The sequence below is a fragment of the Ruegeria sp. ABF4_144 genome, from assembly GCF_056160045.1.
Genome location: NZ_JBSWWK010000003.1, coordinates 115,225 through 171,812, shown reverse-complemented (window position 1 = coordinate 171,812; position 56,588 = coordinate 115,225). Strand labels below are relative to the sequence as shown.

Sequence of the window (56,588 nt, the reverse complement as noted above, 5' to 3'; positions counted from 1 at the left end):
CTTTGGTGATGTCCTCCTCGGTTTCAAAGGCCACCACGGGTGCACAACCATCAACGTCAGCATAAAGGTCGATGGTTTTGAGATACAGCTCTCGCTTGTCCCCAAAGGCCGCGTAAAGGCTTGGACCGGTAATCCCCATCGCTTGTGTCAGATCACGCAGTGACGCGCCGTCATACCCTTTGGTCCAGAATACCGACATCGCCTGCAAAAGGGCTTCGTCGTAATCAAAGCTTCTTGGGCGGCCCAATTTTTTTGTATCGGTCAATATATAAATCCTTGACTCTCGTGTTGTCACGATAGTTATGTATCGTTCATTATATAACTAGAAAGGCTCCCCATGACCAGCCCTAAACCTGCCGTCGGAAAGGTATTTCCGACGATCGATACTCCTGTGCTTGGTGGAAACACCCGAAGCCTGTCCACACCTCGCGACGGGTACGAGTGGATGTTGACCGTCGTCTATCGAGGCAAACACTGCCCGCTTTGCACGACCTACTTGAAAGATCTTAACAGCGCGCTCCCTGACTTAAACGCTTTAGGCGTCGATGTGTTGGCGGTCTCGGCCGATAGCGCAGAGCGTGCCGCAGCACAGATGCAAGATGTCTCGCCAGCCTTCGACGTTGGTTATGGTCTGAGCGTTAAGCAGATGCAGACCCTCGGCCTGTACATCTCCGGACCACGCAATGGGATGGATGTCGAAGGCCCGTTTGCCGAACCCGGCCTGTTCGTCATCAACGAACAAGGCGTACTGCAGATCGTCGATATTTCGAACGTCCCGTTTGCTCGTCCCAGTCTGACAAGCCTTGTGACGGGTATCCGGTTTCTACGCGGGTTGTCAGGTGACTTCCCCGTAAACGGCACCCAAGCCTGAAGGAGATCAGCTATGACAGACAGAACAGAAACAGGCGTGCGCGCCGCGATTGAAGATCTGATGAATGTCGCAATCCTCGGAGAAGCCAAGGGACTGGACCGCATCTATCACAACGATATGCAAATACTGATGCTGGACATCAGTGGCGAATTGGCACGCTTTGACAAAACCGGCTTCATGGCTCTGATGGCCAAATCAGTCAAAGACACCAATCCGGATGATCACAAATGGGCTCGGTTCAACGCTGTTGAAGCCAATGGAGACCAAGGACATGTCCTGATCACCCGACGCGTGCCAATCGGTGACACCCGCAAAGTGCTCGAGCTCAGCATAGACCTGATTTTCGAAGACGGCCGCTGGCAGGTCACGCGAGAGGTGATCTTCGCGCGCCCTGACCCAGATCCGATTTCCTGACACCTATCCACAAAAAGGAACGCACTATGCGAATGATGACCACTATCGCAGCCGTCTTGCTGTCGGCGGGCATAGCCGTTGCGGATGACGCGGCAACCAGCCTGAACGCTATCAACGACCAATTCAACACCTTTGCTGCCAATCACAATGCGGTCGGGCTGGTCTCGCTATATTCCAAAGACACGCTTTGGATCGAACAAGGCAAACCTGTACGTCAGGGACTGGAAGGTCCACGGGAGCTGTTCGAATTTGTCACTACCAACAAAGGCGATGTTACTCATACGATTGACCACCTTTACGTTTCGGACGATGAGACCTTGGCGGTCATGATCGGTTTCGTTGAGGCAAAAATCGAAACCGTCGGTATGGATGCCACAGGTACGTACCTGTTTGTCTTACGTCCGGAAGACGATGGTTGGGAAATCATTGCGGACATGTGGCATCAGCATGCCCCTGAGGACAAATGAGAACTAAGGCGCGAACCCTTCGCTTGATAGGGAGGCACCTGCACAGTGCCTCCCAGCGATTTCAGTTGTGACTGGACAAGTCAGCGCTGCGCGTTGCCAGAATCCAGAACGGCAATGGCATCGACCTCGAAGAGCATTCCGTCGAGGGCAAGCCTTGGTACCGGCACTAGCGTCTGCGTAGGCAGGTGATGTCCGAAAACCGCTTTGAGTTCACGTGTTAACACCGCCAATTTCGTCTGATCGTGGTCAACGACGTAGGTGGTGAGTTTGACCACTTGCTCGGGACCTGCCTTAGCAGCCGCAAGCGCTGTGGCAAGGTTCTGGTAGGCTTGGGCGACCTGCGCCTCGAAATCAGGTGCGAGGTTGCCTTTCTCGTTCTCACCGCCTTGACCTGCAATGAAAACTAGGTCGTTTGCGACCATCGCGTGACTGTATCCGTTTGGCGCAGGATCGTAGAGCTCCGACGGATTGATGGTTTGAATTTCACCGGCCAGAACCGAGTTGGTCGAAAGTGTGAACATCGCAATGGCTCCAATGGCTTGGATAATGTGTCGCATGAATATTCTCCGTTTGTGCGGATCAGTGGATATGAACCGCGTCGAGATGTGTGAGTTTGTCTGGGTTTCGGACGATGTAGATTTCCTGAACCTTCTCCGTATCGTCGAACGCAAAGGAGAGCGCCGCCGTCGTCGTTTCCCCGAACTTTATCAAGGCACCGTGCATGCCGTTTAGATTGACGAGCACCCATTCGTGATCGACCCAGTATCGGTGCAGGTTGCAGGAGACAAAGTTGCAGAGTGGGACGGCACCTTCGATCGCTTCGAGGATTGCCGGGACCTTGCCTCCGCCATCTGCACTCAAACGAGCATCTGCCGCCAGCATCCGCGACAGATCATCGATCCGACCCTCCGTCACGGCCGCTTTAAACGCCGACAGGAAAGCCATCTGCCGCTCTGGGGAAGCTTTGTGACGAGTGACCGCACGACCGACATTCCCCCGCGCCCGAGATACCAGCTTTCTGCTGCTGGCTTCTGAGGTGTCGAGCGTTTCCGCGACAGCAGCATGAGACATCTCAAAAATGTCGTGAAGCAGGAAGGCAGCCCGTTCTTTCGGGGTCAATCGTTCAAGCATCATCAGGAATGCCATCGAAAGACTGGATGTCAATTCCAACTCCTTCTCTGCATCATTCTCGCTGGAAATCTGTATCGGTTCCGGCAGCCAGGCACCCACGTAGTCCATGCGTGCCCGGTCGCCCGAGCGTCGCATGTCGAGACAGCGCCGAGTGCAAGCGGTGACAAGCCAACCACTTGGATTCTCGATCGTTGCACGGTTCGTGCCCGCCCATTTGAGAAACGTGTCTTGTACTGCATCCTGAGCATCGCTTAGAGACCCCAGAATTCTGTAAGCGAGGCCCGACAACCTTGGACGCATGCTTTCGAAAGCTTCAAGTTCCGACTTTGTGAGTTCAGTGCTTTGATACATTGATCCGGTTCCACAGATTGATCATGGCAATTTCTGCAGACAGAGCGCCAATTTCAGAGTCAGAAAAATGTCTGCTCAAACGTGCGCGCATGGCAGCAAGGTCTGCTTTCAAGTGCAGGCTCGTCAAAGCCTCAGTCCATTCCAGCGCCGCTTTCTCTGCGTCGGTGAAGTCACTCACCTGGTCCCAGACAATCACCCTGTCCAGACGCTCGCTGGTCTCGCCGTTTTGCCGAGCCTCTTTCGTGTGCATTTTGATACAGAAACCGCAGCGATTTATCTGAGATGCCCGAAGTTGAACGAGGTGGCGGATTTTCAGGTCAAGGCCATTGTTGTCGAGTACCTGATGCACACTGGCCATCGCCCGGAGTACGTCGGGGATCGTTTGTTCATATTGAGTTGCGGTTGAAGTACTCATCGTCACATTCCTTTGTTTGACTATCCTATGCACTAGTGACGATTGTCGGTCAGGTTTTGTGACGCGCCCATTGGTAAATTTACTTAGAGTGCTGTTTTAAAAATGTTTTTGCCCACAACTTGCTTGTGTCAATTTAGCGACTTTCTTTCTGTCATCATGTTGACCCGGATCATGCGCTTTCATTTCTGCTAGTCGGGCATGCGCATGAATCGGGTCGAAGAACAGCTGGTCGCCACCTTAGTGGAGTGTCATTCAAAAAGGGAAAGGCATGGCAATGAAACTCGAAAACAAAACCATCATCATTACTGGTGCTAGCAGCGGGATCGGCGCTGCTGCCGCTTTTCTCTTTGCCAAAAGCGGAGCAAACGTTGTCCTTGGCGCCCGTCGTAAAGCTCAACTGGATGAGATTGTTGGGCGGATACGGCAAGATAACGGTAACGCCGTTTCACTTGCCGGCGATGTCACGGACGAGGATTACGCTTGCGCCCTCGTTGAATTGTCGGAAAAGAGTTTTGGTGGCTTAGACGGAGCATTCAACAACGCCGGCACCACTGGCGAATTGGGTACCATTCCAGATATGGGAAGTGACAACTGGCACAAAGTGATAGCTGTTAACCTGAACAGTGGTTTTTTTGCTGCTAAGTTTCAGGTTCCCGCGCTGCGCAAGAGAGGTGGCGGCTCTATTGTATTTACGTCTTCATTTGTCGGGCACACTGTTGGTCTTCCAGGAATGGGAGCCTACGCTGCTGCGAAGGCAGGCTTGATCGGCATGACACAAGTGCTGGCGGCTGAACATGGCCCGGAGGGCATCAGAGTTAATGCACTTCTTCCCGGTGGAACAATGACCCCTATGGCAGGTGAAGACGCCTCTTTCCATGAGGTTGTCAGGGGGCTTCATGCGCTTAAACGCATGGCTGAACCCTCCGAAATCGCCGCAGCAGCCCAATTTCTTCTGTCGGACGACGCCTCATTCATGACCGGAAGTGCGATGCTAACCGATGGGGGCAACTCTATCAGCAAGTTCTGAAGACACAGATCAGACATTGGTTCGAGCGAAATCAATGTCTGATCAGATAGATCGGGTCTTCCAGTCTGATAGTTTTTCCATTTCCGTTCAGGCCTCAATTCCGAGAGTCTCAGCGCGTCAAGCGAACGCTGCCTTTCGATAGATCAGCAAGAAAACTACGGATTCTGGATTCTCAATAATTCAAAAATCTAAGTAGCTGATTTTGTTGGAACCGTAGTCTCACCATTGAGGTGATCCGACAGATTTTGTCGGAGTACGTAAATAATGGGACTGAATTTTTGAGCCTCACCTACCATTGGACACAACACCTTAAAATTTGTGCGCTTTTTGAGTATTTGGACGGTTTAAGCGCTTCAAGTCCACGTCAAACAAAAAAAGCCAGAGCCTGTTCGCAACCAGGAAACCTACGCTGTGCGTCTTACCTGGGCTTGGTTGAACAGCAATATACTCTGGCCCGCAGCGGTCATTTGTTGTTTGGGCCTCGTGCTGCGATGCGGCCCGTTAGAGGAGACATTCGCTGCAGGTGCTCCACGCTAACTAGCGCGGATTGCGAAGAATGCGGGCAGAGTCGCTGCCGGTTTGCATCAAGGCCTAATTAGCCAGTAACTTGTTTACTTCTGACGACCCTCAGCACTTGAAGACTTTGGCTACCCTGAACACTTGATATCAAACTCGGCAGCTCGCCTGGCGTCCTTTTCGAAGAACTTCACCTGACCGCTTGCGCCTTTGAACACTCCAGTGCCGCCGAGTACCGCCAATTGGGTTTCGAATTGGGGCACGGTGTCGGGACTAGTTGGGGCGGGGTAAGAACCAGAGTAGATCAACTGGCTGCTGTCGATTGTCAGGTAAGCATTCACGACTAGCTGGACTTCACCCTCACTCGGGCCATGCGCTATCAGCGTCGTAACGTTCTGGAGACCGATAACCTGGCCATCTTCACTGAATACCGTAACGTGCCCAACCGAAATATCCCCGATACTGTCGCCACCAGACGTGATCTTTAGATCTTCCAAGTAGGCAGTAAACTGGCCGCATTCCGGAGCGTTGTCGGCGTAAGCCGGAAGGGTATGGGCGAGAAGAACCATTACTGCAAGAAACCGCATTTTGACACTCCTATTTAGAGTAAGAAAGTGCTTAGGAACTCGTTAGACAAGCGTCGCGAAAGGTACGCACAGATATCCGCTCATTGCCTTCTAAGCTCAATTGTCAGCAACCAGATTTCAAAGGCGTATTTGCCCCCTCCTTCTTTGATGAACGTTTCAAAACGGTCGTAAAACTCGTTCAGAAGAATATCGGTGTTATGGGCAGATTCACTGCGGAACAGAGACTGCTTGAATGTGGACTCGGTAAAGGAACGAACAAAACCTTTGTAGCTTGCGGCGTAGTCTTGGGGCTTATTGATCTGGTCTGCGAAGATATCTTCTGGGTTTTGCAGAGCGGGAACTACCTCCGCTCTTTCAACCAAAAAGCCGTCTGCCAATTCCTTATTTCTTTGAAATGGTTCAAGGGCTTCTTCGCCGGACATAAACCAGATTGGCATAACGAAGTCCCGAAGCGCGTGTTCAGATATCAATCCGTCGCTCACCATCGTTTCGGCAACGCTGTACATCGCACGATAGGTATGTCGGCCAGAGCTGCAAACTCCGTTGACTTCGCTAGCGTCCGGGATGGCACCCAGTGTTGAGACCATAAGCCTACCACCGCTACGCAGCTCCCGAAGCCGCATGGACAGGAAGGTTTCCCAATCTCGCTGCGCTTGTCTTCTTAGCTTCAAACGAGCGTCTCCCTGCAAGTCTGCGAACCACAGCGTACCCTTTGAAGAGATAACGGGCTGTGTGCTGAGCCAATGGCTCGCACCAAACGAAGTTCCAAGGTCCATGGACGATGCTGGTGCCGCCATTGAGAAAAAACTACCGACACTTGCAACAGGGCGAATACTGGCAGAGAGGTTGGCGTAACCGTCCGGGCCAGCAGCACAATCGAATAGGGTATTCCAGTCGTTCTCTGCTTGGTCGACATGGTGGACAAAGATGGAGCGACCCGGATAACGGTCAGTAAAAGACTGTACGGCAGGCTTGACCGACAATATCGCGTTTAATCCAGTCCCACAGCCATAGTCAGCAATATGTATCTCGTCTGATGAAGCTAGAACATTGTCGGCCATCTCCCGAACATCGTCTGCGCGGGATTGGATAGAGTGCTTCTGCGGGCGAGAATTTCCTGCATAGTCTATCATGCCCTCAGTTGGACTATTCCTATCGTCCATTCAATCCTCTCACGTGCAGTTGGGTCGGCAGCTAGTGCCGATAGTATACATTGATTGTTGCTCAAAATCGACGAAGTGCCCGGCCCAAAGCCAGTAGCCAACCAAATGCTGCAGCCTCAGCCTAATTTGCAGCCATTCGCTGCGTAGTATAGCCGCCTGTGTCGTTTTCTGTTCGGCATCCAGCTTGCGAGACATGATGGTAAACGTTAATCTGACCTCAGGCCGTTTTGAGGTGGCCACCCGGTCCGCGGAAAGCTGTCATCGGCACCTCCAAGAGAATGTATGAAAACCACATCGGTTTCTCAGCCCGAATTAGCGGATCGTCGGGCAGCGGAGGGATGACCGATGACAAAATCACTCGAACAACTGCGCCGTGACGCAAAGGCCTTGGGCAAGGCCCTTGCTGAGGGCGACAAAGGTGCAATGCTGCGCATCCATGGCATTGTTCCAATGCCCAAGGACGGGGTCTACAAGCACGCGGACTGTCTGCATGTCATCGCGCGAGAGACCGGATACGCTTCGTGGCCAGCATTGAAACTCGCAGTTGATACGCAGGGGATGGATCGCGCACAAAAACAGGGGCGGCTTCGTTGGGCGCTTTACAATGGCTCGAATGAGACCGTTGCCCATTTGCTTGCAGATGAGCCGGACCTCGCCGACGGGCAAGTTCCTCTCCTCATCGCGCTGTACGAGGTGACTGCGATGCGCGAGATCCTTTCGCGAGATGCCGAAGCTGCGACGCGCGATTATCCTCCGCGACGACCAATCTGCCATCTGGCATTTTCAAAACACATCAAGGCAGCGCCCGAGAAAGAAGCTGATATGCTCGCCATGGCGGAGTTGCTTGTGGCGCATGGGGCAGATGTGAACGACGGTTTTGCATTCGAACCGGACACAGAGCACCGCTTGTCCGCACTCTACGGAGCCATAGGACATGCAGACAACATGCCTTTGGCCAGGTGGCTGTTGGAACATGGGGCAAATCCTGACGACAATGAGTCCCTCTACCATTCCACCGAACTCGGCCATACGGGCGGCCTTCGTTTGTTATTAGAACATGGAGCAAATCCGAAGGGCACAAATGCGCTGCCAAGAGCGATTGACTTCAACAACGCCGATGCTGTTCGACTGTTGCTGGAACACGGTGCTGACCCCAATGAAGGCATCAATCCTCACCCGTCGAGTGAGCCTTCATTGGTGATCCCAGCCCTTCATCAAGCGGCCCGGCGTTTAGCTTCGGGCGAAATCGCTCAGCTTTTGCTGGATCATGGCGCGGATCCCAATACCGTCAGTCGCAGCCACACACCCTATGCTTTTGCTCGGATCTTCGGGAACCGAGATGTAGCAAAAATCCTGGAACAGGCGGGCGCGTCTACACAGCTTTCACTGACGGAAGAGCAGCTGGCGAGGGCCGCGGACGGAAAAGCAAATCCGGATGACCGGATTGACATGAGTGAATTGTCGGAAGAAATGAGGTATCTTCTTTGCCGCCTTGTCTGGCGCGAAGGCACACTGCCTCACATGCAGCGCTTGGTTGAGATGGGAATTGACCCAAATCTTCCAGATGAAATGGGAATGCCTCCGCTGCATCTTGCTGGCTGGGAAGGGATGTCCGACGTAATGTCTTATTTTCTTACGCTAAACCCCGATCTCGACCACACAAACGCCTATAGAGGCACCCTGTTGTCGACGATCATCCATGGTTCGGAAAACTGCCCTCAGAGGGCGCACCGCAATCACATCGAATGCGCGCGCATGGCTCTAGAGAGCGGTGTGGCACTTCCACGAAAAGCCTCACAATTTGCAACGGTCCCCGAGATTTCAGCTTTTCTTGATGATTGGGCTGACGCGCATCCTGATCAAGTCGCAGAGCATGGCGTGGTTTGAGTTCAAATTTCGCGCCAGATCGAAGGTCTGGCGCAACTAGGTTATCTATTTTTTGATCTTCATCGGCAATATTGGGCCCCATGGTGTTTGCTGGACTAGTCCAAACACTTTGAAACCAGCCTTTTTGTAAGCAGCAACAGCTCGCGCGTTCTCAGGGTGCGGATCAGTAGCGACAACAGGAACTCCGTTAGAAAAGAGCCTTTTCAGATGCTCTGAAATGAAGGCTGGGCCGTGCCCATGCCCTATCATGTCCAATTCGCCTATGAACTGGTCAATCCCCCGAGAGCCGGGTGGAAGGGCAAAGAAATGATGATTGTCCCAGCCATGAACTGTGTAGTCCTGGATATAGGCAAACGGGCGCTCTGCGAGCGATACAATCCATCGTTCAACCCGCTCGTCTTCCAGTTCTCTATTCGTGCTTGGCTCGTCGGAATCCCACCATTCGCGAACATGCTGGTGAGATCGCCATGTCGACACCATCTTAAAATCTGCCGATGTCATTTTGCGAAAGGTGTAACGACTAGAAGAAACCATGGCGAACAGTAGCAAACAGTGGTCAGATGAATAATCATTTAGTTAATCCATCAAGACGTAACTATGTGCCTTGAAAGCCAATGCTTTGTTTTAGTGTTGTTCGACGGCCCCAAACCTGCCCATCAATTATTAGTCAATATGCTGCGCTTGCAGCCCGCACAGCCGCCATTCGCTGCGAAGGCAGAGTTTGAGAAATGACAAATCCCGCCGCCGTCACCACTGTTTGCAAATAGAACAAAACGTTGGTTTATTTCCAACGCTTGTGAGTTGGCTATCCGGCGGAATTCGACCAATACATGTGTAGGTTGTTGAATTGAGATCAATCGTCTGGTAACAAGACGAACCGGAAACCCTGATACTGGAGTGATCAGATATGCTGAATTGTCAGACCTCAATGCTTCGCGCGGCAGGCGCAGTAGCCCGTTAAAGCGGTCTGACAGGTTTCCGATCTGAAGGCCGCCTCGTGAGCGGCCTTTTTTGTGTTTTTCTCATGCGGCGGCTTTCCATCATTTCATGGAGAGAACAATGCCAAGTTTATCACTTTACATACCAATCGGCCGGTCGCGTGGCCTCTCACTGCGGCTGGCGGCTTTCTTTGCCCGTCGACCGAGTGAGGAAAAGCCTATTCCGCGTAAAAGAGCCGAGTTGCCGGCTCATTTGAGGAAGGACGTCGGCCTTCCACCGGAGGTTGAACACCCACCTCCTTCGCATTATCGGTTCCCCTTTTAGGGAAACGACCGAGCAAGGGCACTAAGCTGCCCTTGCTCTTAACAATCGTTCCGTGTCCGGAGAGATCGTTTCGCACTCGTCCTGCAACCTGTGAAGGCCAAGGTCGGCTGGTCCGAAGAAAAGCTGACCAAACTGGAATAGGAAGTCCTGTGCATTCATGAACGACTCAAGCCAAGTGTCGAAAGCGGCAGCGCCTTTGATAGCGCCAGCATGTCCGATGAAAAATACTGCCGTTGACGTCGCCTCGACCAATGAAGGATTTCAGGAATAGCCAGTTCTTCTTTTCAAACCCATTGAATTCCACTTCACGTCAGGATGTTGCGTGTTTGCTTGTCGCGTCGGGGCGGCAAGACAACAGGATAAGGACCAGAAAGGACAGGTTTAGTACGACGTTGAAGGGCGCACCCACCAGAACGGAGCCTGAGCTGTCTACGCAAAACCAGGACCATGCCGTAATCTGAGCGGTCTTGGTCGCGGCTGCCGCCGACACCGGAGCAACATAGGTCCCCAGTGCCCACTGCATTCCCCCCAAGCCAACGGTCAGGCCACCGGTGATCACCAGCAGTAAAGGCGACGGAACCATCAGTTCCGCGGGAACATCGTAAATTGGCCAATACGCGATCTGCAGAAAGATATGCGCAACGGGATGAAGAAACTGAAACGCGGCCAGCGCAAAAAGCACCCCGGTTGCAACCAGAACACCGCCTGAAATTCGCATTGCAGACTGTTGTTGGGTCATGAACTTCTCCTTTCGATATGCTTTCTTCATGCGACTTGCGGCGGGTGCAAATCAATTACCTCAGAGGTAAGTGAATTCTGTTCGGACCCTTGCTAAACTCAGGTCATGACACCCTATCCCGGCATGCTGAAAGAGTGGCGAAAGCGACGCAGGTTGAGCCAGCTGGACCTTGCGGTCGAAGCCGAGGTCAGCGCTCGCCATATCTCATTTCTTGAAACCGGGCGGTCGCGGCCCAGCCCGGACATGATCCTTCATCTGTCCGAGGTCATGAACCTTCCGGTCGAAACCCGAAATCAGATGATGCGCGCCGAAGGGTTCGCGCCGCGTTTTGCGGCAACGCCGATTGATGACACAGCGATGTCGCCCATCAGGGATGCGGTCGAATGGACACTTCGGCAGCATGCCCCTTACCCAGGTATGGTACTGGACCGGCTATGGAATGTTGTGATGCTCAACAGCGGAGCGCAAAGGCTTTTTAAGCCACTGGGGATCGGCGAGGGGCAAAGCCTGTTGGACCTGCTGACCAGTCCGCTGATGCCAGATCTTGTCGAAAACTGGCCCGAAGTCGCGCACCACACGATGTTGCGGCTGCGCGCTGAAAGCGCCAACGCAGGCGGCATACCCGCACTGGATGCCGCGGCGCGTACGTTGTCGCAACAGGGGCACGCCCGCGGTGACGCGGTGATCGGACCGACAATTTCTACAATCTACCGCTTCAGTGGTCAGCGGCTTTCCCTGTTTGGGACCATTGCGCAATTCAGCACAGTCACGGACGTCACGCTAGACGATATGAAGATTGAGCTGTTTTTTCCGGCCGACAACCAAAGTGCCAATTTTCTGCGTGAACTTGCACAGTTGGCTACCAATTAGATGATGGTTTGATCAGAGCCCCACCACGTTCCGGTGAACCCTGCTTATTCCTGCCCTTGGCAGGGTTCGGCAAACAGCGCGGCAAAAGTGATCTGGACGCCGAAGAATTATTCCCCTAGAACCTTACCTGTTAACTTGTCCCTAAAGGACCAATTTCATGGTGTTCCCGTCGCAGGGCTGAGCAGCCCCTCTTCATTCCGAGCATAAAGCTCCTTACCGCGACTCTTTCGCCGGACATTGTCCGGCAGGTGCCCCATGACAGACCAAATCCTGATTTCGCAGGCGCCCACCCGCGCCGAATTCACGCCGTTGATCCGGCTGGCCGTGCCGCTGATGGTCGGGCTGGCCGCCGCACTTTTGATCGGTGTCGTAGATACGGCGATGATTTCTCCGCTTGGCACGGTCCCGCTGGCAGCGGCAGGCGTGACCACCGCCGTTCTGATCATTCTTATCTCTGCTCTTTGGGGTGTAGTCACCGCAATTTCCGTCCAGATCAGCCAAGCCGAGGGGGCACGCGATGCCGCACGGGTTGCCCTAGCATTACGCAGCGGGCTGTTGCTGTGCTTTCTGGGCGGCGGCGGCGCGGCATTGGTGATGATGGTACTTTATCCACTGCTGGGGCCTCTGGGACAACCCAAAGAGGTTCTGGCGATCCTGCTGCCGTACTGGATGTCGATGGCGATCTGGATCGTACCATTTACACTTTTTTTCGGACTGAAAGCACTGTTCGACGCCGTTGGGCGGCCCTGGACAGCCGTGGCGCTGTCTTATCTGGGCGTCCTGTTCAACGTACCCGCAAACTATGCCTTTATTCACATCTTTGATCTTGGAATTCTTGGCGCGGGTCTGGCCAGCATACTGTCACAATGTATTTCGTTAGTTGCAGGGATTTATGTGCTGATACGCGCGCCCGGGCTGGCCCCCTTTCGCCAGCGGGTGACCGTTGCATGGGCGGATATCTGGTCACAGGCCAAAGACGCCCTGCCGCTCTGTCTTGGATACGCAGGTGAGGGCGGGGCTTACGCAGTGGTGGGTCTGATGATGGGCTGGTTGGGTGCCGAGGCGCTGGCTGCCCATCAGATCGTTAACGCGCTTGCGGGGTTGGCCTATATGATCCCGCTTGGCATGGCGGGTGCAGCCTCGATCCGTGTGGGTCTTGCAGTCGGCGCGGGAAGTCAAGAAAGGCTAAGACCAATCCTGAAGGCGTCCTTTGTGATGGTAACGCTCTGGCAGGCGGTCGCCGCAATCGTCTTCATTGCTGCGGGCCGAATGCTGGCGGAAACGATGTCAGACGACCCGGCCGTCATTGATCTCGCGGTCACGTTGTTTTTCATCGTGGCATTGCTGCAGATTGCCGACGGCGTTCAGGGCACTGCGCTGGGTGCGCTAAGGGGAATGTCGGACATGAACCTGCCGACGATCATTACCCTGACGGCCTATTGGCCACTTGCCTTGCCGGCAAGCTATGCACTGGGGTTCGTTTTCGATCTCGGAGCGGTCGGCATCTGGATCGGCTATACTCTGGGTCTGGTGGCAGCGGCGATCGCCCTGCCCCTGCGGTTCTGGGCGCTAACTCGAGCTTGAATTTGGGGTAGATCGATTGGAGAAACCTAACCGCGAGCCTCTTCGCAGTGGAGTGATGTGACCTGCCAGATTATAGGGCTGCGACATCATTGGCCTTAGGCGTGAGGGGATAGGTCGGGTTCGAATCCCGCCACAGTGACCGCTGACGGCGAAGCATCGAGTGGCAGGTTTGTTGCCGCGCACCATCGTTTTGATGCGCGGCTTGAGGCCTCACTCGCTTCTAACAATTTCCGAGTAAGCACCATTCAGGTTGAGTGTGACGGTGACCGCCTCATCGTCCCTGTTGCGCCAGAACCAGCCATGATCACCGGCGAAGGGCGTCTCAAAGCTGCCCTCGCCTTCGGTTTGACCGCGCCCTTTCTCGTAGGTCACGTTTTGGTCGCCCGCGTGTGCATGGAGGTCGAAGTTGACCCGACCACCTTCGGCCACCCACGCGTAGAAAAGAGTAGCTCCTGCATCCATGGTCGCCTTGATTTCGGCGTATGCACCGGGTTCAAGCGTGAACGTGATTGTATCCTGCCACGCTTGCTGAGCGTGTGCCGTGCTTACAAACAGACCAAAGATGTCATCCAGCAGGCTGGACGACTGATCAGCCCCGTGGAGTTGTTGATCCTGTTCCGCCTCATCGACCAGCTCCTGCTTGATTTCCCCCATCTCAGTCAGACCAAGCACGCGGCCTGCACCTGTCGGGTCGATCCCGTATTCAGCTGGCAACACGACCGCAACGAGTATCGCGGCGGCGCTGGCAACCGCAATGATGGTGGATCGTAGAAGCTGGGCTGAGCTGGGCAATTCTTCGAGGCTCGGTTTCTTTGCATTAAACATTTTGAGGTTTTCCTTATGCGGCCACGAGATAGCCGGTGAGTTGATATCCCATCAGCGCAAAGCCGATGGTCATCATGACGACGTTGACGGTGTAGGCTTGCTCGAAAAACTTGGCGCTCTTTCGCCAATACCCCATGACGACGAGGATGGCTGCGAGTGCCAGAAGTTGCCCGATTTCGACGCCAACATTGAAGGCCAGGAGATTGGGTAGCAGCCCATCGGGTGCGATCTGGTAGTCCAGTATCTTCGTGGCCAAGCCAGTGCCGTGAAACAGGCCAAAGATGAAAGTCGCCGCCTTGGTGTTCGGCTGAAAACCAAACCACCGTTGAAACGCCCCAAGGTTGTCGAGCGCCTTGTAGACAACCGACAGCCCGATGATGGCATCCACAATGTATGAACTGATGCCCCAGCCAAACCAGACGCCTGCGAGCATCGTGATGGAATGCCCCACGGCAAAAAGGCTCACGTAGACTGCAATGTCTTTCGACCGATAGAGGAAGAAGACGACGCCAAGGAGGAACAGGATATGGTCGTAGCCCGTGACCATGTGTTTGGCCCCGAGATACATGAAGGGGATCATATGCACGCCCCAGATTTCTTGGATGTAGCCAGCATCGCCGGGCGTAACATCATGCGCTATGGCTGCGCTGGTCGATAGCAGCCACATGGATAGGACGAAGAACGCAAGACGCTTAGAATCGCGTCTGACGCCTTCATTGAAGGTTCTCATGGAGTAACTCCGCTGTGTATTTGGATTGATCGGTGACGCGCGTGAGCCGCGCAGAGCCGATCAAGCGCGCGGAGGTCGGTCTATTCGGAACTGTCGGGTGGGGCCGTCGGCAGAGGTCAGCTTTCGCCAAGCTTCACCTGCGTGCAAATCAGGAGCGGTGCCAGGACCGCTGGAAAGAAACGCTTGGTTGTGATCGTGATCAGCTACATCGTGGTTGTGACCGTGCATCGCCCAAAAGAGGTCTTCTTTGAACCCGTGCGAATGGCCGTGATCCTCGACCATTTCAAGATGGTCGTGGATCGTCTCAAATACCGCCGGTACGTGCGAGAATGATGGCGTTACGGACCAAACGAACAACGCGAGACAGAGGGCAGCCAAGCCAACTCTCTGAAAGTGCGCGTAAGCCTGTTTCATCACATCCGTCTGCCCAATGGTTGGAGCCTTTATGCGGCTGCCACGATTTTGTTCACCTCTACCGTAGTGTGTGCCACGTGGTCAATTCCACCTAACAGGCTCTTGTATTCGTCTGTTGATCTTGGAGCGGTTGAAGCGACGGATACGATAACCGAGTAATAACCTGGACCAACCTGCCAGATGTGAAGGTCAGTAATCTCGTCGGTGTCGCTTTCGATTGCACTGCGCACCTCCGACGCAAGATGCCCGCCGTCTGGGGTGCGGTCCAGCAAGACACCGCCCGTGTCTCTGATAAGCCCCCATGACCAGCGCGAGATCACTATCGCGCCGACAATGCCCATCACCGGGTCAGCCCAGAACCACCCGTACGCCCTTCCCAGCAAAAGCGCGACAATCGCGAGGACGGAAGTCAGCGCATCCGCCAATACGTGCAGATAGGCGGCACGCAAGTTGTTGTCTTGTTCGTGGCCATGATCGTGGTGATGGTGCCCATGCCCGTGATGGTGATGATGGTGGTCATCGCGCAGAAGCCATGCGCTGGCCAAGTTGACGATCAATCCTACGACTGCGACCATGATGGCCTGATTGAAGCTGATCGGTACGGGTTCTACCAATCGCAGCGCGCTTTCCCAACCAATTAGGAGAGCAATCAGCACCAGCACTACGGCGCTCGCAAAGCCAGCCAGATCACCAACCTTGCCTGTACCAAAACTGAAGTTGCGGTTGTTGGCGTTCTTCCGTGCATAGCGGTAGGCTAGAACCGCGATCAGCATCGCTCCAGCGTGCGTGGACATGTGCCACCCATCAGCGACAAGCGCCATCGACCCAAACCAATGCCCGGCTGTGATCTCGATGATCATCATCGTAGCCGTCAGTGCAATCACCAGCCAAACCTTACGTTCGTTGCGTTCCTGATTTGCGCCAAGAAAAACATGCTCGTGGGTGAACGCGGATACATCTTGATTGCTCATTGCAGGCCCTTTCGACGTAGCCGTGTTCGCTACTTCAGATACGACTTCAGAATCTGGATCATTTCTTCCGCCCCGCTCTCGCGGTCGGACGCGGTAGGAGCATCGACTACATGGCTGCGCAGGTGTTCTTCGAGCATTTCGTTTGTCAGCCCGGCCATCGCACCTCTGATTGATGCAATCTGGCGCAACACCTCGTTGCAATCGGCATCTGCTTCCAACGCGCGCTCAACGCCTTCGACTTGACCTTTGATCCTACGGAGGCGGGCAATGAGTTTTGAGTTGTCACGGTTGAGGTGGCCCATGCAGATACTCCAAATATAGTATAGGGGGGTATACTACTAAGGTCGCAGAAGCAAGCAGACTTATTAACGTGTAAGAGCTACCAAATTTCGGAAATCAGCCATCTGTCCATCGCACAGGATCAGTTAGCAAAGGCTCAATGCAGCTCTCGGAGCGAGCGCGGCATTTCATTGAAAGACCCACCTGGCGCAGATTAGGACAGTCCAAAGCCGATCTCCTGCAGCAACCATCGGTGCTGCGATGTGGTTCGGCAAACCGGACTTTAGTCGCAGCCTTAAAGCCTGAACGTAGATGAACTCAAACAAAACCGACATTTGAAACCTGCGCACAGCAAGGTGAAATTCTACGCGGCAGAGGCCCATTCGGACGCGACCGCCCCAACCGATGCGTTGGCCCCAAAACATCTAATTGCCGAGATCTGCCCCGCTGCAAATGGTGTATAAGATTGAGACATAGGCGAAGTGCGCCTAGAGCATCCCGCCAGAATGTTTTCCTGATGGATGGCTAAGGAATGAACCCTTTCGGCACCCCGAACTTCAATGAACCTACGCTAATACCTGTCAATGAATGCAGAAAAGCAATCAGGTTTTGAATTTCTAACTCCGTGAGCTGGATTGGAACAATGTCATTCTTTTTGCGTTGTCGCTCCATTTCATAGCCGTCCTCCCAAACTAAGAAATCCGTTTTTTGCAACCATGGCACCTCGGGCAATGCAGCCATTTCAGGACTCCACTTTTCTAGGCTTGCCTGCGGATCTAAATGATGGCGAATGACGCTTTCAAGATCGGGGAAGGCGCCATTGTGACCGTAGGGCGCGGTCAGGGCAACGTTGCGCAACATAGGGGTGCGGAACCTATAAGCATCCTCAAGGCGGTTGCTTTCACCCATGCGGCCTACATCCCGAACGAAGGGATCCCACTGCCGGGTGCGACCCGGTCCAAAGGGCGGTAAACCCAAGGCATGGAACTTCTGATCTGACATGAGCGGTCCGGTGTGGCAGGTGAAGCAACGGGCTTTGCCGTAGAAAAGCTTCATCCCATCCAATTGGGCCGATGAAAGGGCATTTGAATCACCTGCGAGGTACTGATCAAACGGGCTGTCGGTGCTCCGCCACTCGATCGCCATGAAAGCGGCCAGAGCGTTGGCGACTTGCGTGATCGTGATGTCTTCGATCGTCTCGACCTCATCAAAGGCGGCGACAATGGCCGGACCATAGCGTGGATCGGTGCGGACGCGTTTCGCCAGAATCGGCCAGCCTTTGTCTATTCGATCATGCACCGCGCCTGTGACCTCATTCTCGGCCACATTGCCCGCCATCTCGAATTGTGAGGTCAAGGGAAACAAAGCCTGCGCCGCCAGCAGGGAATTCAGGCCCTCGGGCAGCCACTCCTGCGCTGGGGAATTGAAGCTGTTACCATAGACGTTGGAAATGCTCAGCCTGCCGTCGTGAAAGACGGTGTGAATTTCCTTGGCCCCAAGGTTCCACAAGCCCGGAGAGTTGCGAGGGATGCGTTTGCGTATTCTGTCTGCCCCAGTGCCGGGTGTGCGGTCCAGCCCCAACCCCTGCCCGCCTTCTCCTATGCCCAGTGACAACCCGTCCGAGGTGCCGAAATCCGGGTGGTGACAATGGGCGCAGGTGATGTTGCGGTTACCTGACAGGATCGGGTCGTAAAACAGTTGATGACCGACGGCGGCCTGTTCCATATCAAAGGAAACAAAGTCATCATCGGTTAGCGGGCGCGGTAAATCCTGTGCTGCAGCGGCCCCAACCCACAAGAGAGCAACTATCCCATGCGTCAGCTTGTTTTCGCCCTTTGCACAATTGCGTCCCCAGCTCTGGCGGAACTGGAGCAAGCGCGCGATTTGATGGAAGCCGGTCAGTTTGAAGCCGCGCGCGAGGAACTTCTTCCAGCCGCACGCTCGGGCAACGCCGAGGCTGAGGAGTTGATCGGCGTGATGTACGGGTTGGGTCTCGGGGTCGAGCAGGATTACGAGCGGGCCTTTGAATGGTATCTGCGCGCCTCGATGAAGGGACATCCTGGGGCTCAGTCGGGCGTTGGCTGGTATTACGAATTGGGTCTGGGCATGCCCGCGCCCGATTTGGTGCGAGCTTATATGTGGTACACGCTCAGCGCCATTGGCGGCGACCCCGACGCGGCGATCAGCCTTGAGGAAGTGGTTAAGAAAATGTCTCCGGAGCAGATCGAAAGGGCGCATGTGCTGGTCAACGACTACAAAGGGTGGATGTACCCGTTTCGGTGATGGCCGGGCTGCAAAGCCCGGCCCATGCATTTAGTTCAGGTCCGCATCGCGTGAGGCGTTCACATCGGCCTCCGCCGCAGCAACCGCTTCGGTCAACGCACCAAAGATTTCGTCCCCGCGGGCGACGTTGGACTGGAACCAGTCATAAACCGGAGTTGCGGCATCTTTGAACGCGGCCTTCTGATCGGGCGTCAAGACATAGAGGTCTCCACCACCGGCGACAAAATCCTCATAGGCCTGAATCGATTTTCGCTTGGGCGAGGCAAAGGTGGCCTGTTGCAGCGCATAGAAACCGTCGACGACGACGCGGCGCATATCCTCGGGCATCTCCTGGAACTTGGCGTTGTTCATCCACCACAGCGCGCCCATATAGGCATGGCCGTCCAGCGTGACATATTGCAGACCCGCGTCAGGGAATTTCATGCCCATAATGTCGGTGATGCCGTTCTTGGATCCCTCGACCACGCCGGTCTGGAAGCTGGTGAACAGTTCCGGCCATGGGATCGGTGTCGGCGAAGCTCCCAAAGCTTTGACCAGTTCCTGCGGCAAGTCGGCGACCACGGTGCGGATTTTCAGACCTTCCATGTCGGCAGGCTCGGCAATACGGCGCTGGGTGTTGGCGAAGTTGCGCCAGCCACCGGTATTGCCAATGGTCATCAGACGGATCGCGCCGCCAGAGTCCTCCAGTGCCATGTCGCGCATGGTGCGGGTGAAATCACCGGACAGAACATGCTCGGCAATGCGGTCATCGGCCATCAGGTAGGGCAGGTCCAGAACCTGCACATAAGGAAAGATGCCAGAGGCCCCGCCCGAAGTTGAGATATAGATGTCAATGGTGCCATCGGCCACGCCTTGCAGGCATTCCGCGCCGTTCGAACACAGTTGGGTACCGATGAACAGCTCGACCTCGATTGCGCCGTTCGAGGCGGCTTCGACATAGTTTTTGAAGACGATCAGACCGTCATAGTCTTCGTCATTTTCGTTTGAGTTCGCGGTGGCGCGCAATGTGTAATCGGCGGCCGTCGCAGCCATGGCGGACACGGCCACAAGCGATGTGGCCACCGCTGCGGATTTGATGAAGTCTCTGAGCATGCGTTTCCTCCCTGTGATACTCAGTTGGCAAATCCCGTTATCCTCGGGATCGTCATGGATAGTGCGGGGATATAGGTGATCAGGAAGATCACTATGATTTCGACAGCCAGGAACGGCAGGATCGCCTTGGCGATGGTTTCGACCCGCTCGCGCGATACGGCGGCGGCGACGAACAAGACCAAGCCCATTGGCGGGGTGGCGAGGCCGACGGTCAGGTTGACGCTCATGATGATGGCGAAATGGATCGGGTCTACACCAAGGCTGGTGAAGATGGGTCCCAGGATCGGACCAAGTATGATGATCGCGGGACCTGCGTCCAGAAACATGCCGACGATGAAAAGCAGCAGGTTGATCAGGAACAGCAGGATAAGCGGATTTTCCGACAGGCTGAGGATCAGCGAGGCCAGTTGTTCAGGCGCATGGCTGAGGCTGACAACCGTCTTGAACGCCATCGCCGCACCTACCAGCAACAGGACAACGGCGGAGGTCATGCCGGCGTTGCTGAGCACCTCTGGCACTTCTTTCCATGTCAGCGTGCGCAGAACGAAGAAGCCGATGATGAAGGCGTACCCCACGGCGACGGCGGCGGCCTCAGTTGGTGTGAAGATGCCGCCCAGAATGCCGCCCAGAATGATCACCGGGGTCATCAATGGGAAAAAGGCTTTAAGGCTGGCCTGACGCCGCTCGGGCCAGGTATATTTGCGGCTTGCGACGGGGAAGTCGTAGCGGTCGGCCATCAGCTTGATCATCAGCATTAAACCAACGCCCACCATAACGCCGGGGACGATACCCGCGAGGAAGAGTGCGGCGACGCTTTCGCCCATCACATAGGCGTAAATGATCATGATGCCCGAAGGCGGAATGATCGGTCCGATCACCGAACTGGCTGCTGTGATCGCGGCGGCGAATTTGCGGGTATAGCCCTGTTTCTCCATCGCCGGGATCAGCATCGACCCAAGCGCCGAAGTATCTGCCACGGCGGACCCCGAGAGGCCCGCGAAGAGGATCGAGCTCAGCACGTTCACATGCGCCAGGCCGCCGCGCAGATGGCCCATCAGGGCCTGACTGAACTCGACCAACCGGATAGTAATACCACCGCGATTCATCAACTCTCCGGCCAGCATGAAGAAAGGGATCGCCATCAGCGGGAAGCTGTCCATGCCGTTGTAGACATTGCGATAGAGCAGCGTGATGTCGTTGGTCTGACCGTTGAGCCACAGCAGGATACCGGGCGCGGCCAGAAGGGCGAAAAAGACCGGCAGGCCGATCAGCAGGAATATCAGGAAGGTGGGCAGGAACCAGATCAGCATTTATTCGGCCCCCACTGCCGCGTCAGGAATTTCGGGCAACAGGTGACCCCCGCCCAGCAGTGTTATGAAGGATCGCAGGATCAGTTCGATATTCACCGAAATCAGCAGAATGATCCCCACCAACAACGAGGCCATCATCCAACTGCGCGGGATGCGGTACCATTCGTCGAACCCGAATGAGGTGGGAAGATATAGCGCTGCGGTGGCGAATTTGCCGCCAAAGCCAGTGACCTCGGACCAGCCGATATTGACCGCAATCAGCAAGACAGCGAGCGAGATCAGCAGCAGCAACAGGTTCAGCGATTGGCCGATTAAGCGTGGCAATAAGCGCTCCAGCATGTCGATGGCCACAAAGCCGCCGCGGCGAAAGGCGGTGGGTGCCATCAGGCCGGTCATCCAAAGCATGCAAAACCGCGCGGCCTCATCCGGCCATGGCAGAGCATTGCCCAGTACATACCGGAAGAACACTTGAATCAGGATTGCGATCACCATGAGTGCAATCGCAACGACACCAACCGCGCGGCCCAGACGCAGCGCGGTTTCGTTCACGAATGCAATCGGCGCAAGCACCGATGCCAGTCCGCCCATGCGGATCCTCCCTTGTTCAGCCGCGGGTATGTCCCACGGTCGTCAAATCGCGCTTAGTGCTGCGCAAATTGGCCAAGTTTCCCGGCGTAAAAGGTCAGCGCGTCTCCATCCGCCATGCTGGCCTTAAGAACCTTTCCAATGACAATAACGTGGTCGCCCGCATCGTGATACGCGTGCTGTTCACACTCGAACCGCGCTAGGCAGTTCGGCAAGATCGGCGTTCCGTTTTCGCACTGCTCATGCGCAATGTCGCGCAGGGCGAAGGCGTCCTTCGAGCAACCAAAGCACAGCTCGGCCTGTTCCGCAGACAGCACATGGACGCTGAAATGGCGGGCTTTGTGGAAATAGGGGAAGCGGCGCGAGTTGCGGTCGCCCGCCCACATTATCAAGGGCGGGTCCAATGACAGGGACGAAAAGCTATTGGCCGTGATGCAGACCGGGCCATCCGCGCTGTCGCAAGTGACGATGGTGACACCGGTGGCAAAGCGGCCAAAGGCGTCGCGTAAGGTGCGGGTGTCGTCCTTATGCGGAACGAAGGTGTGGGTTATGTCCTTTGAGATTGCGTTCATCATGGCACCTCATGCCCCAGCGCCGCCTCATAGAGGCGGTACCAGCTTTCACGATCCAGTTTGACTTTCAGCGCGTCCGAGGCGCGTTTGATCCGGTCCAGATTGTTGGTGCCCAGAACCGGCAGAATGTTGGCCGGATGTGCCAGCAGGAACGCTACGGCAACGGCGGCGCGATCCACGCCGAACTCGGCCGCAATTTCATCCGCGACAACGCCCACAGGCGGGTTTCCGGCCATCAGCAACCCACCACCCAACGGCGACCATGCCATCAGCGGATGGCCGTGTTGCTGGTGAAATGCCAGATCACCGTTGGTGAAGGGGCTGATCTCGCCCAGAGAAATCTCGATCTGGTTGGTGACCAATTGGGTTTTCATCGCCGATTGCAGCAGGGACCAATCCCAAGGCCGGAAATTCGACACGCCTACCGCGCCGACCTTGCCGCTGGCGACGACCTCGTCCAAAGCGGCGCCAGTTTCATGATGGTCCATCATGGGATCGGGACGGTGGATCAGAAGCAGATCGATATGGTCAATCGCCATTTCGGACAGCGACGTGTCGACCGATTTCAGAATGTGAGCGCGCGAGGTGTCGTAGTATTTTACTTTCGCATCCGCGTAACGGCCAACCGGCGCGATGATGTCACATTTGGTGACGATCTCCATCTTATGGCGCAGGTTTGGGTTGATGCGCAGGGCCGTACCCAGAACAGCCTCAGCCTCGTAGCCCCCATAGATGTCAGCCTGATCGAAGGTGGTGATACCCTGATCCAGACAGGCCTGGATTTTGGCTTCGACATGAGCCGCCGATGTGTCTGTGTCGTCGCCCAAGCGCCACATGCCATAGACAAGGCGGCTCATCTCCAGCGAGTCAGAAAGTTTCACACGTTGCATCAGCGACGAACTCCGTTGCCCAGCGGAGTTGCCGGGGTATTTGAAGGAACCCTTCCGTAAGCTTCGGGAAGGGAGCAGGTTTTCAAGTTCGGCAGAACACGGCTGCCGAAATGGCGGGCTTCGTCCATGTGAGGGTAGCCCGAGAAGATGAAGGCACGAATGCCCATTTTTTGGTATTCTTCTATCTTCGACATAACCTGATCGGTCGACCCGACCAGCGCGGCTCCGCAGCCCGAACGCGCACGTCCGACGCCGGTCCACAGGCCGGGTTCAACATAGCCATACTCATCGGCCAGATCGCGGTTCTTGGCCTGATGCGCCACGCCCAGCGAGGTCGAATCCAGCGCCCGTTCCCGTATCGCGCGGCCATACTCGTCGTCCAGTTTCGAGACGATGTAATCGGCGTATTCTTGCGCCTCGGCTTCGGTATCGCGAACGATCATGTGGACGCGCAGGCCATAGTCCAGTGTGCGGTTGTAATTCTCGGCGACTGCGTGGACGGCCTTCATGCGTTCGGCCAGTTGGTCTTTGGTTTCGGGCCACATCAGGTAGACGTCACAATGCTCGCCACATAGGTCCAGCGCAGAGGGAGAATAGCCGCCGAAATAAAGTAGCGGCCCTCCAGTCTGGTATGGCTTGGCCGGGTCGGTGGTCAGGCCTGAGAAGTTATAGACCTCGCCTGTATGATTGATCTCATCCTGCGTCCAAGCCTGTTTCAGGATTTCTACTACTTCGCGCGAGCGCTGATAGCGGAACGCGCTGTCGGCTTTCTCACCGGGAAAATCCGATGAGATGATGTTGACCGTCAACCTCCCCTTCAGCATGTGATCCAGCGTTGCAATGGTGCGGGCCAGCATGATCGGTTGCATCTCACCACAGCGTACGGCGGCCAGCAGGTTGATCCGGTCGGTGATGGGTGCGCAGCCCGCGACAAAGCTCAGTGTGTCCTGACCCACCTGATAGGAAGACGGGCATAGGATGTTTCGAAACCCCTGCGCTTCGGCCTCCTTCACAATGCTTGAGCAGTGTTCCCAACTCGACCGCAGGTTGCCATCGGGAATGCCAAGGAACTGGTAATCATCGGAACACAGCGCAGCAAACCACGAAACTTCGGCCGCATTCAGATCGGGGGATGTGATGGGGACGATGCTCATTTGATTCACGCTCCGTACATCTTTGACTTTCCTCTTGCGTAGCAATCGCTTTGATGTAGATCAATAGTGTATCAATTTTTGCTGCGACCGAGTGAAGCGTCTACCGTGCCTGCATCCAACCGAAACCCAAATGCCCTGCCGGTATATATTCAGATCGCGGAACTTCTGATCCGCGACGTCGCCGCCGGGCGCCTTATTGATGGTGAGCGTTTGCCGCCCGAGCGCGAGATGGCGGCGGAGCTGAATGTCTCGGTTGGAACGCTACGAAAATCGCTCTCTGAGTTAGAGAAAAAGGGGATGTTGGAGCGTATCCAAGGCTCAGGCAACTACATACGAGAGACCGGTACACAAAATAGCGTCTATGCAATGTTCAGGCTGGAACTACCTGAAGGGGGTGGCCTTCCACGTGCGGATATCCTGTCAGTTGACCATCTGAAGAAGCCAGTCGATCTGCCAAAATTCGGTGTTTCTTATGCCGGTTCGCGCGTACGGCGGATGCGCTACCTGAATGATACAATCATCGCTGTTGAAGAAATTTGGCTGGACGAATCAGCGGGCCTTGTCGACCAGAACCTCCTGTCTGACTCACTCTATCGCTATTATCAGCACCAGTTGGGCTTTTGGATCGCAAGAGCCGAAGACAGAGTCTCGGTCCAGCCTCTACCGGACTGGACTCCTCCTGACTTCACCAAACCAGCGGGTCAAACGGTAGGTTATATCGAGCGGTTCAGCTGGTCGGAAATCGCCGAACCCGTTGAATTCTCAAAAACATGGTTCGACCCAGATCGGGCCAACTACGTACAACGTTTGAAGTAAAAGGAATCGCACATGACCCGGACCATCAATTACGGGCTGATTGGATGCGGAATGATGGGGCAAGAGCACCTGCACAATATCGGATTGCTGGACGGTACGAATGTGGCAGCGATCTTTGAGCCCGATCCAGAGATGGCAAAAGTCGCCAAGTCAATTGCTCCAACTGCAGCGATGGTGGGTTCCGTGCAAGAGCTTCTGGCAGTTGAAGAACTGGACTGCGTCGTCATTGTTAGCCCAAACCATCTTCATGTGGACCAAATCTGCGAAATCGCTGAAACACGTCCGTTACCGCTTTTGGTGGAAAAGCCATTGTTCACCGACACACAAGACGTGGCCCGGGTCGAGCAGCTGCAGCGCGACTACCCCTGCCCGATTTGGGTCGCGATGGAATACCGGTACATGCCCCCTGTTGCGGCTCTGATCGAGGAGGCACAGGTGACAGGTGGTATAAAAATGTTATCGATCCGCGAGCATCGTTTTCCTTTCCTGGACAAGGTCGGTCACTGGAACCGTTTCAACCGCAATACTGGCGGTACTTTTGTTGAAAAATGCTGCCACTTCTTCGACCTAATGCGTCTGATATTGCAATCCGACCCGGTGCGTATAACGGCAAGTGGTGGGCAGGCGGTGAACCATTTGGACGAGAGTTACGACGGCCAGACCCCAGATATTCTGGATCACGGCTATGTTCTTGTCGACTTTGCGTCGGGTGCGCGCGCGATGTTGGAACTTTGCATGTTTGCCGAAGGCTCTCGCTATCAGGAAGAAATTTCGGCCATCGGACCAGATGCTAAAATCGAGGCGTTGGTTCCAGGACCCGGGCGCTTTTGGCAGGATCACTTGGGCGCACCCCCCCCGCCGCGAGTAATCATTAGTCCGCGCAATCCCAAAGGTCCGGTATCAACGGACGTCCCAGTAGACCCGAACCTGTTGGCGGCTGGGGATCACAATGGATCGACCTACTATCAGCACAAAGGATTCTTGGCCGTGCTTCGTGGCGAAAAAACAAAACCGGATGTGAGTTTGAATGACGGACTCTGGGCCGTCAGAATGGGGCAAGCGGCGCAACAGGCAATAGACACCAGCGAAACAGTATACATGGTCGAGTGAATGGGATCAAAAACGCTCGTGAATATTGCAACCGCTAAAAGACCCCATATTGCGTGAACTTAAGACAGATACCGCCACTCGAGTTGGCAAAGGGCCAAATATAGCAACTGTGCGAGTCTACTTTTCCGCATTCCAAAGGGGGATGCCACCCTACATAGTTTGCCTTGCTTCCCCGGCTGCAAATGGCCGCCTTTCATGATCGAGCGAGCTGCTCTTGCGGATGCAGCTAAAGTGCACTTCAAGGCATGCGTACAGCACCGGATCACGGACGAAGCGGCCATCGGGCTTTTTAAGCCGATGACCGCTTGCTGAAACTTCTGCATCGAATTCAAGTCAGACAATGCCGCTCGATGAGTGCGAGACTAGTCCCATTGCGGCATGAACGCATCGGCGTATCGCGCACCAAACCCACCCTTCGGCAGGATTTCCGCGATAGCACTCAAGTCATCAGCATTCAGATCCAGTGCTGATGCTCCGACATTCTCCGCGAGGCGTTCTTGGCTACGTGTACCTGGGATTGGAACGATGTCGTCGCCCTGCGCCAAAAGCCACGCCAACGCTAGTTGCGAGACTGATGCGTTCTTTGTTTCGGCGAGCACTTTGAGTTTTTCGACCGCATAAACGTTCTTTTCATAGTTGCCGGGCTGCCAACGTGGGTCGAACTTCCGGAAGTCGGTCTCTTCATATTCGTCTGCGGGTTTTGCGTGACCTGTCAGGAACCCGCGCCCTAGTGGTGAATAGGGAACAAAACCGATCCCAAGTTCGCGCAGCACCGGAAACAGCACTTCTACATCCCGAGCAAAGAGCGAATACTCTGTTTGCAGTGCTGCGACGGGTTGCACAGCATGGGCGCGTCGGAGTGTTTTCTCACCCGCTTCACTTAGCCCGAAATGCAGCACTTTGCCTTCTTTGATTAGATCAGCGACGGTGCCTGCAACGTCCTCAATCGGAACATTTGGGTCTGGCCGGTGCTGATAGAGAAGATCAATTCGGTCGGTTTTCAGATAACGCAGGCTGTTTTCGGCCACCCTACGGATGTTTTCGGGTGTGCTGTTTAATCCGATACTCAATCCGCCGTCGGGATCGGGCGAGAATCCGAACTTGGTTGCGATCACGATGTCATCTCGAAAATCTTTGACCGCGCGACCAATGAACTTTTCATTTTCGCCCCAGCCGTACAGCTCTGCTGTGTCGAAGAAGGTGACCCCTAAATCATAGGCTTTTTGGACAGCGGCAAGCGCGGACGCCTCATCACTTGCTCCATAGAAAGACGTCACCCCCATTGCACCATAGCCGAGGGCGGATACTTCAAGTTCTTGGCTGCCCAGTTGTCGCTTTTTCATATCAATACTCCATTCTTGCATGATCGTTGATGAGCATATGGGCATGGAGAAAGGGGGGGGCTGCCTGATTATGTGCAATCATTGCCTATTTCTATCACATTGTTGACTATCCGCAGATAAACCGCCTATTTCCTTGCATGAAACAACTATCCAATCTCAAAGAGCTGGCGTTGAAACATGCAGGCTCATCTGCGATTCCCGAATTGGAAGTACATAAGCTGGACCAGCCTACGGAGCTGATCCCACTCATATATGAGCCAAGCGTTTGCCTGATTTTACAGGGTGAAAAGCGCACCATCATAGGGGATAGGGCGCTGGATTATTCGGGTGGCTCGTGTCTAGTGATAGCCGCAGAATTGTCTGCACTCGGACAAGTCACCCGCGCATCTGTCAGCGAACCTTTTTTGGCGCTTGCTTTAACGATCAATACAACAAAACTCGCTGACGCGATGCGAAAAGCCCCTATATCTGAGCACTCAGGCGATCAAAGTTTTGGTTTGCAGTCAGCTTCTGAATTGCTGATTGAAACTTGGGGCAGACTTTTAGGCGTGCTTGACCGCCCGGATGAAATAGCGGCACTTGGACCTCTCTATGAGCAGGAACTTCTGTACAGGTTTCTCGTTGGGCCAATGGGTCCCTTCTTACGTCAGATTGGCACAGCAGATTCCGATCTATCCCGCATTCGTCAGACGATGGAATTCATACGTCAAAATCATGCCGAACGCTTAGAGGTCCGTGAAATGGCCGAATTGGCGGGCATGAGCCTTACGACCTTCCACCGTCGCTTTAAGAAATTCACTGGTATCAGCCCACTCCAATACCAAAAGCAGATCCGGCTGCATGAAGCCAAGCGTTACCTGGTTGCCCGTGAAGGCAACGCTGCTTCGGTGGCTTACCGTGTAGGCTATGAAAGCACGTCCCAATTCAGCCGCGAGTATCGACGATTATTCGGATTGCCACCGCTTCAAGATGCTGCCGCGGCACGAGAATTGGCGAAGGTTGTTTCTACGTTCTGAGGCCAAAGTTCTCACCTGTTGACGTTCGAACGTTCGTCGCGTGTGAAACCGATCGTTCAGCATAGTCCCCAGCAAGGGTAGCAATGGTGACTTTGCCAACTATCAAGCGATCGCCGCGAGCAACCTTAGACTGCGCATTGCGACCGTCCATCAGACGCGGAACCTCGCATGTACAGCAAGACTTTCGGGTGTCGAGGACGGTCCATTTCGGACCTCAGACACGCCATGCCAATACTGCTGGTGAAACCCGAATAGCCGCCCTTCGCCGCAGGCGCAGTCTTTTATCATCAGCGAGCGTATTGGACGATAAAGTGGCCCTCTTGCTGCGATCTAAAGGAGGCTATCAGACAAATTCGCACCAGTCTCAGTTTGCCGAGGAAACCACGAACCTATCCGAAACAAAGTTGAAGCCACTCGGCAAGAGCGGCGGTGCGTATCAGTTTGAAGGTGTCTCCGCTGGTGACCGATCTTTCTTGATTGGAATGGTTGTCGGCATAGGACTGGAAGGAGGCGAATTTCTGCAAACTTCGCATGCGCCTGAAACGTTGCATGACCCGTTCTACTCGTCGAAACGGGAGGCACAAATTCTCCGCCCGATCATTGAGCCACTTGCCTGTCCTTTTTTGTGAGCGCTGCCTTGTTTCGGCGTTTGATAACAATTGTTCCCAGCACCCAGCCTTCGTGATCAAAAGCGCGCCAAAAATATTGCTGCTTGCTAAATACCTGCACGAAAACCTCGTCCACGTTCTACTTCCATTTGGAGAACTCGCAGCTGCTGAACACGTTTCCATCTGATCTCAGCAGCAAACATCAGGCCAAACCTATTCCACCAATATTGAACAGTTTCGTGGCTCACGTCGACGCCTCGCTCGTCCAACAGGTCTTCGACATTCCGAAGCGAGAGCGGGACTCGGATGCACAGCATCTCCGCGCAACTTTGGTCAAGTCGCTCAGGTTAGCGGTGTTGAAGAGCGCATGTACTCAAGAGGTCCATTGTGCGTCTAGAGATCATGTTTGGCCGACTGAAAAATAAGTGCAATGTGGCAACCAGATACGACAGATTTCACTACTACCCCCACACTAGCCTCAGTCGCCATTTATTGGCCATGTGTCCTGATCCCAAGCACTTTGATAGTTTCATCATCTTCGGTACAATTGGTTTGCTGGTTTTTGGTTCAATGGAGATCGTTCCGGCATTTGGAAGAAATTCAAGAATGGTTTTCTGGTCCAGACCTCAGTTTGATCTTTCCTGACCGCCTAACTTAACTTTGTGTGAGTACTACGATGCCGGTATTTGTTAAATTGTTTTGCGCCATAGTATTTGCAATGGGCTCTATTTTCATGCCAAGCGCAAGCGCAGCTGAGGGTAAGCGAGTTGCTTTGGTGATAGGAAATTCCCATTATCAGCACGTCTCCAATCTCCCTAACTCTGCCAATGACGCAAGAGACATTTCTTTGGCGCTTGGCCGCGTTGGTTTTGAGGTAACCGAAGGTATTGATTTGGACTACCGCTCGATGCGCCTGGCGGTACGCGACTTTGCCCTAGTCGCACGAGATGCCGAAACAGTACTTATTTACTTTGCCGGGCACGGGATCGAGATCGACAACACTAACTTCCTTGTTCCGGTCAACGCAGAGCTGAAAAGTGACGTCGACGTTGAACTTGAGGCCATTCGCCTTGATACAGTTGTGAACTCCGTGGCAGTTGCCAACGGTTTGAAAGTGGTTCTTGTGGATGCATGCCGAAATAATCCATTCCTAACAAACATGACACGGACTTCCACCACACGTTCGATCGGTCGGGGGCTTGGCCGGGTTGATCCTGGTGGCGTTTTGGTCGGATACGCCGCTCGTGCAGGTACGTTGGCGCTGGACGGCGACGGTAGAAATAGTCCTTACGCTCAGGCGTTGCTTGAACACATTGAAGAGCCTGGCCTCGAAATTGGGCGACTCTTTCGAAAGGTTCGATCCACTGTATTGTCACTGACGGATGGTTACCAAGAGCCGTTCACCTACGGCTCATTACCAGATCGAGAAATTTACTTGGTTCCAGCCACCCAAACCACTCAACAAGAAGAAACAAAGGCACCAGATCCTCTTTTGACCGAGAGTCCGTTGGTATTGGCATGCGATAGGTTGGCATCGGACCCAGACGACTTATCAAAGCCAAACGGGCCGCCTGGAGTAATTGACGAAAATATTGAACTCGAAGTAGCGATACCTGCCTGTAAAATCGCAACTGAAGGACATCCACAGCATGCCCGCAGTTTTTATAATCTTGCGCGGGTAGAACTGCTCGGTGGAAACACTGAGGCTAGCGTTAATCACTTCAGAGAAGCAACCAGACTCGGTCATTCTTTGGCCAGGGTAAAACTGGGAAAATTGCTATTGCAGAGTGATAACAATGCGCTTGTTGAGGAAGGCATTTTGTTTTTCGAAACGGAAGCGCGCGGTGGGAATGCAGAATTTGCGAAAATACTTGGCGACCACTTCAGTGGGGCGACTGGGTCATCCGTTCCAAAATATGATAAGGCAATGTTTTATTATGAAATCGCGGCTAGCGCTGGTGACCCGGATTCGATGTTCCAGATTGGCCAACGTTTGGTGTCCAATACACGGTCCACAAAAGAGCAAAGAGCATTAGGTTTAAAATTTCTTAACCGTGCTGCAAAAGCAGGGAATATTCCAGCCCAAAACCGTCTTGCAAATGAATACTTCGCTCATGAAAACCCGAACACCAGACAAAAAGCTACAGTGCTTTTTGAAGCAGCTGCTAGTGCAGGTGATACGCATGCCCAACGCCGTTTAATTCAGATTTATTCCGGCAAGAGTGGTTTTTCAGAAAACGCAGAGCGTTATGCTTTTTGGGTTCTCGCACTTGCAGATAGCGGCGAGAGCCGCTTCAATGTCGAAGCCGGATGGAACTACGAAGTAGGTCGCGGTGTTAAAAAAAACCCTGAACAGGCAGCAAAATACTACTACGCTGCATTGCGTAACGGCGAAAGCCTACCCCTTGAACGCTCCGCTTCAGACTGGGACAAAGATACTGCCAAAGAGATGCAGAGACTTCTGAGTTTTTATTGGGAAGCACGTTATGCCGGTCCAATAGACGGGCTGATAGGCAAGGACTCAATAAATGCAATGCAACGCGTGTGTGAATGTGCGGCCAGCCCGCGTTCAAAAGACTTTTCAAAACTATTTTCGCACTGAATTAAAAGCGCAATGGCCCTGCCTGACATTTTGTTAGATTTGGCACAAGAACATGTAATGGGGTGGGTAAACAACATTCGTGGCGTCGGTCCAAGAGCATGATATCTAAGTTAATTACTTCTACTCTTGTACCCAGATCATCCGCTTTACTGTGAAGTTACAGTTTCGCCTCTTTCCGTTGCTTTGGAAGGCGTATGATTTATTGCGTAAAGGCAAGGTAGAATTAGGCCCAATGCTACGGTTATAACTGAAAAACGATCGTTCGTCGCTTAGGCCAATCCAGTTCTAGCCGCACCCAATTCAGAAAATGGACTTTGCAACCGTAATACTACCAGCAATGGCAGGAACAAAACCGCCTTTGTTCCGCAAGCCATGCAGTCTGCGACAGAACCGCATTCACTTTTTTCGACTCGTCATTCTGTTCGTGTGAAAGAAAGGGGCAACAAACGCCTGAAATCTGCCCGTTTCGTCAAATCACTGATCTGGCAACCTAATCACGACTTGATAACAAAAAACGCATCGCGTTCAGAGACTTGTAGTTAGAAAGACTACTTTGACTATCTCCGCGAGTGTTTTACGGCGCAAGTGGTGGACCGCCCTCCTGCAACCAATCAAAACAATAAGGAGAACGGAAATCAGCCTCTTGATACGACAACATGACATTTGTCCCGTGATGTCGCGTGAAACTCAAACGGTTCCATGGTTGGGGTTAAATAGTAGTAATAGCTAAAGCCTTGAACGTCTGGAGTAGTCAACCTCAGTTCGTAACCGACAATCCCTCCGCTCAATTCACGAACCCATCCTCCTGTTCGTACAAGCCGTGCTGAAAAGTTACTTTCTGATGTGTTCCGCAGTGTCAGCGAATGCACAATGATCATGTTGGGATATGGGCTTTCTTCGGGGCAATGCTCGACCAGTCGCCATGCGCCGTTCAGAATTTCCGGGTCTTCTGCTCCGCGCACAATGCCCGAACAAGCAAAGCTGGGAAGCTCTCGCAATGCGCTTAATGTATTAATCGAGAAAGTCGTCGAGAGCGGTAACATGGAGCTAAACTGATTTGACAACTCCAACAACGCGCCTCTCGTTTTGTTCCCAAGCTTTCCATCAGGCTGGCCTGCACCACAACTCAGCCTGTTTAGCTCCACCTGAATGGAGTATACAACTTGCTCGTCCTCGGACAGCCCTTCCGGGATTCCCGTCAAACTGATGAACCAACCTCGGTAGTTACGCGACAAACATTCCACGTCGTCACCGCACGCGTCTCTACTCTGCTCGTGCTCCAAATGGTTCAGCAACAACTGCCCCCAAGCGTCGCCACCGCCAAGCTCTTCGAGGCGCTTTTCAAACAGGTTTTGAACCTGCTGCTGCTGGGCCAACAAGCCAGGTGTCGCGCAAACTTGAATATGGGCCGGTTCCTGGGGGCTTCGGCACAGAGCTGGAACTTCAGGATTAGCCGGTACTCCGATAATTTCATTAGGGTGGACAGAAGACTTGGGCGAAGGAGGTGGCGCAGAAACTTTAAGGGGCGGGACCAAGAAAATGTCATGGCCAGGCAACGATCCATAGGTAAATGGCTCCTGATACCCGTCTGTCAAATCGAATACTGTGTCCCGCACCTTGCGGAACATCTTTCCCAACTCCAAACCGGGTTCTTCTATGTGGCGCAGAAGAGCTTGTGCATAGGGGCTGTTTCGACCGCTGCCGTCCAGCGCCAGCGTACCGCTGCGCGCTGCGTAGCCTACTAAAACACCACTCGGATCTATGCGCGCCAATCCATGCCCAATTGATCGTGTGGTAGACGTGCGCGCCATATTGGGGACAAAGGGGTTATTTCGGCAGGCATCGATCAGAATTATTTTCAAACCTTTGCTGCCGGAAACAGAGCCTATCAGAGTGTCCAATCGGATGGCCTCGAGATCTATATCCCGGTCACTTTGCAGTTCGGCGTCAACAGGTATCAGGTAATTCGTATTGTCAATCTCAATGCCGTGACCAGCGAAGTAGATTACCACCACTTTGGCTTTCTCTGCGGCTTCAGCGAAATCGCGGATCGCGATGCGCATATCTCGGTAACTCAGATTCAATCCTCGGGTCACATCGAACCCTATGCGCTCGAGTGCGTCAGCCAAATCGCGAGAGTCATTATAAGTGTTTGGCAGGCTTGAAGCACTCTCGTACTCAGAATTACCAATCACAAGGGCGACGCGCCCGTCTTTGGCGTTTGACAGCGCCGGAATACAGAAAAGACATGTCAGGACAAGAAACTGCAGAAGAAACCTGATGTGGTGAACGACAAATGTCATACTGCAAAACCTGAACCAATTCCGTTGAGCATCGCCATACTACAATACTATGGGGCATTTTTCGATGATTGAGCGTCTTACAGCGAAAACTGGACACAGTTTAGAATCAAAATTACATTGTAAGAATAAGGGATATTTTGTCGTTAAATTTGTTTCGCGAGGCGTTGAGTGTCGTGCATTAGTTTTTCAAAAATCGCACTAGTTGCTCTTTTGATCGCTACTCTAATGCAAAGCGGCAAACTCGCGACTGCCAATGAAAAAAATTCCTCTGAAAAGGACGACGAAGTTGTATTCGTGCCTCCGAAAATTGGTGCACCCAAAGAGAGAATGGGAGCGGGTACGCGGGATTATGATGCGGATGGTGAAAACGGCGCTCTGTTGTTGCTGGCGCCTGAAGATGGCGGTTTGACTACACTGGCATCGCCACCGCTGGTTTGGCATCTAGAAATCGGTCACCGGGGCGATCTGGCCTTCGCTCTGGGTCCGGTTGGCTTACCGGGCGATCAGGTGCTGATTAGCGGGCCTTTCCCGCCAGGTTATTACGGTCTGGATCTGGTTCGGCTTGAGCAACAACTGGAAACTGGCAGAATATACGAATGGGAGGTTTTGCTTCTCGACAGGAACTCAGACACGGTGATTGCGCGATCAACGCGCCTTATCGAACGCGTTTCGGAAGAAGTGGGTTCCGGAGAGCCGTTAGCCGAAGGGTTGTGGTTTGATGCGTTGTCGCCGCTGGTCGATATCAGTCTGAGTGGCCGTGTTAGACCAATCAACTCCGAGCAATTTGAGCAACTCTTACGGTCAGCCGGAGTAGTTTATTGATATCAAAGGGCCGAAAGCAAGCAGGCTCAATGGCCTCATCGCTATTACCAAAATGGCAGCGATGGGCTCTAGCAGTATTGATCACATTGATCGTCGGAAGTCTGCTTGTCGTCCTACGAAACAAAGGGACATTAGAGCCTTTCGAACTTGCTCACTACGACTGGACGACATCCGCCATATCGCAAAGGACGCAGGCAGAGGATGTCATTCTTGTTGCCATATCCGATCACGATCTTGGCCAATGGGGTTGGCCCATTCCGGACGCTCAGCTTGCACAAATCGTTGAAAACCTGCTTGAAGCTGGCGCGGCCGCAGTTGGAGTGGATATCTATAGAGATGTTCCGGCTGGTGCTGGTCGCGAGAGCCTGCTTGAAGCTCTCAATGATCCCAAAGTAGTAGTGATTTCGAAGTTGCCCGGTGAAGACGGCTCGGGAATTGCCGCCCCGCCGGGCGTACGGACAGGATTTTCCGATATACCTATAGATACTGACGGTGTCGCCCGACGCGCATTGCTGCTGGTAAGCGATCCACAAGGAATTTCATTGTCTTTTTCGATGCAACTGGCAGCCGAGTTTACACGCCGGTCAGCGCTGCAAAGTGATCCGAGCAATCCCAGCAATCTGATGTTTGGCAACACTGTGGTGCCCCCATTGAATGATGGGTCCAATCTGTTTCGCAATGTCGATACGTCCGGCTATCAAATAATCATCGACTATAAGAATGCGCTGCCGATTGCGAACAAGATTCCAGCTGAAGACGTGCTGGCAGGACGAGGGCTGGATCATATACGGAATAAGGTGGCTATCATCGGCGTAACCAGTCAATCGGTTAAGGACTATTTCGGGACGCCGCTGAATCGTTCGACCGGAGCAAGTTTTACATACGGGGCTGAAATTCATGCGGCCATTTTCCAGCAGCTGGTTGACTACACATACGGTAGCCTGTTGCCGTTACGCCCTTTAGAAAGTTCTCTTTCCTCAATCGTAATTTTTGCCTCGGTCTTTGCTGGGGCGTGCATCGCAGTCTTTGTTAGGGTCACGGCGAAATCTATTGGGCTAGCCGTAGGTGGATGTGTGGCATTGATACTTGCGATGTCGTTTTTCCAAAAAAGTGCTCTGTTGATGCCAGTTGCTCCATCCGCGTTGGGCTGGTTTTTGGGATTTTCGTCTGCATTTGCAATCATCTCGGGTGTTTCGCGTAACCAACGGCGTGCAATCGTGCAGGTCTTTTCGTCTCACCTTTCAGACGAGTTGTCTGCAGAGATTTGGAAGCAAAGAAAAAGCCTGCTTTCTGGCGGTAAGCCGAAATCCCGCCAATTGTTTGTCACAGCGCTGCTTGCCGACATTGAAGGCTCGACGAGTATTGGTAAGTCAATGGATGCTGAAAGCTTCATGGCTTGGGTGTCGCGCATTCTGGATAAGTTGGGTGAGATTGCCCGGCGACATGGAGGATTTGTCGAGAAATATACCGGAGATGGTATCCTCGTGATCTTCGGAGCGCCTATACCCAGTGACACACGAAAACAAAGACAAGACGACGCCCTTTCGGCCCTGCGATGCGCCCGGGAAATGCGTGCCGCTGCGTTGGAACTGAACCGCAGTACAGACGGACACCAAAATTACAGACTACGAATTGCTTTGAATAGCGGCGAAGCTTTTGGGGGAACCTTGGGCGTAAGCGGTTCAATGCGCTACAACGTCATCGGGGACACAATAAATGTAACTGCAAGACTGGAGGGTTGGATAAAAACACTGGATGAGGAAGCCGATGGAATGCGCCCTGTTTGCATATCAAAGCAGACTGCAACGATCATAGACAGTCAAAAGGAATGGCCCGAATACTCCAGTTTTATTCATGATGATGGTGAAACCAGGATCGAGGTTATAAAAGTTCCCCAGGCCTCAGACTGATTGGCCATTTCTAGTGCTTCTTTTGCAGCTCTAATGAGGCTATCGCCAATATCTGTAATCGTTCCTGCCAACTGTTTGTTCAGAACAGATAACATACCTAGTTGTGCATATCTGTTTTAGAGGACGTAAGGGTCACTAGATTACAGTTTAACGCAACCGAGGCAGGCCTCTCTGACTCGATTGAGTGGTCAGTTTTTTGGGTTTCCCGGCCACCCTACCCTCACGCTTTTTCGTTTAGTGCGCTATTCTTTAGAGGCATGAGAAAGCCAAACCTCAAGCGCTCCGCGCCCGCTGTGCATCATGCCAAATTTGCTCGAACAGTTCCTCTGTCAGAACACGAAGGATACCTGTCCTCTACTTCAACGTCTAAGCCAGGTCGCCCCCTTGGAAGCCTGCTTGGTTAGACTAAACGCTGTTCGGTGGAGCTATCCGGTCTTATGCCAGACTTGATTGGAAAGGCCGCCATGCAGACAAAATGGGCACTAAAGCGTCATGGGATTAGGCACTAAATCATCCTAATTCAATTGCAAAACCACTCGCTTTTTCGCCGTTTTGGCTTTGAAAGCGAGGTCAATCTTGGCGGCTATTCCAAGTGCTCAAGACTTGGTTTCAAGCTATCAAGATAGAAACGTAAGGTATACTGGCAGCGAACGTTAGCGTTAGCAGCCCTACAATCAGTGGCGGGGTTTATCCACCTTGTAAGGGGCTAAACTCTCGCGGAACTGTTCGATGAACTCAAGCGTCACCAGTGACGGTTGCTTCAATATCGGGCGCACAAGGGAAAGCGTATGTGACAAGAGCGGTTTGAACGGTCGGTAGCTCAATCCGTCGTCTGCATATTGGACGGCGTCCAACTCGCTGACCACGGAAACCCCGACACCTTTTACAGCCAACTCACAAGCCGCCGTGAACTGCCTGACTTCGATGTGGGAATTCAGTTTGACGTTAGAATTTTGAAACGCTTTTGAAAGCTGTCCGAAAAAATCGCTGTCGCGCCGTGTGTGAATAATCTTGGTATTTGCAAGATCCGCAGGTGTCACCTCGGAGAGGCTTTCCAATTCATGTCCGGTGGGGAACACGCAAACGGTACGGACATCAATGTCTCTGCTCTCGACGGCTGGATGCCCGTTAAAACTGTCTGTGATTCCGAAATCATATTGCTCACCAATCATCCACTCGAGAATACGTTCCGGTCTGTCGGGCTCGATGGTCATAGTTACACCAGGCCGATCACCCAAAAACTTGGCTACTACATTGGGCAGGTGGCTGGTGGCGAACCCAGGCAAACATGCGACTCGGATATGCCCTGCTTTGCGTTCGGTTATGTCTTGACTGACGTCCGAGATCTGCTTCATGAGTTCAAGAACACGCTCTATGCTGGGTTGTAGGTAACGCACCTCCTGTGTCGGCACCAACCTGCCTCCGCGGCGATCAAAAAGTTGAAACCCAAGCGATTTTTCAAGATCGGAAAGCAGCCTGCTCACAGCTGGTTGGCTGACTCCCAGATCAGAAGCGGCCCCCGTAACCGAGCCATTGGTTGTTACCGCCATGAGTGCTTCTAACTGTCTGATCCTTAGGGTTTGGCTCATTATTAGTCCTGCTTTCTACTGACCGCCCTAATTGCATAATACAGTGTTATGTTTTTTGCCAATAATAAGGTCTTGAATTATATTTGGCCCAATGTAACGTCGGTGGGATAATAATCTCACCAGATGCGCGATGCGCTTGGTGTTAGTGACCGCATCAGTTTGATGCATGGGAGGAATCATGAATAAGCAATTTCTCGGCGCTCTCGCCGTAACTACTGCGTTGTCCCCCGTGGCGGCGATGGCCCAAACTGAAGTTCAGTTCTGGCACGCTTTCACCGGCCGACTGGGTGAGCTTGTTAAAGCGCAGGTTGAAGAGTTCAACGCCAGCCAGAATGAGTTCGTCGTGGTCGAAAGCCACAAAGGCAACTACTCGGAAACCTTGAATGCAGGTATTGCTGCATTCCGTGCTGGTGAGCAGCCGCACATCCTTATGGTATTCGAAGTGGGTACGGCAACGATGATGTCGGCCGAAGGTGCGATCAAACCAGTCTATGAAGTGATGGCCGAGAGCGGCGCATCCTTTGACCCGGATGCCTATATCGGGGCCGTCAAAGGTTATTATACGACCACTGACGGAGATATGTTGTCTCTGCCTTTCAACTCCTCCACGCCCGTCTTGTGGGTCAACCGCGACGCCATGGAAGCGGCAGGAGTTGATCCGGACACTGATCTGTCCACCTGGGAAAAGGTTGGCGACGTACTTGAGCAGCTAAAGGCTGGCGGTGAGGACTGCCCGCTGGTCACCGCATGGCAAAGCTGGATTCACCTAGAGAATCTTTCAGCCTATCACGATGTTCCATTCGCATCGCAGGACAACGGTTTTGCTGGTTTAGATACCGAACTGATGCTGAACGGACCAGCGCAGGTCGCGCACCTGACGGCAATGGGTGATTGGGCCAAGGATGGCAAGTTTATCTACACAGGGCGTAGAAACGAAGGTGGCGCAAATTTCCGGGCTGGTGAATGCGCGTTGTTTACAGAAAGTTCGGCCGGTTACGCCGGTATCAGTTCCGAGGCCGAATTCGAGTTCGACGTGCGCCCGCTGCCCTATTGGGAGGCTGTCACCACCGAGCCGCAGAACACCATTATCGGCGGTGCATCCTTGTGGGTGATGGAAGGTCATGACCCCGAAGAATACAAGGGCGTTGGCGAGTTCCTGAGCTTCCTTTCTTCTTCGGACGTTCAGGCAGCCTGGCACCAGAACACCGGCTACCTCCCTATTACTGCCGAAGCTGGTGAAGCCACGCGTGCCGCAGGTTTCTATGACGCAAACCCAGGCACCGATATCGCGGTGATCCAAATGACCGCGAAGGAACCAACCGCAAATTCGAAGGGTCTGCGTCTTGGATCGTTCGACCAGATCCGCGGCATCATCGACGAAGAGCTTGAGGCCGTCTGGTCCGGTGAGAAAACCGCTCAGGAAGCGATGGACAGCGCGAAAGAGCGCGGTGATGCGCTGTTGCGCCGTTTCGAATCTGCCAATCAATAAGTCGTAACTCGATGCGGGCCTGTTCTGGGCCCGCATTTTCTTTCTTCGGTGGACTATCAGGATGGAAAAACGCGTCACTTTCCGCGGCTGGCTTTTGCCATTGGCACTGATCGCCCCTCAAGTCATCATCTCTGCTGTTTTCTTTTTCTATCCTGCCGGCCAAGCCGTTTGGCAGTCTCTGTTCATACCTGATCCCTTTGGGCTGTCTTCCCAGTTCGTAGGGCTCGGCAACTTTGAATTCCTGCTGAGCGATAAATTCTACCGTGCCTCTTTCGTGACAACCGCAGTGTTTTCAACGCTCGTCACACTGTGCTCGATGATCCCCGCCTTGTTTCTGGCGGTTATCGCAGATCGTCTGATCAAAGGGTCGGGCGTCTATCGGACATTGCTGATCTGGCCATACGCTGTTGCCCCCGCCGTGGCCGGTGTCCTGTGGCTGTTCATGTTCAACACGCGCGTTGGCGTCGTATCGTGGTATCTCGGCCAACTTGGCTATGATTGGAACCACGTTCTGAACGGCACCGAGGCCATGGGGCTGGTGGTTGTAGCCTCGGCCTGGGGGCGCATCAGCTATAACTTCCTGTTCTTTTTCGCCGCGCTGCAATCGGTCCCACGGTCGGTGATCGAGGCTGCGGCAATTGACGGCGCGCGCTTTTGGCGCCGGTTCTTCACGATCGTACTGCCGCTTCTGTCTCCCACGGCGTTCTTCCTGCTGGTGGTGAATGTGGTCTATGCCTTCTTTGAAACCTTCGGCGTGATCCATACGATCACAGGCGGCGGGCCGCAGCAGGCGACGACCATTTTGGTTTACAAGGTCTTCTCGGACGGATTCGTTGGGCAGGATCTTGGGTCATCCTCGGCGCAATCAGTCATTCTGCTTATCGTCGTGGGCCTGCTGACCGTCATCCAATTCAAGTACGTGGAAAAAAGGGTGCACTACTGATGGCCGCCCAAAAACATGGAATGGTCGAAAAACGCGGGATGGGAATCTGGCTAACCCATGCGCTGATGATCCTTGGCGTTCTGATCATCTTCTTTCCGATCTGGTTGGCATTTGTCGCCTCGACCGTGACGCAGCCGGAAATCGTGTCACCACCTATGCCGTTGGTGCCTGGCGATCAGTTCTGGGAAAACTACAAGGCCGCGCTGTTTTCAGGCGTGAATGTTCCGGTCGCCACGATGCTGTTCAACAGCCTTGTGATGGCCATCGGAATTGCGGTGGGCAAGATCGTCATCTCGTTGCTCTCGGCCTTTGCGATTGTCTATTTCCGCTTTCCCGGACGAACGACGTTCTTTTGGCTGATCTTCCTGACCCTTATGCTACCGGTCGAGGTCCGTATCGTTCCAACGTTCGAAGTTGTTGCCGGGTTCGGTATGCTCAACAGCTACTATGGATTGATCTTCCCTCTAATCGCGTCGGCCACGGCAACGTTCCTGTTCCGGCAGTTTTTTTTGACAATCCCGGATGAACTGGCCGAGGCTGCTCGGGTCGACGGTGCCCGCCCGATGCGGTTCTTCATTGACATCGTTGTGCCCATGAGTCGAACCAACATCGCAGCGCTGTTCGTGATCCTATTTATCTATGGGTGGAACCAATATCTCTGGCCGCTTTTGATCACCACCGACCCTGAAATGAACACCATCGTGATGGGTATCAAACAAATGTTCCCGTCCGGCGATGATGTGGCTGAATGGCCTGTCATCATGGCGACGTCCATTCTGGCGATGATCCCGCCGGTTATCGTCGTGGTGTCGATGCAAAAGCTCTTTGTCCGCGGCCTTGTCGATAGCGAGAAGTAAGAAATGGCAACAATAACTCTAGAGAACGTCAAAAAGAGCTTTGGCCCGACGGACGTCATCCATGGTATCGACATAGATATTGCAGACGGTGAGTTCATCGTGATCGTTGGCCCTTCAGGCTGCGGCAAGTCCACGTTGTTGCGGATGGTTGCCGGACTTGAAACCGTGACGGCGGGCGAAATCCGGATTGGAGAGGAACGGGCTAACGACAAAGAGCCGATGGATCGCGACATCGCGATGGTTTTCCAGAACTATGCACTCTATCCACATATGTCTGTGCGCCAGAATATGGGATACGGCCTTAAGATCGCCGGTCTACCCAAGAGCCAGATCGACGAGAAGGTGACCGAGGCTGCCAAGCTGTTGCAACTGGAACCCTTACTGGATCGCAAACCAAGACAACTTTCCGGCGGCCAGCGTCAGAGGGTGGCGATGGGTCGGGCTATTGTCCGCGAACCAGCAGTATTCTTGTTTGATGAACCGCTGTCGAACCTAGACGCTAAACTGCGTGTACAGATGCGTCTGGAAATTCGTGAACTTCAGGAGAAGCTGGGCATCACCTCGCTTTACGTAACCCACGATCAGGTCGAAGCGATGACGATGGCTGACAGGATGATCGTCATGAACGGCGGTATCGCCGAACAGATTGGAACGCCATTGGAGGTTTACGAAACGCCTAGAACGCTGTTCGCGGCACAGTTCATTGGCAGCCCCGCGATGAATGTGATTGATGCCCGGCGTGAAAACGGGACAGTCAAAATCGGCGAAATAGAAGTTGCCCCATCTGCGGGTCCCGATACCGCGTTGAAGATGGGGATCCGCCCAGAGCATCTGTTCTTGGATGATAATGGTCCACTGGAAGCAGCGATCCAGATTGCAGAACCGTTAGGGGCAAACACTCTGTTGCACGGGCAACTCACGGGAGTCGGTGAAGCGATCACGATAAGCCTTCCAGGCGTCCATCCGATCGAAGGCCGGCATCCGAATATGCGGTTCTCGATCGCCTCCGAGCACATGCATCTTTTTGACCAATCAACCGGTGAAAGGCTGGAAAGCTAATGGACTTTCCGCAGGTCGAAGCTTTTCGTGGTGGTAACAACCTTATCCGTGTTGTGGGACATCGAGGGGCAAGAGGCGTTTTGCCTGAAAACAGCATGATTGGCTTTGACTTCTCGCTGTCCATCGGCGTACCGCTTCTGGAATTTGATGTTGTTCTGACCGCCGATGAAGTTCCGGTCATAACCCACAATCATCGTCTGCACGCATCTAGCTTTCGCGACACCAACGGCCTGTTTCTTTCCGGCGAAGAGCCGAAAGTCTCTTCTCTGACTTTCGAACAGATCCAGCAATTCGATATTGGACGTTTAGACGGGCATTCTGCCTATGGCCAACGCTTCCCGGATCAGGCGCAACTGGATGGCGTTCGTGTCCCAAGGCTAACAGACTTGCTCGATTTGGTAACCGAACCGAAATACGGCGATGCCTATCTGATGCTCGAATTGAAGTCGGATCCTGACCTGGCTGACGATGCGCTTTATCGAGAGAAATTTGTTTGGCGAGTTCTTCAAGAAGTTCGCGCCAAAGGTCTATCTTCACGCGCAGTTTTGCACAGTTTCGACTGGAACCTTTTAGAAGAATGCCGGCGACAGGCTCCGGATATGCCGTCGTCTTACCTTACGCAGCTTCCGGAAAACGAGGACGATGTAGGCGAGGATTCATCGAAAGCGGTTTGCCCCGACTTCCGCGGTCGCCGCGACGAAATCCCACTTTTGGTCAAGCAAGCCGGTGGTTCGCTTTGGTGCCCATACTACGCGGATGTAACCGCAGAAAACGTGGCCCTCGCAAAAGAGATAGGTCTATGTGTCGCCGTTTGGACGGTTAATGAGCACGAAGATATAGGCAGGATGATCGACCTGCACGTAGATGCAATCGTATCTGATTACCCTGGGCGGGTTCAAAGGCATCTGTCGGATCTAAACATGGGGTGGCATGTCGGCAACCAGTGAATTCTGCATCGCTAATTCGTGACGTTTTTTAGGTTTCTTCCTGTCATCATCGGAAAGGATCAGTCACATCATCACTTTAACCTGCTGTATTGGGCGAAATACATAATGGCTCAGCGTACTAAACAAGTCGCAGCATTACCTCTGCAATTGTTCGGTGACCGCCTCAAAGTGCTCCTTATCACGTCGCGTGATACGGGGCGCTGGATCATGCCTAAGGGCTGGCCGATGGACGGTGAGAAAGACTGGCGCGCGGCAGAGATTGAAGCGTTGGAAGAGGCTGGAGTCGAAGGTACAATTTCTCGCAAGCCGATTGGTGAGTTTGAGTACTCTAAGATTTTTAACGACGGGACCAGTGTCCAAGTGAAAGCCACCGTCTACCCGCTTTACGTCTATAAGGTAAAACGCCGGTGGAAGGAAAGGCACGAAAGAAAAAGACATTGGTTCTCGCCTAAAGGGGCTGCGAAAGCACTCAAGCAGCCAGAGCTAGAAAACTTGCTCATAGACCTAAAAAACAATCCAAGAAAGAACAAATCAATCCGCGAGTTGCTACCTTGACTTTTTGCGTCGCAGTTTACCCAGGCTCAAATCGATAGCGATCTTGCTCTGAAAAAGCCGACCCAACCCTTTAATTCAGAAGTTGTTTAGTAGGCTCGAAACCACCTAAAAGTCGATCAATTGGGAGAAGTACCAAGCATCGACGCCCTAGTGTTCAACAAAGGTTGAATGACCGCATCGCAATTCGATGAAACCATCTTGAGGTTCGTTCAATTCAAAAATTTCTTCAGCGGACAAGTTCAAGTAAATCCCTCTAAACACGCGCAGGGTTAAGCCGTGACCAACAATTATGACAGCCCCTTCAAACGACTTGCCGGTATACCAAGCAGAAACCCGGTTATGTACGTCAGCATAGGACTCTCCGCCGGGCACCGGATAGTTCCAACGGTCAGAACAGCGTGCATCCCATTCCTGTGGAAACCGCGTTGTGATCTCTTTTTCCGTCAAGCCCTCCCAATGTCCAAAACTGCATTCCATCAAACTGTTCTCATATTCGATGGTTTCGGGCGGTAGGCCAAGTTGCTCAATGACGATGTGGGCCGTCTGTGCCGCTCGACCAAGTGGGCTTGAGATAACCGTCAGAGGGTGACGACCAGACAGGCGGTGCTGCAGTCTTTCTGCGCTCGCCACTGCCTGAGCGACCCCTCGCTTGGTCAAGGGCGAGTTCCGCCGACCTTGACGTCGTTTTTGCAAATTCCATTCGGTCTCACCATGGCGAAGCAAGAAAATTGTAGGGCTGAATTTTTGACTCAACACGTATCGAAGCCTTCCAGCACTGAAGCAAACCGAAAAATCCTGATCTATTATCTAAGATGTGCCCAGTTTATGTGGATACCCCCGGATTCAAAAAGGCTTCGGACTTGTGCGACTAAGTTTATGGCGACAAAAAAAAGTAGTCACTCAGCCTTCGCGCCGAATGCTTAGTCGCTGCTCTCGGGCTACTTTGGGCTCCAAGCTGCCGTTCTCTGCGAGCTTAATTAAGGACTGCTTCTTGAGTTTTTCGACGGTTCAAGCGTTCCAAGACAACGTTAAACAGAAAGCCAGTGAGCTTCTTCGCAACCCAGAAACCGGCGCAGTGTATTTTTCGGGCTTAGCTGATCAGCAGAATGTCCTACCCAACAATCGGCCCATACCGGACCTTCACCGCATGACCTCTTTGCTGTGGCGCTGCCCCCCAAGACCGGACCTTCGCTGCATCCGCAACATCGGAATACTTGCGAGCTCACAAAATGCGGACTTCGCAGGCATTCAGGTGTGACATCCGAACGTCGGCTTTGGAAGATCAGTGGTCAGAACTCACCACTTCTTCCGGTACAGCAAGTCGACGTAACCTTTAGCAAATCCCAGTGCGTCACCCGCGTATTTCCAATGTTTCATTCAGCTATGGGCATAAAAAGTGAATTGAAAAACAATTTTGGACTTAGAATTGACATGAATTGGTCCAAAATTTCGATGACTTGATTGGTGTTGGGGCCCATGTCAGCCCGCTAAGCTGGCGACAAACCAAAAAATCTCGAGCAAAAAAGCACATGATCAGAGTCACAAACTTCAGCAAGCAGTATAAAGGCTTCACGGCCGTGAAAAATCTCAGCTTTTCGGTCGAACCCGGCCAAATCCTAGGGCTGGTCGGGGCGAATGGTGCAGGTAAGACGACGACCCTGCGCGCCTTGTGCGGGATTGTTCCTCCGACCTCTGGGAGCCTCCTGGTTGCGGGCCATGACATTGTGAGGGAGCCAATCGAAGCCAAAAAGAACATCGGCTATATTCCTGATGATCCGCGACTTTTTGATACCATGACGGTCTGGGAGCATCTCGCCTTCACTGCGGCGGCTTACCAACTCGCGGATTTTGAGGAAACCGCCGAAGCGCTTCTTGTGTCCTTCGAGCTTGCCCACAAGCGCGATACGCTCGTCCATAACTTGTCCCGCGGAATGCGCCAGAAGGTGGCGATCGCCTGTGCCTTTCTGCACGATCCCAAGGTGATCCTGTTCGATGAGCCCCTGACGGGGCTCGATCCGCAGGGGATCCGGGGAATCCAACAGGCGATCCGCGAACGTGCGCAGTCCGGCGCCGCCATCATCATCAGCTCGCATCTCCTGAGCCTGTTCGAGAACTTGTGCACGCATATTATGGTGTTGAACCTTGGTGAGTGCCGCAGGTTCGGCACGATGAGCGAGGTGCTGAGCGAGGTCGGAGAGACAGACAGTAACTCGGCCCTAGAAGAGGCGTATTTCAGCATCACCCAAAACAAAGAAATGGCTGAAGTTTAAAAATGGACTCCGCGCTTTTTCGTCTTCTTTTGATGCGCCTGCGTGGCGGTATTCGCCTGCGTCTGATCCAATTGACAACTTTGCGCGGCCTGCTCTTTTCTATTGCTTTTTGCGGGATCATTTGGCTGCTGCTGGTTGCAAACAGCTCCTCTCTGGAAACGGGGTTCTTGGCAGACGCAGCCTTGGATCGGCAAGCTCTAAGCACGCAGATCAACACTTACATGCCACTCGGTATGCTTGCGATGTCCCTGCTGACGGTCGTGTTGTCCACTGGTCCTACGTTTCATTTTTCGCCGACAGAGATCAATTTTCTTTTCACCGGGCCGTTCCGTCGGCGCGATCTGATCCTCTACAAATTCGGTGCCTACGTTGCTGGTGCCACCTTAAGCAGTGCGCTCATCACCATCTTTGCGCAGGCGCAAACGGGGTCCGCCCTGACTGCGTTCATCGCCTCGCTCCTGACGCTCGTCTTCGTTCAGTTGAACAGCGCCGTCATCGGCATGGCTGGGCAAGCACTGGAAGGCAGCAGGCTTGCACGGTTTCGATGGCCCGCAATTGCGCTGTTATCCGCCGCTGCAATCGCAACTGCGGTCTACGCTTGGGCAACGCCCGATCGCAGCCTACTCGACCTTCTGTTCGAATTTCGCCACTCGTGGATCGGTACCATTATCCTGTCACCCTACATCGTGTTTGCCGAACTCTTCGCAGCGCCATCACTTTTTCCGCATCTATTCGTTTGGGCCTCAATCGCGGTCCTCATAAACGCTGCACTGCTGCACCTTGCAATTAAGCTCGACGCGCGCACGACCGACCGTGCCTTAAAGGAAAACGCCCGACAGAGCGACCGATGGGAGCGCATAAAGCAAGGAGGATCGTTCTGGGCAACTGAACGGACCGAGATACCGTCGATCCGTCGTGCGCCGATTGTAAGTGGCTTGGGGCCGATTGCCTGGCGGCAGGCCCTCAACGTTGCCCGCAGTTCATTCAGAGTCGTGGCAGTATTTGTTGGTATGGCGGCCTGCGTCGGGCCTATCCTTTCGGCGACCGGTATATCGGCCACGGACTCGCGGGCCGTGTTGTTTTTCTTTATCTTTTTTGTATTCATCTTGCCACGGACACTGGTCTGCGACTTTCGCGGCGACCTGAGCCGAATGGAAGTCTACAAGACCTTGCCCATCACACCATGGCGCATCTGCGCAGGTCAGCTCGTGACTCAGGTGGTTCTGGCCTGTTTCGTGGCTGTTACAATGATCGTCAGCATCGCCGTCTTTGAAGATGGAGTCGGCATATCCGACGCACTGACCCTTGCGGCTTTTGTGCTCCCGTTGACCGTGCTTCAATATACCGTTGAGAACACGATACATCTTTTGTTTCCGACAAAACTCCTCCCGATGGGACGAGCAGACTTCGAGTTTCTTGGTCGTTCACTTGTCGAGTTCATTGCGAAGACGATCGCCATTTTGGTTGCTGCGGCGGCATCGGCTGCCGTGGGGCTAATCACTTTCACAACCATAAGACCCTCCTTGGTCCTATCGGGGCTGTCCAGTTGGATCACATTGACATTGATCGGGCTTTTGACGTTGGCCGCGATGCAATACGCGTTCCGCCGGTTCGCAGTGGCAGAAAACGTCGACTAAAGCGAAGAATGGTGATCTCTGGCTGATGCCTTCAACCTCCTTGAGTCCCCGACCGTCTGAGTGGCGGGTTTGGGCCTGATATCTTCAAACATAGTGAGGACACGTTGAAACTAGCTCTGTCAAGAACTGCAATTCACCTAAGGACCGTTCCTTGCACAACATCGAATAGGTGACTACAGCCCGAATTGGGCATCGTCTAAGCCTCCGGTGAGGCGACGCTTTTCTAGAGCCACCGTAGCTATGATTGATCGTCACAGCAGTACAGCTGCACCTAAGCAGACTGTGGTACGACGAGCAGCACTCTCCCAATGGCAATGACCAGGTAGCGGGTCAGCGAGAGCTTTCGCTGCGACTGCGCCAACGTCTGTTTGGCAACAATGTGCAGTGGTCTTGTGGATCGCAGTTTTCAAAACCTCATCGCTTAAGAAAGTCGGTTAGATTTTCTAGCGGGCTCGGTCTATCGCGTCAGCAGGACTGCGTTCGATCACAGTTTCGATTTCGTTCATGACAGTTTCAGGCAAAGGGCCAAATGGCAACGCCCCTGCAATACCTTCGAGTTGTTCCACTGTTCGTATACCAGGAATTGGGATATTCGTCTGACCCCTTGCCCAAAGCCAACCGATTGCGCCTTGAACCAGACTGCGGCCCCCCGTTGTCAGCAAATCCCGTACAGCATCAAGTTTCTGCAAATATTTGGGGTTTCCGGCAGCATCTTTGAAATAGTCCGTTCTGGGATTGGAGGTTGAACGTATGTCCGTGTCAGGCATTGTCGACTTGGCATTGTATTTTCCTGACAGAAGACCCATTGCAAGCGGCGACCTAATCAATGCACTGAGGTTATGTTCATCGACAATGCCTTGCATTTTCGGCGCATCCAGCAAAACATTCATCGCGTGTTCGACAGTCGCAAACCCTGGTCTTTCCGCCACGCACGACAGATTGACGGAGAAATCAGTACTCCAACCGTAGGCACGCACCTTGCCCGCTATCCGCGCCCGCTCCACCTCGTCGAAAATCGCTTTTGCCTTTGCGACCGAAAGGCTGTTGAGGTGCAGCAGAAGCAGATCAATCCGGTCTCGCCCGAGCCTTGTAAGCGATGCTTCGATTGCAGCACCCACAGTGCTTGGGTCTTCCTCGTTCCCCAAAAGCTGTTTGCTTTCCTCGTCAATGGCGACACCGATCTTGGTCGCGATCAGCGCATCCGGACGATCTTTGAGAGCGTGGGCTAGAAGCCGTTCCGCATGTCCAGCGCCATAGGCGGGAGCGGTATCAAAAAGCGTGATTCCCGATGCCAACGCCGCATGGATGGTTCGGACGGATTCCGCATCGTCAGAATTTGCGTAGCCCACCGTCTCATTCCCGGCGAACATTGGACCACCGATTGGCCAGCACCCCATGCCAATAGGAGAAATATCTTGGTCTAGAAAGCGCATCTTATACCTCCAGTTATCGTTTCCTGCACCAGAACACATCCACGGCTTCCCATGAACGAAACACTCTGCAATGATCATTTCATGAATGAAATGATGTTGGACTGGGATGATCTGCGTCTGTTTCTTGCAGTGGCCCGGCTTGGCGGCCTGTCTGCAGCGGCGACCGCAACGGGAAAAAGTGCACCGACCCTTGGCCGGCGCATGTTGGCGTTGGAAAGGCGGTTGGGCCAAGAGTTGTTTGAACGAACTGCCCGTGGCTACGCGCTCACTCCCGACGGAGAGGACCTGCTGGCCAGCGTCGCCGGGTTGGAGAACCGTATCCTGCCCCTGGTGAACGACAAGAACGAGTGGGCGGGACCGTTGGTGAAGGTTTCCGCGGGGAGTTGGGTCACGCATGTGCTTTGCGAAAGGGTTTCCTACATTGCAGGCCGCGAGCCTGCGAGACTTCGGTTCATTGCGGACGATGCGACATTAGAAATCGGGCATCGTGAAGCTGTTATTGGAATTCGCAATCACCGCCCTACTGACTCGAGGCTTGCTGGTCGCAGAATTGGTGAGATTCGATTTGCGGTCTATGCTCAAGACAAAAGCGTTTCAGGCTGGGCGCGTGTTCTGGGAACCACGCCCTCCGCACAATGGGTTCAGGCCAAGCCGCGAACGAAAGAGGACGTTGAGATTACGCAACCACGCAACGCGCTTGACTTAGCCCTTGCCGGTTCTTGCCGTGCAGTTCTCCCCACCTTCATCGCTGCAAAGTTCCCACAGCTTGAGAGGATATCACCACCAATTACCGATCTAACGCACGATCAATGGCTCGTAACACATCATGAGGACAGATTTCTTCCTGAGGTGCGCAGTGTGATCAATAGGACGTTCAAAGTTTTGCAAGAAAACTGCATGAGCTAGAAAGGCAACGGCGCGATAGCGGTCACACGATCCATGTGCGGAAGTTAGTAGGTTAGGCTCTCTGCCGACCTCGAAGCAAATGCAGTATGTAGACGCTTGAATCGCCGCACCAATTGGAGAACGGCCCAAAGCCGACACCAGCGATGATGCAACGAGGGCCGTCACACCTGCCGCTCTCTGAGAGCGCAAAGCAATCGGCTGGCTGAACTCACGCAATGCGGACGAAGCTGCCATTGCCACACCGAGCAAACAAGTGAAACTTGCCTGCCCGAGGACAAGCCAGCATTGCTTTTTCCTGTTAGCCTAGCGACTTCCAGAAGACGACTTTATCATCCCCAGCCGCCCAGAAGTCCCTGATACGGGCTTCCTCGCTGTAGCCGTTCTTGCGATAGAATTCGCGTGTTTGTGCGAACTGGGCCGTGCCTGAAGTTTCAGCTATCAAGATGCGCTGTCCACGCTCCTTGAGCTCTGCTTCCAGATGCTGAACGATGGCACCGCCAAAACCGTTACCCTGCTCGGTTGGCAGAATTGCTATGGCGAGCATGTTCCATGCACCTTCAGCAAGCTCCTCTGGGACTACGTAGCAGAAGCCCACGGCCCTACCGTTTGCTTCGCATGTCAGCCAAATGTCAGAGCTGTCACCATCGGACAAAAACCCTCTCACCATGTCAGGAAGCATTTCGCAGGGGAACAGCTTCGTGCCGTTAAGCACTTCCTGCAAAGCGGTGATATCGTCGTGCTTTGTCGGTCGTATTTTCATAGGTCTTCCGTCTTTCCTCGTGTTGCCACACAAACAAGGCCGCTTGATGTGACAGGCGCTTGGCTCGAGCATTAGTGATGATGGTTGAGAGCTCACGAGCCATGCAAAAGTGAAGCCTGCATTTTATTTGCGCAGGCTCTATTCGGCTTGGTCGTCCTGCTGTTCAGGACTTAGCGGTTTCCCGCAATCGTAAACATAAATTCTCCATCGCCCAGCTTCCGTGCCAAGCGTCCAAGCACGGTATCAGTGCATTAGCTTGCGAGCAAGACGACGTAGATTTGGGCGTGGAGCGGTTATCTGATAAATTCTATCAGCCAACAAAGGTCTCCCAGCGGGCCAGAAGTTAGCTCTGCGTAAAAAGTGGACGATCAAACTCAGCCTCAAAAAAACTCCGTACCCCAATGGCAGGCTGGCTCAATACTGTGATCAGAACCTGACCCTAAACGCCAGCCCAACCAATGGCGCAGTTTCATAGCTCTGACTGCTAATTTCTGCTCCACTCGCATCGTCTAGCGTCAAGCGGCCGTTAAATTCTGCGCCTGCAAATACACTCAATGAAACCCCAGGATTCGGGTTGTACCCAACAGAAAGAACTACGGGGATACTCTTATCTTCGCCCACTCCACCCGGGGCGAGGCCATCCCCGTCTAACCTGAATCGGATCCTCTCTGATCGCGCGGTCAACGAAAGGTTTATGGCCTCATTTAACGCGTAGCTCAGCGTCAACCCGGGACCTTGCGTCGCTCCAACACCAGAGCCAGTGTTCAAGTTCCAGCGATCATTTATGTCCCAATCGACCAACAGTGCTGGAAAAAAATCCGTACCGCCTTCATCAAGTTGAGAAAACGCCCCAAAGGCTGGTCCGACTGTCAGGCGCTCGCTCAGTTGCCAGGCAATACCTGCAAAAACACCGTGGGTTCTTCCGTCAGATGAGGACGCCCCACTTTGATAGTCCCACCTGATCTGCGGCGAAACAAAAACTGTTGCTCTATCGTTCAATCGAAACCGAACAGGAATAGCGACGCGAAGGTCACGGATGTCTTCCCAGGGCTGGTTGTTCGATTGGCTGAAGCTATAGTCCAGCTTGCCAAAACTTGTGGAAAGCCCAACGGAGTTTCCTCCTTCTAGGTTGTAAAGTGCGGTAGTACGCAGAAATGCTCGGCTTGCAGAGAACTTGCCACCCTCACTCAAATCCGCATCCCCTTGAAATGCGGCTAGCCCATCTACCTGATACGCCCAGCCTAGCCGGGGCTGTGCAGCCGACGGAAAAGCCGTGAACCCTAAGGAAACAATTCCAATGCAGCACGTTAGAACAAGGCTTTTCATCTGACATTTCCCACGTGACGCTGGTCTCCTTTTGGGTTGCCATTCCTGGACGATCGGTTCAAGTCCTTTACAGTCTGCTCTGCAGATAATGCGGCCGAATTAAATTCGTACGAAATTGCAAAAAATAAGATGTCTTTTCCAAGCAGCGTATTTTGCGCTACGAAGTGACATGAACGGAAACCGTAGACTTTCCGCAGTTCTCTCGGCCGATGTAGTAAATTACTCGGGCCAGATAAAGGCGGATGAGCACAGAACTCTCCGCGAACTCCGTGTCTTACGTCGAGAGATTTTCGATCCATTGGTTAGTGATCATCTCGGCAAAATCGTAAAGAGGCTGGGCGACGGATGGATTGTCGAGTTTAACTCGGTTTCAGACGCTGTGAGATGCGCACTTGATCTACAAAGCCAAGTTTCAGCTAAGTCCTCACTGAAACTGCGAGTGGGCGTGCATCTGGGGGACGTCGTATTCGACGAAGATGATATCTTCGGCGATGGGATCAATATTTCCTCGCGGCTACAAGAGGCTTCCAACGAAGGGGCTGTGTTAATCTCCGATGTCGTTCATCGCAGCCTTGACGAGAGGCTCGCCGAGCAGTTTCATCGCGCTGGAGAACGGCAGTTCAAGAACGCCCCGTCACCAGTCGAAGTATTCCAATGGTCGCCACGAGGCTCCGCTCCACCGCGAGTGACGCCGGCCAGTCACTCAAAGTCACTGCTGATCGGCGTCCTACCCTTTGACAATCTTTCTTCTGACCCCGATCAGGAGTATTTTGCCGATGGCATTACCGAGGAGATTATTACTACCCTGTCGAAACTTCCGAACCTACTGGTCGTCGCGCGCAACTCTACTTTCGTCTACAAAGGGCGCTCGGTGGATGTGAAACAGGTCGGTCTGGAACAGGGCGTCGATCTGGTTCTCGAGGGAAGTGTTCGCCAGAGTGGTAGTCGTGTGCGGATTACTGCGCAGCTAATCGATGCAAAGTCCGGAATGCACATTTGGGCAGACAGGTTTGATCGCCTCATAGAAGACGTGTTCGAGGTTCAGGATGAAATTGCCCTCAGAATTGCGACTGAGCTTCAAGTCGAATTACTTGCAGGCGAGATGGCCCGTTTCAGGGGTTCGGGGACTAAAAATCTGGATGCCTGGGCTGCTCAATTGCAAGCCGTAGAGGCTTCGCGCAGAATAACAAAAGAAGCACAGGCCGACGCTCGCCGGTTTGCACAACAGGCAATTTCACTCGATCCTGGTTACTCCGCGCCATATTGTACTTTGGGGTTCATCTGCACTGTCGAAGCAAGGCACGGCTTTGTAGAAGACCGAAGAGCTGCGCTGGCAGAGGCACGTGACTGCGCTCGACGTGCTCTTGAAATAGACAGCTACAACCCGGAGGCTCACGCAATTGCTGGTTTCGCGGATGCAATTGATGGCAAGCTGGCATCGGCGATCGAGAAGTTCAACGCAGCGCTACAACTAAATCCAAACCATGCTGATGTGGCCGCAAGGTTGTCGATTACACTGGCATTCAATGGCCAGGCAAAAGAAGCTATCCGCGTGGCACGGCAAGCCATTACTCTCAACCCTCATTATCCGGGCTGGTATGCTGGCGTTTTGGGTTTGGCCCTTAGACTCGATAGTCGATACGAGGAAGCCAAGGAGGCATTCGCCGAATATGGCCAAAGGGTTGAAGGCTTTGGACACCTCGACCTGGTGATCGTTCATGTGGAGATGGACAACCTCGATGCCGCACGCGACGAAGCACGGAATGTGATGAAGTACCGTCCTCAGTTCTCCATATCGGAGTGGGCGAAAACTCAGCTTTTTTCTGATGTAAAACGACTAGAGAAAGACTGCGCGTCTCTGCGTTTGGCCGGCTTGCCCGAATAGGTGCAACGCTGACTTACTGCAGCGCAGGTTTTCATGAAAACCGATGTCCAGTGTGTCCACCGTGGGCTCAACGAGGTTGGCGATGATGTCCATTCCGTCAGATCTCAATAAATCCTTATGCAACGCAGGATAGCGCCGGTTTCTCCAATTTGTGACTCTCTGGTCTTTGACTCAATCGACAGCCACAGCCTCCATAAAATCAGTCAAGCGCGTCACTCAATTTTGACCCGATACACCTGTCGACTATTCGTAAGTACTGAAACCAATGCCTCACGCTCTCTCAAATCGCTGGAAGGCCAATGCAATCAAACCGGCGATTGCCATGTACACCAATGCCAGCAACAGCAGGGGTTCATAGACAACAAAGGTGTCTGCTCGAACCCGGGACGAAACCGCATAAATCTCGACCACCGTGATAGTTGCTACAAGCGGCGTTGCTTTGAGTTGTAAGATGGTTTCTCCGCCCAACGTAGGCAAAACGTTGCGTACGGCTTGGGGTAACCAGATCCGGCGGAACATGGTGAAGCGCGGCATACCGAAGGATTTTGCAGCCTCAAGCTGCCCTTTTGCGACACCAGAGAATGCACCCCTCATGACCTCGCCCTCATACCCCGCAAAAGACAATGTCAGTGCAAGGACAGCGTAAGGCCAAGCCTGACGCAAGTAAGGCCAAAGTTCTGACGACCGTATCCAGGGAAACTGTGGAAACAACGAACCAAGCCCATAGTATAGCAACCAGATCTGCAACAGCAGCGGTGTGCCCCGAATTATCGTGCAGAACACTCGGGCGGGCGTGGCCAAGTACCAAGGGCCGACCGCCTGCGCCAATCCCAGCGGTACAGCCATCAGAAAGCCTAAAACGGTTGTGACAACCAAGAGCCAGATTGTGGTCCAGAGACCCTGCAGCGCCAAAGGGGCATACTTTGGAATCCAATCCCAACGCAGCGAGAAGGCACACCAGATCACCAAGGCAGCAAACAGCAGCATCATGACGATACGGTGCGGTTGCATAAGGGCCTTTACAGTGATCATGCTGAGCTTCCCTTCAACGATGGTTGACCACGCCGCGCCCATTTCTCGATGCGAGCAAAAACGACCCCCGAGAAAAGGGTGACCATCAGGTACAAGAAACCTGCAGCCAAAAAGAAGGTGAAGTAGGCTCGAGTACTGCTCGCCGCTTGTCGCGTTTCCAGCGTCAACTCACTAAACCCGACGACAGCAAGCAAGGCTGTGTCTTTGGTCGCGATAAGCCACAGATTGGCCAGCCCCGGCACTGCAAATCCCATCATCGCTGGGATTGTTACCCGGCGCATAATCATGAAAGCGGGCATTCCATAGGACTTCGCCGCTTCGATCTGCCCCACCGGCACCGCCTTGATAGCACCACGCAGCACCTCGGTGGCATAGGCCCCCTGCACTACCCCCAGCACCCAAATCCCGGCGGCAACACCGTTGATCTCAACCCGACCTCCTCCGATAGCCTCAGAGATCTTGTTGATGATATCGCTGCCGACATAATACAGGATCAGGATCAGCACCAATTCAGGCACTGCCCTTATCACTGTTGTGTAGATGGCAAGAAGGTCACGCGTGACCTTCCCGCCGTAGAGTTTTCCGTAGGCACCGAACAGCCCGATAACCAGCCCCATTCCAAATGCGCCAAAAGCGATTTGCAGGGAATTGGCAAGCCCGCGTAGCAAGTTGCCGCCCCAGCTTGACAGCGACAGCAACTCCATGCTGGTGCCAAGGCCCAGTGTCTCTAACAGTCCGGTCACAACAGCGCCTTAGTAGATGCTGGTGGTGAAGTAACCCTCGGTGATTTTCTCGTGGGTCCCATCTGCAAGGATCGCCGCGATCCCTTTGTTAAGCGCTTCTAGAAGCTCGGTGTCGCCTTTACGCACACCGGCACCTACGCCACGACCCAAGATTGCTGGATCATCCGCGACAGCACCTTTGATTTCGCAGCAGCTGCCATTGTCCGAATTCACAAAATCCGCCATGGCAATACTGTC

General features: G+C 53.6%; 55 protein-coding genes and 1 pseudogene (2 of these 56 only partly in view). 26 read left to right on the top strand and 30 right to left on the bottom strand.

Annotated elements, in window-relative coordinates:
• Nucleotides 1-265: the 5' portion of a TetR/AcrR family transcriptional regulator gene (locus tag ACXAGD_RS21250; protein ID WP_475213801.1), read on the bottom strand. The gene continues 341 nt to the left of window position 1, outside the view; only the first 265 of its 606 coding nucleotides appear in the window; its start codon is at nt 263-265; its stop codon lies beyond the left edge, outside the window.
• Nucleotides 266-337: 72 nt separating this feature from the next.
• Here ACXAGD_RS21250 and ACXAGD_RS21245 point away from each other — a divergent pair, with 72 nt between their 5' ends.
• Genes ACXAGD_RS21245 through ACXAGD_RS21235 form a run of 3 tightly spaced genes read left to right on the top strand, consistent with a single transcriptional unit; the run spans nt 338 to nt 1,752 of the window.
• Complete coding sequence (locus ACXAGD_RS21245) at nt 338-871, top strand: peroxiredoxin-like family protein (RefSeq protein ID WP_475213799.1); 534 nt, start codon at nt 338-340, stop codon at nt 869-871.
• A gap of 12 nt (nt 872-883) precedes the next feature.
• A complete protein-coding gene (locus ACXAGD_RS21240; protein ID WP_475213797.1) occupies nt 884-1,285 on the top strand; it encodes a hypothetical protein in 402 nt (133 codons plus the stop codon).
• Between the two features lie 32 nt (nt 1,286-1,317).
• The gene (locus tag ACXAGD_RS21235) at nt 1,318-1,752 is read left to right on the top strand and encodes a YybH family protein (protein ID WP_475213795.1); all 435 of its coding nucleotides are present in this window, start codon (nt 1,318-1,320) and stop codon (nt 1,750-1,752) included.
• Between the two features lie 80 nt (nt 1,753-1,832).
• On the opposite strand, the gene ACXAGD_RS21230 is transcribed toward ACXAGD_RS21235, so the two are convergent.
• From ACXAGD_RS21230 to ACXAGD_RS21220, 3 genes are read right to left on the bottom strand one after another with little or no spacing between them, the layout of a single operon-like run.
• Entirely contained in the window at nt 1,833-2,309 is a 477-nt protein-coding gene (locus ACXAGD_RS21230) for a RidA family protein (protein WP_475213792.1), read from the bottom strand.
• A 22-nt stretch (nt 2,310-2,331) separates the two neighbouring features.
• Nucleotides 2,332-3,234, bottom strand: a complete 903-nt coding sequence (gene sigJ / locus ACXAGD_RS21225) for an RNA polymerase sigma factor SigJ (protein ID WP_475213789.1) — start codon at nt 3,232-3,234, stop codon at nt 2,332-2,334.
• Nucleotides 3,218-3,649: a carboxymuconolactone decarboxylase family protein gene (locus ACXAGD_RS21220; protein ID WP_475213787.1), complete on the bottom strand. Its 432-nt coding sequence runs from the start codon at nt 3,647-3,649 to the stop codon at nt 3,218-3,220. Before ACXAGD_RS21220 ends, sigJ begins: the two co-directional genes overlap by 17 nt.
• Nucleotides 3,650-3,923: 274 nt before the next feature.
• On the opposite strand from ACXAGD_RS21220, the gene ACXAGD_RS21215 reads away from it, so the two are divergent.
• The gene (locus tag ACXAGD_RS21215) at nt 3,924-4,676 is read left to right on the top strand and encodes an SDR family oxidoreductase (RefSeq protein ID WP_475213785.1); all 753 of its coding nucleotides are present in this window, start codon (nt 3,924-3,926) and stop codon (nt 4,674-4,676) included.
• A 647-nt stretch (nt 4,677-5,323) separates the two neighbouring features.
• On the opposite strand, the gene ACXAGD_RS21210 is transcribed toward ACXAGD_RS21215, so the two are convergent.
• Nucleotides 5,324-5,779 (bottom strand): hypothetical protein, encoded by a 456-nt coding sequence (locus ACXAGD_RS21210; protein WP_475213783.1) that lies wholly within the window; start codon nt 5,777-5,779, stop codon nt 5,324-5,326.
• Nucleotides 5,780-5,859: 80 nt separating this feature from the next.
• Complete coding sequence (locus tag ACXAGD_RS21205) at nt 5,860-6,912, bottom strand: class I SAM-dependent methyltransferase (RefSeq protein ID WP_475213781.1); 1,053 nt, start codon at nt 6,910-6,912, stop codon at nt 5,860-5,862.
• Between the two features lie 375 nt (nt 6,913-7,287).
• Here ACXAGD_RS21205 and ACXAGD_RS21200 point away from each other — a divergent pair, with 375 nt between their 5' ends.
• A complete protein-coding gene (locus tag ACXAGD_RS21200; protein WP_475213779.1) occupies nt 7,288-8,829 on the top strand; it encodes an ankyrin repeat domain-containing protein in 1,542 nt (513 codons plus the stop codon).
• 45 nt (nt 8,830-8,874) lie between these two features.
• On the opposite strand, the gene ACXAGD_RS21195 is transcribed toward ACXAGD_RS21200, so the two are convergent.
• Together ACXAGD_RS21195 and ACXAGD_RS21190 are read right to left on the bottom strand one after the other, a co-directional pair.
• Nucleotides 8,875-9,378 (bottom strand): GNAT family N-acetyltransferase, encoded by a 504-nt coding sequence (locus ACXAGD_RS21195; protein ID WP_475213777.1) that lies wholly within the window; start codon nt 9,376-9,378, stop codon nt 8,875-8,877.
• 1,024 nt (nt 9,379-10,402) lie between these two features.
• The gene (locus tag ACXAGD_RS21190; protein WP_475213775.1) at nt 10,403-10,831 is read right to left on the bottom strand and encodes a hypothetical protein; all 429 of its coding nucleotides are present in this window, start codon (nt 10,829-10,831) and stop codon (nt 10,403-10,405) included.
• 105 nt (nt 10,832-10,936) lie between these two features.
• On the opposite strand from ACXAGD_RS21190, the gene ACXAGD_RS21185 reads away from it, so the two are divergent.
• A complete protein-coding gene (locus ACXAGD_RS21185; RefSeq protein ID WP_475213773.1) occupies nt 10,937-11,701 on the top strand; it encodes a helix-turn-helix transcriptional regulator in 765 nt (254 codons plus the stop codon).
• A gap of 255 nt (nt 11,702-11,956) precedes the next feature.
• Nucleotides 11,957-13,285, top strand: a complete 1,329-nt coding sequence (locus tag ACXAGD_RS21180) for an MATE family efflux transporter (RefSeq protein WP_475213771.1) — start codon at nt 11,957-11,959, stop codon at nt 13,283-13,285.
• 210 nt (nt 13,286-13,495) lie between these two features.
• On the opposite strand, the gene ACXAGD_RS21175 is transcribed toward ACXAGD_RS21180, so the two are convergent.
• Together ACXAGD_RS21175 and ACXAGD_RS21170 are read right to left on the bottom strand one after the other, a co-directional pair.
• Complete coding sequence (locus tag ACXAGD_RS21175; protein ID WP_475213768.1) at nt 13,496-14,110, bottom strand: transmembrane anchor protein; 615 nt, start codon at nt 14,108-14,110, stop codon at nt 13,496-13,498.
• A gap of 13 nt (nt 14,111-14,123) precedes the next feature.
• Nucleotides 14,124-14,840 carry a HupE/UreJ family protein gene (locus ACXAGD_RS21170; protein WP_475213766.1) on the bottom strand — a complete coding sequence of 239 codons (717 nt, stop codon included), beginning with the start codon at nt 14,838-14,840 and terminating at the stop codon, nt 14,124-14,126.
• A gap of 183 nt (nt 14,841-15,023) precedes the next feature.
• Here ACXAGD_RS21170 and ACXAGD_RS21165 point away from each other — a divergent pair, with 183 nt between their 5' ends.
• Nucleotides 15,024-15,173: a hypothetical protein gene (locus ACXAGD_RS21165; protein WP_475213764.1), complete on the top strand. Its 150-nt coding sequence runs from the start codon at nt 15,024-15,026 to the stop codon at nt 15,171-15,173.
• A 110-nt stretch (nt 15,174-15,283) separates the two neighbouring features.
• Here the strand turns inward: ACXAGD_RS21165 and dmeF are convergent, their stop codons facing one another.
• Entirely contained in the window at nt 15,284-16,225 is a 942-nt protein-coding gene (gene dmeF, locus ACXAGD_RS21160) for a CDF family Co(II)/Ni(II) efflux transporter DmeF (RefSeq protein WP_475213762.1), read from the bottom strand.
• A gap of 29 nt (nt 16,226-16,254) precedes the next feature.
• A complete protein-coding gene (locus tag ACXAGD_RS21155; protein WP_475213760.1) occupies nt 16,255-16,527 on the bottom strand; it encodes a metal/formaldehyde-sensitive transcriptional repressor in 273 nt (90 codons plus the stop codon).
• A 312-nt stretch (nt 16,528-16,839) separates the two neighbouring features.
• On the opposite strand from ACXAGD_RS21155, the gene ACXAGD_RS21150 reads away from it, so the two are divergent.
• On the top strand, nt 16,840-16,968 hold the full coding sequence (locus ACXAGD_RS21150) for a hypothetical protein (RefSeq protein WP_475213758.1): 129 nt from the start codon (nt 16,840-16,842) through the stop codon (nt 16,966-16,968).
• Nucleotides 16,969-17,029: 61 nt separating this feature from the next.
• Here the strand turns inward: ACXAGD_RS21150 and ACXAGD_RS21145 are convergent, their stop codons facing one another.
• Nucleotides 17,030-18,229 (bottom strand): cytochrome-c peroxidase, encoded by a 1,200-nt coding sequence (locus ACXAGD_RS21145; RefSeq protein ID WP_475214171.1) that lies wholly within the window; start codon nt 18,227-18,229, stop codon nt 17,030-17,032.
• A gap of 87 nt (nt 18,230-18,316) precedes the next feature.
• Here ACXAGD_RS21145 and ACXAGD_RS21140 point away from each other — a divergent pair, with 87 nt between their 5' ends.
• A complete protein-coding gene (locus ACXAGD_RS21140; protein ID WP_475213756.1) occupies nt 18,317-18,787 on the top strand; it encodes a tetratricopeptide repeat protein in 471 nt (156 codons plus the stop codon).
• Nucleotides 18,788-18,817: 30 nt separating this feature from the next.
• Here ACXAGD_RS21140 and ACXAGD_RS21135 read toward each other — a convergent pair whose 3' ends face one another.
• The 6 genes from ACXAGD_RS21135 to ACXAGD_RS21110 all read right to left on the bottom strand — a co-directional run bounded on the left by ACXAGD_RS21135 (nt 18,818) and on the right by ACXAGD_RS21110 (nt 24,390).
• Nucleotides 18,818-19,819, bottom strand: a complete 1,002-nt coding sequence (locus tag ACXAGD_RS21135; protein ID WP_475214170.1) for a TRAP transporter substrate-binding protein — start codon at nt 19,817-19,819, stop codon at nt 18,818-18,820.
• 80 nt (nt 19,820-19,899) lie between these two features.
• On the bottom strand, nt 19,900-21,189 hold the full coding sequence (locus ACXAGD_RS21130; RefSeq protein ID WP_170378746.1) for a TRAP transporter large permease: 1,290 nt from the start codon (nt 21,187-21,189) through the stop codon (nt 19,900-19,902).
• On the bottom strand, nt 21,190-21,777 hold the full coding sequence (locus ACXAGD_RS21125) for a TRAP transporter small permease (RefSeq protein ID WP_475213754.1): 588 nt from the start codon (nt 21,775-21,777) through the stop codon (nt 21,190-21,192).
• Nucleotides 21,778-21,830: 53 nt separating this feature from the next.
• The gene (locus ACXAGD_RS21120) at nt 21,831-22,349 is read right to left on the bottom strand and encodes a flavin reductase family protein (protein WP_475213752.1); all 519 of its coding nucleotides are present in this window, start codon (nt 22,347-22,349) and stop codon (nt 21,831-21,833) included.
• Nucleotides 22,346-23,236, bottom strand: a complete 891-nt coding sequence (locus tag ACXAGD_RS21115) for an aldo/keto reductase (RefSeq protein ID WP_475213750.1) — start codon at nt 23,234-23,236, stop codon at nt 22,346-22,348. The genes ACXAGD_RS21120 and ACXAGD_RS21115 overlap by 4 nt, the downstream gene beginning before the upstream one ends.
• Complete coding sequence (locus tag ACXAGD_RS21110; RefSeq protein WP_475213748.1) at nt 23,236-24,390, bottom strand: LLM class flavin-dependent oxidoreductase; 1,155 nt, start codon at nt 24,388-24,390, stop codon at nt 23,236-23,238. Before ACXAGD_RS21110 ends, ACXAGD_RS21115 begins: the two co-directional genes overlap by 1 nt.
• Nucleotides 24,391-24,495: 105 nt before the next feature.
• On the opposite strand from ACXAGD_RS21110, the gene ACXAGD_RS21105 reads away from it, so the two are divergent.
• Both ACXAGD_RS21105 and ACXAGD_RS21100 read left to right on the top strand, forming a co-directional pair.
• A complete protein-coding gene (locus ACXAGD_RS21105; protein WP_475213745.1) occupies nt 24,496-25,206 on the top strand; it encodes a GntR family transcriptional regulator in 711 nt (236 codons plus the stop codon).
• Between the two features lie 12 nt (nt 25,207-25,218).
• On the top strand, nt 25,219-26,316 hold the full coding sequence (locus ACXAGD_RS21100) for a Gfo/Idh/MocA family protein (RefSeq protein WP_475213743.1): 1,098 nt from the start codon (nt 25,219-25,221) through the stop codon (nt 26,314-26,316).
• A 362-nt stretch (nt 26,317-26,678) separates the two neighbouring features.
• Here ACXAGD_RS21100 and ACXAGD_RS21095 read toward each other — a convergent pair whose 3' ends face one another.
• Nucleotides 26,679-27,737: an aldo/keto reductase gene (locus ACXAGD_RS21095; RefSeq protein ID WP_475213741.1), complete on the bottom strand. Its 1,059-nt coding sequence runs from the start codon at nt 27,735-27,737 to the stop codon at nt 26,679-26,681.
• Between the two features lie 59 nt (nt 27,738-27,796).
• On the opposite strand from ACXAGD_RS21095, the gene ACXAGD_RS21090 reads away from it, so the two are divergent.
• Nucleotides 27,797-28,675: an AraC family transcriptional regulator gene (locus ACXAGD_RS21090; RefSeq protein WP_475213739.1), complete on the top strand. Its 879-nt coding sequence runs from the start codon at nt 27,797-27,799 to the stop codon at nt 28,673-28,675.
• 389 nt (nt 28,676-29,064) lie between these two features.
• Here the strand turns inward: ACXAGD_RS21090 and ACXAGD_RS21085 are convergent.
• Nucleotides 29,065-29,606: pseudogene (locus ACXAGD_RS21085) on the bottom strand (DDE-type integrase/transposase/recombinase); the annotation flags it as partial.
• A gap of 353 nt (nt 29,607-29,959) precedes the next feature.
• Between ACXAGD_RS21085 and ACXAGD_RS21080 the strand changes: the two are divergent.
• Nucleotides 29,960-31,885, top strand: a complete 1,926-nt coding sequence (locus ACXAGD_RS21080; protein ID WP_475213737.1) for a caspase family protein — start codon at nt 29,960-29,962, stop codon at nt 31,883-31,885.
• 635 nt (nt 31,886-32,520) lie between these two features.
• On the opposite strand, the gene ACXAGD_RS21075 is transcribed toward ACXAGD_RS21080, so the two are convergent.
• Nucleotides 32,521-34,188 carry a caspase family protein gene (locus ACXAGD_RS21075; RefSeq protein ID WP_475213735.1) on the bottom strand — a complete coding sequence of 556 codons (1,668 nt, stop codon included), beginning with the start codon at nt 34,186-34,188 and terminating at the stop codon, nt 32,521-32,523.
• A 168-nt stretch (nt 34,189-34,356) separates the two neighbouring features.
• Between ACXAGD_RS21075 and ACXAGD_RS21070 the strand changes: the two genes are divergently transcribed.
• Together ACXAGD_RS21070 and ACXAGD_RS21065 are read left to right on the top strand one after the other, a co-directional pair.
• Nucleotides 34,357-35,010, top strand: coding sequence for a hypothetical protein (locus tag ACXAGD_RS21070; RefSeq protein ID WP_475213733.1), 654 nt, complete (start codon nt 34,357-34,359; stop codon nt 35,008-35,010).
• Between the two features lie 77 nt (nt 35,011-35,087).
• Entirely contained in the window at nt 35,088-36,920 is a 1,833-nt protein-coding gene (locus ACXAGD_RS21065; RefSeq protein WP_475213731.1) for a CHASE2 domain-containing protein, read from the top strand.
• Nucleotides 36,921-37,594: 674 nt separating this feature from the next.
• On the opposite strand, the gene ACXAGD_RS21060 is transcribed toward ACXAGD_RS21065, so the two are convergent.
• The gene (locus ACXAGD_RS21060) at nt 37,595-38,509 is read right to left on the bottom strand and encodes a LysR substrate-binding domain-containing protein (RefSeq protein WP_475213729.1); all 915 of its coding nucleotides are present in this window, start codon (nt 38,507-38,509) and stop codon (nt 37,595-37,597) included.
• 178 nt (nt 38,510-38,687) lie between these two features.
• On the opposite strand from ACXAGD_RS21060, the gene ugpB reads away from it, so the two are divergent.
• The 6 genes from ugpB (at nt 38,688) to ACXAGD_RS21030 (ending at nt 44,359) form a co-directional block, all read left to right on the top strand.
• Nucleotides 38,688-39,998, top strand: a complete 1,311-nt coding sequence (ugpB, locus tag ACXAGD_RS21055; RefSeq protein WP_475213727.1) for a sn-glycerol-3-phosphate ABC transporter substrate-binding protein UgpB — start codon at nt 38,688-38,690, stop codon at nt 39,996-39,998.
• Nucleotides 39,999-40,059: 61 nt separating this feature from the next.
• On the top strand, nt 40,060-40,941 hold the full coding sequence (gene ugpA, locus ACXAGD_RS21050) for a sn-glycerol-3-phosphate ABC transporter permease UgpA (RefSeq protein ID WP_155150415.1): 882 nt from the start codon (nt 40,060-40,062) through the stop codon (nt 40,939-40,941).
• A gap of 20 nt (nt 40,942-40,961) precedes the next feature.
• Nucleotides 40,962-41,798 (top strand): sn-glycerol-3-phosphate ABC transporter permease UgpE, encoded by an 837-nt coding sequence (gene ugpE / locus ACXAGD_RS21045; protein WP_170427154.1) that lies wholly within the window; start codon nt 40,962-40,964, stop codon nt 41,796-41,798.
• Between the two features lie 3 nt (nt 41,799-41,801).
• Nucleotides 41,802-42,857 carry a sn-glycerol-3-phosphate ABC transporter ATP-binding protein UgpC gene (gene ugpC, locus ACXAGD_RS21040; protein ID WP_475213725.1) on the top strand — a complete coding sequence of 352 codons (1,056 nt, stop codon included), beginning with the start codon at nt 41,802-41,804 and terminating at the stop codon, nt 42,855-42,857.
• The gene (locus tag ACXAGD_RS21035; protein WP_475213723.1) at nt 42,857-43,804 is read left to right on the top strand and encodes a glycerophosphodiester phosphodiesterase family protein; all 948 of its coding nucleotides are present in this window, start codon (nt 42,857-42,859) and stop codon (nt 43,802-43,804) included. The genes ugpC and ACXAGD_RS21035 overlap by 1 nt, the downstream gene beginning before the upstream one ends.
• A 105-nt stretch (nt 43,805-43,909) precedes the next feature.
• On the top strand, nt 43,910-44,359 hold the full coding sequence (locus ACXAGD_RS21030; protein ID WP_475213721.1) for an NUDIX hydrolase: 450 nt from the start codon (nt 43,910-43,912) through the stop codon (nt 44,357-44,359).
• 147 nt (nt 44,360-44,506) lie between these two features.
• On the opposite strand, the gene ACXAGD_RS21025 is transcribed toward ACXAGD_RS21030, so the two are convergent.
• A complete protein-coding gene (locus ACXAGD_RS21025; RefSeq protein ID WP_475213719.1) occupies nt 44,507-45,115 on the bottom strand; it encodes a histidine phosphatase family protein in 609 nt (202 codons plus the stop codon).
• Nucleotides 45,116-45,795: 680 nt separating this feature from the next.
• On the opposite strand from ACXAGD_RS21025, the gene ACXAGD_RS21020 reads away from it, so the two are divergent.
• Nucleotides 45,796-46,629 (top strand): ABC transporter ATP-binding protein, encoded by an 834-nt coding sequence (locus tag ACXAGD_RS21020; RefSeq protein ID WP_475213717.1) that lies wholly within the window; start codon nt 45,796-45,798, stop codon nt 46,627-46,629.
• A 2-nt stretch (nt 46,630-46,631) separates the two neighbouring features.
• A complete protein-coding gene (locus ACXAGD_RS21015) occupies nt 46,632-48,266 on the top strand; it encodes a hypothetical protein (RefSeq protein WP_475213715.1) in 1,635 nt (544 codons plus the stop codon).
• Between the two features lie 443 nt (nt 48,267-48,709).
• Here ACXAGD_RS21015 and ACXAGD_RS21010 read toward each other — a convergent pair whose 3' ends face one another.
• On the bottom strand, nt 48,710-49,777 hold the full coding sequence (locus ACXAGD_RS21010) for an aldo/keto reductase (protein WP_475213713.1): 1,068 nt from the start codon (nt 49,775-49,777) through the stop codon (nt 48,710-48,712).
• Between ACXAGD_RS21010 and ACXAGD_RS21005 the strand changes: the two genes are divergently transcribed.
• Nucleotides 49,751-50,605: a LysR family transcriptional regulator gene (locus ACXAGD_RS21005; RefSeq protein WP_475213711.1), complete on the top strand. Its 855-nt coding sequence runs from the start codon at nt 49,751-49,753 to the stop codon at nt 50,603-50,605. The two genes, ACXAGD_RS21010 and ACXAGD_RS21005, sit on opposite strands and share 27 nt — an antisense overlap.
• Nucleotides 50,606-50,903: 298 nt before the next feature.
• On the opposite strand, the gene ACXAGD_RS21000 is transcribed toward ACXAGD_RS21005, so the two are convergent.
• A complete protein-coding gene (locus ACXAGD_RS21000; protein WP_475213709.1) occupies nt 50,904-51,365 on the bottom strand; it encodes an N-acetyltransferase family protein in 462 nt (153 codons plus the stop codon).
• Nucleotides 51,366-51,791: 426 nt separating this feature from the next.
• Nucleotides 51,792-52,691 carry a hypothetical protein gene (locus tag ACXAGD_RS20995; protein ID WP_475213707.1) on the bottom strand — a complete coding sequence of 300 codons (900 nt, stop codon included), beginning with the start codon at nt 52,689-52,691 and terminating at the stop codon, nt 51,792-51,794.
• 169 nt (nt 52,692-52,860) lie between these two features.
• Here ACXAGD_RS20995 and ACXAGD_RS20990 point away from each other — a divergent pair, with 169 nt between their 5' ends.
• Complete coding sequence (locus ACXAGD_RS20990) at nt 52,861-54,576, top strand: adenylate/guanylate cyclase domain-containing protein (protein WP_475213705.1); 1,716 nt, start codon at nt 52,861-52,863, stop codon at nt 54,574-54,576.
• 270 nt (nt 54,577-54,846) lie between these two features.
• Here the strand turns inward: ACXAGD_RS20990 and ACXAGD_RS20985 are convergent, their stop codons facing one another.
• The 3 genes in view from ACXAGD_RS20985 to ACXAGD_RS20975 are tightly spaced (at most 9 nt apart) and all read right to left on the bottom strand, a layout consistent with a single transcriptional unit that may run on beyond the window.
• On the bottom strand, nt 54,847-55,608 hold the full coding sequence (locus tag ACXAGD_RS20985; protein ID WP_475213704.1) for an ABC transporter permease: 762 nt from the start codon (nt 55,606-55,608) through the stop codon (nt 54,847-54,849).
• Entirely contained in the window at nt 55,605-56,351 is a 747-nt protein-coding gene (locus ACXAGD_RS20980) for an ABC transporter permease (RefSeq protein ID WP_475213702.1), read from the bottom strand. Before ACXAGD_RS20980 ends, ACXAGD_RS20985 begins: the two co-directional genes overlap by 4 nt.
• Nucleotides 56,352-56,360: 9 nt before the next feature.
• Nucleotides 56,361-56,588, bottom strand: the 3' portion of a protein-coding gene (locus ACXAGD_RS20975; RefSeq protein ID WP_475213701.1) for a transporter substrate-binding domain-containing protein. It continues 537 nt past the right edge of the window; only the last 228 of its 765 coding nucleotides appear in the window; the start codon falls outside the window, past its right edge — the gene reads right to left on this strand; its stop codon occupies nt 56,361-56,363.

Excerpts from the sequence above, each read along its gene's own strand:
- ACXAGD_RS20990 (WP_475213705.1), top strand. The coding sequence starts at position 52,861 with ATGAACGGAAACCGTAGACTTTCCGCAGTTCTCTCGGCCGATGTAGTA.
- ACXAGD_RS21235 (WP_475213795.1), top strand. The coding sequence starts at position 1,318 with ATGATGACCACTATCGCAGCCGTCTTGCTGTCGGCGGGCATAGCCGTT.
- ACXAGD_RS21170 (WP_475213766.1), bottom strand. The coding sequence starts at position 14,840 with ATGAGAACCTTCAATGAAGGCGTCAGACGCGATTCTAAGCGTCTTGCG.
- ACXAGD_RS21075 (WP_475213735.1), bottom strand. The coding sequence starts at position 34,188 with ATGACATTTGTCGTTCACCACATCAGGTTTCTTCTGCAGTTTCTTGTC.
- ACXAGD_RS21135 (WP_475214170.1), bottom strand. The coding sequence starts at position 19,819 with ATGGCTGCGACGGCCGCCGATTACACATTGCGCGCCACCGCGAACTCA.
- sigJ (WP_475213789.1), bottom strand. The coding sequence starts at position 3,234 with ATGTATCAAAGCACTGAACTCACAAAGTCGGAACTTGAAGCTTTCGAA.
- ACXAGD_RS20995 (WP_475213707.1), bottom strand. The coding sequence starts at position 52,691 with ATGAAAAGCCTTGTTCTAACGTGCTGCATTGGAATTGTTTCCTTAGGG.
- ACXAGD_RS21060 (WP_475213729.1), bottom strand. The coding sequence starts at position 38,509 with ATGAGCCAAACCCTAAGGATCAGACAGTTAGAAGCACTCATGGCGGTA.
- ACXAGD_RS21035 (WP_475213723.1), top strand. The coding sequence starts at position 42,857 with ATGGACTTTCCGCAGGTCGAAGCTTTTCGTGGTGGTAACAACCTTATC.
- ACXAGD_RS21180 (WP_475213771.1), top strand. The coding sequence starts at position 11,957 with ATGACAGACCAAATCCTGATTTCGCAGGCGCCCACCCGCGCCGAATTC.
- ACXAGD_RS21125 (WP_475213754.1), bottom strand. The coding sequence starts at position 21,777 with ATGGGCGGACTGGCATCGGTGCTTGCGCCGATTGCATTCGTGAACGAA.
- ACXAGD_RS21030 (WP_475213721.1), top strand. The coding sequence starts at position 43,910 with ATGGCTCAGCGTACTAAACAAGTCGCAGCATTACCTCTGCAATTGTTC.
- ACXAGD_RS21240 (WP_475213797.1), top strand. The coding sequence starts at position 884 with ATGACAGACAGAACAGAAACAGGCGTGCGCGCCGCGATTGAAGATCTG.
- ACXAGD_RS21120 (WP_475213752.1), bottom strand. The coding sequence starts at position 22,349 with ATGATGAACGCAATCTCAAAGGACATAACCCACACCTTCGTTCCGCAT.
- ACXAGD_RS21090 (WP_475213739.1), top strand. The coding sequence starts at position 27,797 with ATGAAACAACTATCCAATCTCAAAGAGCTGGCGTTGAAACATGCAGGC.
- ACXAGD_RS21110 (WP_475213748.1), bottom strand. The coding sequence starts at position 24,390 with ATGAGCATCGTCCCCATCACATCCCCCGATCTGAATGCGGCCGAAGTT.
- dmeF (WP_475213762.1), bottom strand. The coding sequence starts at position 16,225 with ATGAGCAATCAAGATGTATCCGCGTTCACCCACGAGCATGTTTTTCTT.
- ACXAGD_RS21220 (WP_475213787.1), bottom strand. The coding sequence starts at position 3,649 with ATGAGTACTTCAACCGCAACTCAATATGAACAAACGATCCCCGACGTA.
- ACXAGD_RS21155 (WP_475213760.1), bottom strand. The coding sequence starts at position 16,527 with ATGGGCCACCTCAACCGTGACAACTCAAAACTCATTGCCCGCCTCCGT.
- ugpA (WP_155150415.1), top strand. The coding sequence starts at position 40,060 with ATGGAAAAACGCGTCACTTTCCGCGGCTGGCTTTTGCCATTGGCACTG.
- ACXAGD_RS21245 (WP_475213799.1), top strand. The coding sequence starts at position 338 with ATGACCAGCCCTAAACCTGCCGTCGGAAAGGTATTTCCGACGATCGAT.
- ACXAGD_RS21190 (WP_475213775.1), bottom strand. The coding sequence starts at position 10,831 with ATGACCCAACAACAGTCTGCAATGCGAATTTCAGGCGGTGTTCTGGTT.
- ACXAGD_RS21100 (WP_475213743.1), top strand. The coding sequence starts at position 25,219 with ATGACCCGGACCATCAATTACGGGCTGATTGGATGCGGAATGATGGGG.
- ACXAGD_RS21130 (WP_170378746.1), bottom strand. The coding sequence starts at position 21,189 with ATGCTGATCTGGTTCCTGCCCACCTTCCTGATATTCCTGCTGATCGGC.
- ACXAGD_RS21200 (WP_475213779.1), top strand. The coding sequence starts at position 7,288 with ATGACAAAATCACTCGAACAACTGCGCCGTGACGCAAAGGCCTTGGGC.
- ACXAGD_RS21145 (WP_475214171.1), bottom strand. The coding sequence starts at position 18,229 with ATGGAACAGGCCGCCGTCGGTCATCAACTGTTTTACGACCCGATCCTG.
- ACXAGD_RS21230 (WP_475213792.1), bottom strand. The coding sequence starts at position 2,309 with ATGCGACACATTATCCAAGCCATTGGAGCCATTGCGATGTTCACACTT.
- ugpE (WP_170427154.1), top strand. The coding sequence starts at position 40,962 with ATGGTCGAAAAACGCGGGATGGGAATCTGGCTAACCCATGCGCTGATG.
- ugpB (WP_475213727.1), top strand. The coding sequence starts at position 38,688 with ATGAATAAGCAATTTCTCGGCGCTCTCGCCGTAACTACTGCGTTGTCC.
- ACXAGD_RS20985 (WP_475213704.1), bottom strand. The coding sequence starts at position 55,608 with ATGATCACTGTAAAGGCCCTTATGCAACCGCACCGTATCGTCATGATG.
- ACXAGD_RS21185 (WP_475213773.1), top strand. The coding sequence starts at position 10,937 with ATGACACCCTATCCCGGCATGCTGAAAGAGTGGCGAAAGCGACGCAGG.
- ACXAGD_RS21140 (WP_475213756.1), top strand. The coding sequence starts at position 18,317 with ATGCGTCAGCTTGTTTTCGCCCTTTGCACAATTGCGTCCCCAGCTCTG.
- ACXAGD_RS21000 (WP_475213709.1), bottom strand. The coding sequence starts at position 51,365 with ATGAAAATACGACCGACAAAGCACGACGATATCACCGCTTTGCAGGAA.
- ACXAGD_RS21005 (WP_475213711.1), top strand. The coding sequence starts at position 49,751 with ATGAACGAAACACTCTGCAATGATCATTTCATGAATGAAATGATGTTG.
- ugpC (WP_475213725.1), top strand. The coding sequence starts at position 41,802 with ATGGCAACAATAACTCTAGAGAACGTCAAAAAGAGCTTTGGCCCGACG.
- ACXAGD_RS21175 (WP_475213768.1), bottom strand. The coding sequence starts at position 14,110 with ATGTTTAATGCAAAGAAACCGAGCCTCGAAGAATTGCCCAGCTCAGCC.
- ACXAGD_RS21010 (WP_475213713.1), bottom strand. The coding sequence starts at position 49,777 with ATGATCATTGCAGAGTGTTTCGTTCATGGGAAGCCGTGGATGTGTTCT.
- ACXAGD_RS21115 (WP_475213750.1), bottom strand. The coding sequence starts at position 23,236 with ATGCAACGTGTGAAACTTTCTGACTCGCTGGAGATGAGCCGCCTTGTC.
- ACXAGD_RS21215 (WP_475213785.1), top strand. The coding sequence starts at position 3,924 with ATGAAACTCGAAAACAAAACCATCATCATTACTGGTGCTAGCAGCGGG.
- ACXAGD_RS21210 (WP_475213783.1), bottom strand. The coding sequence starts at position 5,779 with ATGCGGTTTCTTGCAGTAATGGTTCTTCTCGCCCATACCCTTCCGGCT.
- ACXAGD_RS21015 (WP_475213715.1), top strand. The coding sequence starts at position 46,632 with ATGGACTCCGCGCTTTTTCGTCTTCTTTTGATGCGCCTGCGTGGCGGT.
- ACXAGD_RS21205 (WP_475213781.1), bottom strand. The coding sequence starts at position 6,912 with ATGATAGACTATGCAGGAAATTCTCGCCCGCAGAAGCACTCTATCCAA.
- ACXAGD_RS21080 (WP_475213737.1), top strand. The coding sequence starts at position 29,960 with ATGCCGGTATTTGTTAAATTGTTTTGCGCCATAGTATTTGCAATGGGC.